This is a genomic window from Desulfospira joergensenii DSM 10085 (genome assembly GCF_000420085.1).
GTDB classification, from domain to species: domain Bacteria; phylum Desulfobacterota; class Desulfobacteria; order Desulfobacterales; family Desulfobacteraceae; genus Desulfospira; species Desulfospira joergensenii.
This window is the reverse complement of the sequence record NZ_ATUG01000001.1, coordinates 1,150,707-1,208,377: the sequence shown is the minus strand read 5'-3', so window position 1 is coordinate 1,208,377 and position 57,671 is coordinate 1,150,707. Positions and strand designations below refer to the sequence as shown.

The window sequence follows — 57,671 nt, the reverse complement described above, 5'->3', positions numbered from 1 at the left end:
ATGCCCTATGGGGATATCCGGGGCGTCAGCCTGGGAAGCCGCATTGTCCCCGTGGCATCCTCCCCCATGGTGGGGGTGTCGGACCAGCTTCTGGGACGGGTGATCGACGGCATGGGCAACCCCATAGACGGCAAGGGGGAAATCCGGGCATCTGCAGAATATTATCTCTATGGAAAAGCCGTGGGCCCCATGGACAGAAAGCCCATCAAGGAGCCCCTGGATGTGGGAATTTCCGCCATTAATACCATGATCACATTGGGAAAGGGGCAGCGGGTGGCCATCATGGCAGGTTCCGGGGTGGGCAAGAGCGTTCTCATGGGCATGATGACCAAGCATACTGCGGCGGATGTGGTTGTGATCGGGCTCATTGGAGAGCGGGGCCGGGAGGTCAAGGATTTCGTGGAGGATACCCTGGAAAAAGAGGGCATGAAACGGGCCGTCGTGGTGGCCGCCACTTCAGATACCCCTCCCCTGGTCAGAATCAGGGGAGCATATCTTGCCACAACCATTGCAGAATATTTCAGGGATCAGGGAAAAAATGTCCTGCTCATGGTGGATTCCATTACCCGTTTTGCCATGTCTTCCAGGGATGTGGGCCTGGCGGCAGGAGAGCCTCCCACCACCCGGGGGTATACTCCTTCTTTTTTCGTTCAGATCCCCATGCTTTTGGAAAGGGCCGGGAGTCTTGAAATGGGCGGCTCCATAACCGGGATTTACACGGTTCTGGTGGAGGGGGATGACCTGAATGATCCGGTGGGAGATACGGTCCGTTCCATTGTGGACGGGCATATTGTCCTTTCCCGGGATCTTGCCAACCGGGGCCATTATCCGGCCATTGACGTGCTTTCCAGCGTATCCAGGGTCATGAGGGATGTCAGCTCAAAGGAACACCTCTCCGTCCGGGAACAGGCCGCCAGAATCATGGCAACCTATAAAAATGCCGAAGACATGATCAGCATCGGTGCCTATGTGGACGGATCAGACCCCGGTATCGACAAGGCCAAGAAGCTGATGCCGGGAATCAACCGGGTCATGCGCCAGGGAATCGATAAGAAAATGGACCTTAAGTCAAGTATTGACGCGCTCAGAGTCATCCTGGGCAACAAGGGGAAGAATAAATAGGGACCATGAAACGCTTTGATTTCAGATTACAGCCCCTGCTCAATTACCGGACCTATCTTGAACAGCTTGCCCGGCAGGATACGGCTAAGGCCCGGATGGACGTGATGGACAGCAAAAACAGGATTGAATCCCTTAAAAATATTCTTGCCGCTTCGGCGGGCAGGATGGAGGAACTGGTGGAAAAGGGGGTAACCGCATCCTTTTTAAAGCAGTTTACCAATTATATGGACGGAGCGGCTTTTGACATGGAAAATGAAATTCAGAATAAAGCCTCCCTTGAAATAGTCCTTGAACAAAAGGTCGAAATCCTTAAGAATAAAAGCATAGAAAAAAAGTCCATGGAACGCCTGCGGGAGATGCGGAAGCAGGAGTATGTTCAGGATATGATGAAACTGGAACAGAAAAGCCTGGATGAAATATCATCCCTGAAAACGGCAAGGGAGATTTCCGATGAAATTGAATAGAAAAGTATTTTCTTTTCTTGCTGCTTTTATCCTGGTGTCGGCCCTGGGCAGTACCGGAGTTTGGAAAAAAGGGTTCAATTCTCCGGGAAATGCCCTGGCCCAGGACGAAGAAGAGGAAAAGGCTGAAGAACAGGCTCCCTGTCCTGAGTGTCCTGAATGTCCGGATCCTGCCAAGGTGGTTCTCAGGGGGCTTGAAGAAAAAAAACAGACCATTGAAAAGGCACGGAAAACCCTTGAACAGGAAAGAAAAGACCTGGAAAGGTATGAAGAGCAGATCGATGAGAAACTGACGGCTCTGGAATCGGTTAAGAAACAGATCCAGGATGATCTGGCCCTGATCGAACAAAAGAAATCCCAGAAAGAACTGGAAAACGAGGCCGCCTATGAAGCTAAACTCGCCAGGCTGGTTAAAATGTACGCGGCCATGAAACCCAAGAGTGCCGCCCAGATCGTGGATAAAATGGATCTTGAGGTGGCCCAGGAGATCTTCTTCAGGATGCGGGAAGCATCGGCATCCCAGATCCTCTCCTTTGTGGATTCCGGGAAAGCCGCCAAAATCAGTGAGAGACTCGCCTATAAAAGAAAATAGACCCGGGTTCCATCCCTCAATACAGCGATAAACCATTCAAACCAGGAATTTTGAGTACCAAGTTCCTGGTTTTGTTTTTGGGCCCCGGCCTTCCCGTTTGCATCGGGTAATTTTTTCCCATGGCCATTCATCTTCATGGGGAAATATATTCCAAAATTGATTATGTCTTTCGTAAAAAAACCGGGGTTCTATTTCCTAATAATCTGATTTTAAAGACAAAATAATCATGTTGCCGTGAATGGCATGATCATTGCTCCAAAAGCAGATAAAGAAAAGTCCAAAAATTACCGCAAGGGGTTAAAAGGTGTTTTATGAGTTTTGCATTTGCTGACATAGGCGCGAATTTTGTTGATCTGGTCCAGCAGCATATCCCCCGGGCCGGAACCGCCGGCAAAGGAGATTCCAAAGTCCAAGAATTTTCCGACCGCCTGGACCAGGAGATTAAGGCCCTGGACAGCCAACCCGGTTCAAGTTCCCTGTTCAGGACTGTTTCCCAGTCCGGAGTTACAGACCACACTAAAAAACTGGAAGCACTTGTGGAGACCCTTTCCCAGGAAAATCCATCCGGAACAGAAACACTTTCCAAATTAAGAGATTTTTTTCTGTCCCTTTCAAACGGAGATCTCAATAGCATCTCCATTGATGCCCAGGGCCTTGAAGACTTGAAAGAAATACTGGTTAAGGCCGGGTTTGATTCAGATGAGGTGGACGAGGTCATGTCCGAACTTCTAGAGGGCACAGGCGGGGGAAAAATAGGGATTGCCGATCTGATGGCCGGTCTCTCAGAACTGGACAGCGAGAACGAAGGGGATGAAGAAGAGGATCAGACCCTGGTGGAAAGTTCTTTCCTTCCCTTTCTTCAGTCCATCTTACAGGAGCTGGGGCTGACGCCTGAACAAGTGGACATCGTTGTCGGCCAGGCAGATAAGGGAGAGGGCGGAATTGATCTTAATCAGATCATTGAGGACTTAAAAGCCCTTGAAAGTGCAGCCTCGGATGGGGGGTATTCATTTGAGACCCAGGCCGGGGATGATTCCTTTGTCAAGCTGCTTGAACAGATGGGCCTGAAAACAACCGGAACCCAAGGGGAGACCTTTTCCCTGACATTAAAAGATTTTATTTCATCCCTGGAAACATTAAAAGAGAAGATGTCAGAAAGCGGAGCCGGGGAGACCCAAACCCTAACCGGCCAGTCCGGAACGGCAGAGGACAAGCCATTTGAACTGATCAATTCCCTGTTTAAACATCTGGAAGTCCAGACCAAAGAAGCAGGCAGTGATCCGGTCTTCTCTGAATCCCAGATCCGGGATCAGTTCAAGACCGATCTGATCTTATCAAAGGAAAACAAGACAAAAAATCCTTTTTCAACGGGACAAGCCAACACGGAGAGTAAGCCGGATTTTAAGGAGTTAGAGTCCTTGTTCAAAACCAGCCTCACCAATGAAGGGGAAAAGAAAACCGGGCCTGAAAATTTCTCCTTAAAAAAGCTGGTATCCGATCAGGCCAAAGAAGGAGAAAAGAACATCGACCAGAACCTGGAAACAGGGATAGAGACAAAGACCCAGGATTCAAAGCTGAGTATCCTGCGGACAAAAGCCAATATCAGGAACCTGCCCAACCATGTGACCCAGCAGGTGAGTAAAAGCCTGGTGAAGGCCATCAATCAGGGAGAGAGCAGCCTGAAAATCCAACTCAACCCCCCGGAACTGGGCAGGCTGGTCATGACCATTGATAATACGGGGAACAGCATGAAGGTCAGCATCCTGACCGAAAATCAGTCTGCCAAAGATATTCTGGTCGGCAATGCGGGCGAGTTAAAAACGGTACTCACAAGCAGCGGCATCAGTCTGGATCAGTTTGATGTGGATATGAGTTCGAATTTCAGACAGTCCATGGCCGATGCCAGAAACCCGTCCCAGGGATCCGGAGGAAAAAACAGGGGAAAGAACAAGACCCTGGTTGAGGGGTCTTCGGCTGAAACCGATTCTCTGGGTCCTGTTTCGGCCCAGGAGGGGACATTGCATTATGTCGCATAGAGGAGAGATATCATGAGTATTTCCACATCAGGGAATTCTTCCCTTGACACCATACGAGCTTCCTACCAGACCACTGATAGCGACAAGGCTGAGAAGGAAGATACCCTGGGAAGGGATTCCTTTTTAACCATGCTTGTGGCCCAGCTCCAGAACCAGGACCCTTTGAATCCCATGGACGGCACGGATTTTTCATCCCAGCTGGCCCAGTTTTCCCAATTGGAGCAATTGATGAACCTGAATGAATCCATGGAGAACCTGGCCACCTCTTCTTCCAATGAATCGGAAAAAGACCTGGTATCCTACATGGGCAAACAGGTGACCGGGGAAATTGATACCATGGAGGTTGAAAACGGGGCGGTGTCCAGCGGATTTTACAACCTGACAGACGCGGCCGATGTGATCATCAATATCACCGATGAGTCCGGGCAAACCGTCAGAACCCTTTACCAGGGAACCAATGAGCGCGGAGCCCATTTGATTTCCTGGGACGGAACAGATACCAACGGCGATGCCGTGGACGACGGTAGCTATACCTATACCGTCCTTGCCAATACCGGATCCGGGTACCAGGAACTGCCCACCACGGTCACCGGCGTTGTGGAAGGCATTGCCTACAGCAACGGCAATCCCTATCTGGTGGTCCAGGGGTTGCTGATGAGTCCCGGATCCTTGACCTCAGTGGCGGATACGGAGACGGAAACCAGTGACAATACCTCCATTCTCGACTACCTGGGCAAGACCGTCACCTCTGAATATCCCATTATCTCTGTGGAAGACGGGGTCATGGAAGGAACGGATCTGGAGTTCAGCCTTGAGCAGACCGAGGAAGTAACCATCAAGATCTACGATGTCTTTGATGATTTGGTCCAGACCATCACCCTGGATGAGGAGGATGTGGCCGGCGGAGAGAATGCCGTACACTGGGATGGAGTGGGGTCAGACGGATACCATGTGGATGACGGATTGTACTATTACAAGGTGTCCACTTCGTCCGGCACGGCAAAGACATCGGTCACAGAAGAGGTTTCGGGCATCAAATATGCCAACGGAACCCAGTATCTCGTGCTCAAGGACAGCGGCCGCCTGGTGGCGGTTTCCAACATCTCGGAGATCAACAATTAGCTGGGAAATCAGCATCTTGAGTTTTATATAAGTACAGGAGAGGGAAAATGTCATTATCGAGTTCATTATTTACAGGGACCAGCGGCCTGAAAAACATGGGAAACGCCTTGCAGGTGGTGGGTAACAATATCTCCAACCTGAACACCATCGGGTTCAAGCGGGGACGGGCCACCTTTGCCGATACCCTTTACGAGTCTGTTGCCACCCAGGGAGGGAGCGACCAGATGGGCCGGGGCATGGCTGTGGGTGATGTCTCCCAGAATTTTTCCGACGGGTCTTTTGAGTCCACGGGCAATGCCACGGACATTTCCATCGGCGGTAGCGGGTTTTTCATCATGCGCCAGGCCAATTCCGAGAATACGTTCTATACCCGGGCCGGTAACTTCTTTTTTAACAAAGAAGGCCAGCTGGTCAACCCGGAAGGATATGTGGTCCAGGGCTGGAATCTCGATGAAGAAACCGGGGAGGATGTCGGTGCCATTACCGATCTTGTTTTGAGTGCGTTTTCAAGTCCCCCAAAAAAGAGCACCAGGGTCACGGCCATCACCAACCTGGATGCGGATTCCAACAGCAACGCACCGGTGCTTTCCAACAGCTGGAACGCCGGCTCTGAAATCTATATGAATTCCACTCAATATGAACATCAATGCGTTATCAAAGCGTACGATGCACTGGGAAGCACCCACGATATTACCATCTACTATGATAAAAAATCCGGCACCGAATGGGAATACGTGATCACCTGCGACCCGGAAGAAGATAACCGGAACCTGGTTCAGGGTACCGATGCCAAGGGCCTGCTGGCCCGGGGAACCATCACCTTCAGCCAGAGCAGCGGCGAAGTCCTGGATATCACCATGAGTGAGTTCACGGGCCGGCTCGGCAATTTCCAAGCCATCGGCGTCAACACCGTGGATGACGTTGAGTACAATATCTTGAACTACGAGGAACTGGCCCTTGACGGATACGGGTTTGCTTTTGAATTTGACGGTGCCACCTGGGATTTTGTGGATGTGGATAACAACGGCATCATTTCGGCGGATGAAAAACCTGATAATTATGCCAATGCCACCATTGTATATTCCGATAACCAGGAGATCCGCCTGGTCCTGAACCAGACCGATCCCACCCAAACCGATCCGGACCTTATCATTAAACTGGATGAGCCGGCCCTGGCAACGGACACCATCGGGTTTGACATCAACAACAAAAATGACCTTCATAAACAGGATGTCAATGTAAAGTCTTTTTTTGGGGATAAAGTGAATTCAGACAACAGAACCCTGGAAATCAACGATCCTTCTGTGATGACGAGAGATTCCTCCGGCCTGGGGATTGTCTGGAATCCCAATGTCAACGGAACGGGCGAAGGACAATGGTATTGGAGCAACCCGGAAGTTGCCTATTCCGCCGGCACCCTGGTATCAGGCATTTCCATTACAGGTACGGCCGGTACCCTGGCCACCACAGCCTCAACAACGGTGATCAACAATCCGGCCGACCTGTCCATGTATGCCGAAAATATAAAACTCCGGTGGGACAGCGGCACCTGGGACTGGAACGACGCGATTAAAATCTATGATTTCACCAATGACTTCAGCGGATTAAGCAACTCACAAAATACCCCGGACCTGACCATCGTGACCCAGGGAGCCGAAGGGGCCATTGCCACCGATACTGCCTTACCCAATACTCCGGAACTTCACTGGCTGGCAGCCACACAGGAGTGGTCATTGACCACAGCCGCCGTTGCCGTGACCTCGGCCCAGGTGGGAAATACTTTTATTGCCATTGATCCTGCGGCCAGCAACTCCACAGATGTGGTATTTGATATCTGGTACGCGAGTTCGGCGGATGCCTCAACCGTCAAATATACCTTTGGAACGGCATTGACCAATGCGAACAATGAGACCATCGCTTTCACCATGGATCCCACTCCTCCCGAAGAATACGCGGCTGCTGTCCTGAGTACGGCCGGTACCATTCCGACCCAGGGATTCGGCATAGACTTTAACGGGAACGGATCCAAGGACATCACCTTCAGTCCCACGGCAGGAGGCGGAACGATGACTCCGCCGGATGTGTACACTTTTGTCTTTGATACGGACCCGGACGTGCCCCCGGCCGAATATGCCAATGCCACCCTCAAGGGGGACCGGGAAGAGGCTGTGATCGACCTTGACGGTTCGGGCAACGACTCGGACAATGACGACATCCGGTGGGTGTTTGATGACCCCCTGGATTTAGGAGGCGGCACCCGGCCCTGGGTGGACAGAAACGAAATTGATTTCGATATTCTGGGGTCTACGGCATGGACCGAGATCGACAAGAGTGAGATTACAGATACCGGTTACTACGCCTTTACAGCGGATTTCCTGGGCGGCGAGTACGGGTCCACCGAGACCAAACTCGAGCTTGATATGGGAAGCGTTTACAAGGATAACAATTTTGTCAACGGATCCCAGGCAACCACACAATACTCCAGAGCGTCGTACACCCGATTCCAGGATGCCGACGGGTATTCGGCCGGGGACCTTGATGGAGTGGACGTGTCTTCCGACGGCGTCATGACAGGTATTTATTCCAATGGCGAGTTGATTCCCCTTTTCCGGATCGGGCTGGCAAAATTTCTGAACAACTATGGCCTGAACAGCGAGGGGGGGAACCTTTTCAGTGAGACAAGGGAAAGCGGCGGTGCAATTACCAACAGACCCGGTGAAAACGGGCTTGGGACTCTTGCGCCCAATTCCCTGGAGATGTCCAACGTGGATATCTCAGAGGAGTTTGTTTCCATGATCACCAACCAGCGCGGGTTCCAGGCCAACTCAAAGACCATTACCACTGTGGATGACATGATGCAGACCGTGATCCAGATGAAGCGATAGACCTAATGCCTCCCTAGGCTCTGCCCTGATCCAGGGCAGAGCCCTTTCAATAACCGGGGCAGGTCTTCAACCGGTCTGTCCCCCGGTGATTGTCAAAGATTTGACAGATCCTTCCTTTATTTTTTCCCCTGCCATTTTAAAAAATCATGCCCTGTGCCGGGTTATTGAAAGCATACAACGCGGGCGCCGGCCCAGTGGGTTGAACCCATCCCAACCTCTGCGGCACCGTTGAGAACAAAGGATCCTGACCTTTAGCAGAATTTAAAAACTTTGCAAAATCCCTCCATTCTTCATATAATTGAGGGGCTGAGCCGGGAAGAATCCAGGGGAATGATTCACCTGGCACAGGGATTGCTTAATTAACAGATGATTGTGGGCCATATCCAGGGGACAAAAATCCCGGACGGGCGGGTTGGTTCGGACTGTCAATTGAACGGGGGATGCTTTGGCTGAAGACCTTTTAGATGAGATCGAGGAACCCGAGAGGGATCACACCGGGGAAGATTCCGGTAAGGAGAAACCGGATCCGTCCGGAAAAAAGGGGCTCCTAGGAAAAATTCTGGGCAACCGAAAACGAATGGTTCTATTTCTGGTACTGGTTCTGGTGATTTTCGGGGCAATCGCCGGTGCCTGGTTTTTCTTTTTTTCCGATCCTTCCAATGAAGAGACCGGCACCATGGGCAAGTCCGGGACGGTGGAAGATGGTAAGCCGGAACAGGAAGAAGTTTTTCAGGATATCGTCACATTTGAGTCCTTTGAAAGGCTCCCCTTAAAATCCGGATCCACAATGGAACGGATCAGCCTTTCCCTCTCCCTTGAACTCATGGACTACAGGTACCAAATGCAGGTATATTCAATGGAGGACAGGATCAGGAGAATCGTTCAAAATCAGGTCCGGGAACTGGCATGGCTTGAACTGAGAAGTCCGGAAGGAAAGATCCGGCTGAAATATGAGCTGCTCAAAAGCATAAACGCTTTATTTCCCAAGGCCATGGTCAGGAATCTATATTTTACAAATTTTATAATGCAGTGATGAACCCATGAGCGAAATTCTATCCCAGGACGAAGTTGACAGTCTATTGGACGGCCTGGATTCAGGCGAGGTCGAGACCGAGGGGGACGCAGAAAAACCGGCCGAGACTGTAGAAGGGGTTCTGGCCTATGACTTCACCAGCCAGGACAAGGTGGTCCGGGCAAGGATGCCCACCTTTGATGTGATCAACGAGCGGTTGTCCAGGGAGGTCCGGGCAACCCTGTCCTCCCTGCTGCAGACCAACGAGTCTGTAGAATAAGTCATTTTTAGGCGGTAGTCATTTGCCGCTATGAAATTATTCTCAGCCTCTTGTTTTTTATTATTCTATGTTAATTCTGTCGTTAAAATCGATTACGCTATTGTAACTGTCTCTTAAGACCGCAATATCAGCCTCTGATAAAGAGAGATCTGTTCCCCCATGCCCTTCCTTTATGTGGCTGGGATCGAACCATACCGATGTATCTTTTTCAAATTATGCAAAGCGCAGAACAGCAGCCATTGACAATTAACCTTGATTTTCCCTCTCAAAGTGAACCTGTCCAACTTTATCGTATGCCGAATATGGCCAAACACCGGTTCTACTGTCCCGAGCCGCTTGGAATAAATCATCCGACCCAAGGCGGAGTCGATTTTTTGTTTCATCCTTTCCGTGGCTGTGTCCGGGGCATCTTTGTTCTTTGTCCCGCTATGAAAATATGCCACCGATCTCTTGGGAGATCTGTCTGGATGACGAAGGCATTTTGATCTGAGCTTACAAGGGCCGCAAGCGGATTTAGGCGCCTTGAATCGCGTTACAAAATTGCCATGGGTATCGAAACCTCTGCCACTTCGGTAAAGCCGCTTTCCGGCCGGACACATGCAAAATTTAAAATCAGGATCAAAATAGAAGTCTTCTTTTGAATACAATTGGGATTTTTTCCGTTTTCCTGCGATCTCTTTACGATGCCTTTCTTTGTAGCGGTCATTATCTTTAAACCGGGGATCTCGTTTGCGGAACCGGTTATCGGCCACATAGGCGTCAATCCCTTCTTTAGCCAGCATATCCATATTGTCCTTGGTGTGAAATCCGCTGTCTGCTGTCAAAAGGGTCTTTTCAAAAACACTATCTTCCAGATTGCCCTTTGTGGATTCAATCATCGGTTTCAACAAATCCTGTTCTGGCCCTTTTCCATAGGCTTCGGCACCCACAATCACTTGATGTTTGCTGTCCACCATGGCCAGGCCGTTGTATCCCTGGATATAACCCTTTGATGATTTCATTTTGGCAGAATCGTTATCAGTGATGTTGGACTTTATGGGTTTGCCACCGGCACCCGGTTTATCATCATTGTCGTTTACCCATTCACGGATCTTTTTAATCTGCTTTTGAAGCGTTGCCATATACTTTGCATCGGACTCGATGATATTGTTTTTCTCTTCAATGTCATCGATTTGCCGGTGCTTTTCAATGATATGTTCTATGGCTTTTTCAAGTTTAAGGGCTTTTTTCTTAAAATCGGCCTTGGTGCCGCTCCATTCCTTTGAGGCATTGGAAGGCAGCTTACAGCCGTCCACAGCAAACATTTCCCTGCCGATCAGGTTCATCTCATCGCAGATAAGGATGATTTCTTGAAACAGAGCGACAGCCTCTTCATCCTGGCTGGAAACAAAATCAGCGATGGTCGTGAAATGAGGTCTTGTATGAGCGGACAGGGCCATGAAGATAATGTTTTCTTCGCAGCATTGGGAGATTTTCCGGCTGGATGTGATCCCCCTTGAATAAGCATAAAGAATTATTTTTAAAAGGATCCTGGGATCATAGGCAGGAGCCCCGGTATCATCGTTTTTATACCGTTTGTCGAAAACACTCAAATCCAGTTCATTGTCAATCAAATGACTGAGGGTATATTCGAATGTGCCCGGCAGGATCTGTCTGTCAAAATAGACCGGAAGGAAAACACCTTGATCGTATGAATAGTCTTTATATTTGGCCATTTTTTACTCTTGTCTGGTCTGCGGTTTTTCTATCTGTTTTGAAGAAAAATCTAGCACAAATTGATAAGAATCTCCAGTGCTTTCAGGCTTTTTCTACAGCCTCAACGTGGATGTGAGCGCCAACCCCTTTGATACCCTGAAGTTTTCAGAGTTTGTCCGGAGCCTGCCCGTTCCCACCAGCCTCCATGTTTTCAGGATGGAACCCTTGAGGGGGCACGGGCTGATCGTTCTTGAGAGTCAGCTGGTCTATAACCTCATCGATACCTTTTTCGGCGGGGAGGCTTTGGGCAAAGCCAGGGTGGAGGGACGGGAGTTCACCACCATAGAAGAGGTCATGATTAAAAAGGCGGTTCTGGCCGTTTTGAAGAATATCGAAGCCTCATGGGTCCCCATTGAGCCGGTAAAGGCTTCTCTGATCCGGTCCGAGATGAACCCCCAGTTTACGGCCATTGTTTTGCCCACGGACCTGGTCATCGTGACCCGGTTTGAAATTGAACTGGAGCAGTCGGCCGGAAATCTCGTGGTCTGCTATCCCTATTCAATGATCGAACCCATGCGCAATAAACTCTCCTCAGGGGTTCAGGCGGAAATCGAGGAAATCGACACCAACTGGCTCAAGATGATCAAAGAGGTGATCCTCAATTCCGAGGTGGATTTGAGGATCCAGCTGGGGAAAACCGAAATCACCGGGGAAAGGCTTCTCTATATGCAGAAGGGGGACGTGATCCAATTGGATAACGATGCCACAGACCCGTTGAGCTGTTATGTGGACGGGCTGGAAAAGCTTAAGGGATTTATCGGGGTCCAGAGGGGATTCCAGGCATTCCAGATACAGGACAAAATAATTACAGATTGCGAGAATTAACATGGCTGAAGAAAACGAAGTTGAAGACGAAGCCCAGGAGACCGAGGTTAGATCCGAGGAACAGAGTTCAAGGGAACTCGATTTTATCCTGGATATTCCCCTGGAGCTTTCCGTGGAATTGGGAAAGACCAAGATGCTGGTCAATGATCTGCTCCAGCTGGGACAGGGGTCCATTATCGAGCTGAACAAACTGGCCGGTGAACCTTTGGAGGTCTACATCAACCGGAAGCTCATTGCCAGGGGAGAAGTGGTGGTGGTCAATGAGAAATTCGGGGTCAGGCTCACCGATGTCATCACCCCCATAGACCGGGTAAAATCCCTGGCATCCGAGGAAGGATGAACACAGACTCTGAAATATGGATCGCCTTTTTCAGAACCTTTTCCATGCTTTTTCTGGTTCTGGCCCTGCTTCTTCTCATTTTTTATCTGCTCCGGCGGTTTTCAGCCCGGAAAGGGCTCAAAGGTTCAGGACAGCTCATCCGGGTCCTGGCCACCCACCATCTTTCCCCAAAGGAAAAACTGGTCCTGGTCAATGTTATGGAAGAGACTATCCTGATCGGGGTGACCCCTTCCGCGATTTCAAAAATTTCAACCATGGATAAGAGCGTTTCCATATCTGAAGACAAGATGCAGGAAAAAGGCGGTTTTTCCGGGTTTCTGGGCCGGGCCCTTGGAAAGGCACCCGGACCTGTTTCCGGAAAGGAAAATGATCTAAAAGAGGCCGGGGAAAATGAGACTTAGGCAAGATTCCATATACCGGATCATGGCATGGGGCCTGTTACTGTTGTTTCTCCTGCAGGGAACCGCCCTGGCCGTTACCTTTCCCATCCCCTCCCTTGAGCTGAACGTGAAAACAGCCACCGAGCCGGAAGAGGTGGCAGTGGTCCTGGAAATCATCGCCCTCTTGACGATCATTGCCCTGGCACCGGCCATCCTTATCCTCATGACCCCCTTTACCCGGCTGGTGGTGGTATTCCATTTTCTTCGCCAGGCCATGGGAACCCAGACCAGTCCGCCCAATCAGGTCATTGTCGGGCTGGCCCTTTTCATGACCTTTTTCATTATCAAACCGGTTGCCCTGGACGTGTATAACCGGGCTCTCAATCCCTATCTGGAACGGGAAATAACATATGAAACCGCCTTTGATGAGGCCCAGAAACCGATCCGTAAATTTTTGCTTCTCAATACCCGGGAAGCCGACATTGCCCTGTTCGTTAAAGGGGCGGACATGAAAAAACCGGAAACCCGGGACCAGGCATCCCTGCTGGTACTGATTCCGGCCTATGTGATCTCCGAGTTGAAAACCGCATTTATTGTCGGGTTTGTTCTGTACATCCCCTTTCTTGTCATTGATATGGTTGTGGCATCGGTTCTCCTGGCCATGGGCATGATGATGCTGCCTCCCGTGATGATATCCCTGCCCTTTAAGCTCATGCTCTTTGTCCTGGTGGACGGGTGGCATTTGATTGCAGGGTCTTTGCTGAAAAGTTTTGGAGTATAGACATGACCCCGGAATTTGTTGTGGAATTTGCCAAACAGGCCATTACATTGACCATTTACCTTTCCATGCCCATGCTGGGCCTGGGCCTTCTTGCCGGACTTGTGATCAGCGTGTTCCAGGCCGTTACCCAGGTCCAGGAGATGACCCTGACCTTTGTACCCAAGATAATTGCAGTGTTTCTAGGGCTGCTGTTCGCCGCCCCCTGGATGCTTGAAAAACTGATCACCTTTACCCGGCATGTGCTTGAGAATATCCCCATGTATATCCGTTAGCCATGGAGATCCTCAACATCATAGACCCGGTCCAGTTCAGAACCTATATGCTGGTTCTGCTCCGGGTGAGCATTGTTTTGTTTTTATTGCCTGTGTTTTCCGGCAATGTCTTTCCCGCCATGCTGAAAACGGGACTGGCCATGGTGATTTCCCTTCTCCTCTATACGGTGGTGCATGTGGATTTGGAGCGCTTTCCCATGGATGTGGTCTCCACAGGGCTGCTTATGGGGGCCGAGGCCCTGATCGGACTGACCCTGGGGTTAAGCCTCAGGATCTTTTTCGGTTCGGTCCAGATGGCCGGCCAGGTCATCGGATTTCAGATGGGATTTGCCATGATCAATGTGGTGGACCCCCAGACCGGGGCCAACGTATCCATCATGGACCAGCTCGGATACTGGGTCTGCATTGTTGTCTTTCTTATTTTCAACGGCCACCATATCATGATCATGGCCCTGGTGGACAGTTTCGACCTGGTCCCCCTGGGATTTTTCATGGCCCAGAAGGTGGTCATGGTTAAAATGCTTGAACTGATGGGAGATCTATTTGTCCTGGCCGTTAAAATCGGCGCCCCGGTCATTGCCGCACTCTTGTTCGTCAGCGTTGGATTTGGATTGATAGCCAAGTTTTCCCCCCAGATGAACGTCATGATTGTTGCATTTCCCCTGAAGATCATCGGCGGACTGCTTCTGTTCGGGCTCTCCCTGGAGATCATCGTCATCGTGACCCGGGGGTATGTTGAAGGATTTAGAAAATTACTCATGTATTTTCTGTTTTTTATCGGCGGAGGATAAACCATGGCTGAAGATCCTGAGAGCGGCGGAGAGAAAACCGAGGACGCGTCGTCGCGAAAGCTCGGCAAGGCCCGGGATGAAGGACAGGTCGCCAAGAGCGTGGAAATTCCCTCTGTCTTTGTGCTCATGGCCGGTGTGGCCGCCATGTATGCCTTTGCCTTTTATTTCTACCAAAATCTGATGGGTGTTTTCCAATTTAACTATAATTTCCAGGGAGTGCCGGATTTCACCCGTCTGGAGGCCATTCGCCTCTTGTACGTCCATACGGAAAAAATTCTCATGACCTGCCTGCCGGTATTCGGGGCGGTTTATCTGACGGCCTTATTGGCCAATTTTGCCCAGGTGGGGTTTGTGGTGTCCTGGAAAGCCCTTGAACCCAAACCCTCCCGTCTGGATCCCATCAACGGATTCAAACAGAAATTTACCTCCAGGGCTGTGGTGGAATTTCTCAAGACCTTGATCAAGGTGGGCGTGGTTTGCCTGGTGTGCTATTATGCCATTAAAGGAGAGCTGACCGAGATTTCGAGGCTGTACGACAACAGCACCGGTGCCATTCTCCTGTTCATCCTCAAGGTGTCTTTCTGGATCTTTATCAAGGTCTGCCTGATCATGATCGTCCTGGCCTTCCTTGATTACGCCTACCAGAAGTGGAAATTTTTAGAAGATCAGAAGATGACCAAAAAAGAGGTCAAAGATGAGACCAAACAGACGGAAGGGGATCCCATGGTCAAATCCAGGATCCGCCAGCTCCAGCATGAGGCGGCCAGAAAGAGGATGATGGCCGATGTGCCGGAAGCCGACGTGGTGGTCACCAACCCCACAAGGCTTGCCGTGGCCCTGAAATACGACAGGGAGGAAATGGATGCTCCCAGGGTTCTGGCAAAGGGTGCCGGGCCCATTGCGGCAAATATCCGGAAAATTGCCAGGGAAAATGATGTTCCCCTGGTGGAAGATAAGGAGCTGGCCCGGAATTTGTATAGTCATGTAGATATCGGCAAGGAAGTTCCCGTGGAATACTACCAGGCCGTGGCTGAATTGCTGGCCTATGTGTATGGTTTGAAAAACAAGTAAGGGAAAAGATGACATTTTCTTGGCGCCTGGCCGTCAAGGGTTTATCAGGAGTGTGAATGGCAGCGGAACAAGTCGGTTTCATAGCAGGGCTAAAAAGAGAGTCTTCGGACATTGTAATGGTCCTGGCCTTTATCGGCATTCTAATGGCCATGATCCTGCCCCTTCATCCCATTATTCTCGATTTTTTTCTGGCCTTGAACATCTCCTTTGCCATCGTGGTGCTCATCACCACCATGTATACCACAAAGCCCCTGGAATTTGCCATTTTCCCCTCCCTGCTTCTGGTTCTGACCCTGTTCCGGCTATCCTTGAATGTGGCATCCACCCGCCTGATCCTTCTTCACGGCAGTGAAGGACCCATGGCGGCCGGGGCCATCATCATGTCCTTCGGAAATTTTGTGGTGGGGGGAAATTATGTGGTGGGCCTGGTCATCTTTATCATCCTGGTGCTGATTAATTTTCTGGTCATCACCAAGGGTGCGGGCAGGATTGCAGAGGTGGCGGCAAGGTTCACTCTGGACGCCATGCCGGGCAAGCAGATGGCCATTGACGCCGATCTCAATGCCGGCATGATCGATGAAATCGAAGCCGGGGAGCGGCGCCAGGCCATTGCCCGTGAGTCGGAATTCCACGGGGCCATGGACGGTGCCTCCAAATTTGTCCGGGGAGATGCCATTGCCGGTATCGTCATCACCCTGATCAATATCGTCGGGGGCTTTATCATCGGGGTGGTCCAGCAGGGCATGGAAATGGGAGAGGCCCTGACCAATTATACCCTGCTGACCGTGGGAGATGGTCTGGTTTCCCAGATTCCGGCTTTGTTGATTTCAGCGGCAGCCGGTCTTTTGGTGTCCCGGTCCGGATCGGAACTCAAGATGGGAAAAGAATTTGCCAAGCAGCTTTTGTCCAGCTCAACCCCGGTCTTTATCGGCTCGGTAATCATTTTCTGCATGGGGCTGATTCCGGGGCTGCCGTCCATTCCCTTCATGACCCTGGGGCTGACCCTGGGAACCCTGGCCTGGTACTTTATTAAAGGGGAAGAAGAGCAGGAGGAAAAAGATCTGATTGCGGCCGAGGCCGGGGCCGAGGAAGAGGCTTCGGGCCAGCCCGAGGATGTGGACCACCTGCTGAGTTTGGACACCATTGAACTTGAGGTGGGGTATGGTCTGATCCCCCTGGTGGATAAGCAGCAGGACGGGACTCTGTTGGGACGGATCCGGGCCATCCGGCGTCAGTTTGCAACGGAAATGGGAATCATCATTCCCCCCATTCATATCCGGGATAATCTGAATCTGGGACCTTCCCAGTACAGGCTCATGATCAAGGGAGTTGAGGCTGCGGGTACGGAACTCATGGTCAACCATCTTCTGGCCATGGATCCGGGCGGTGCTGCCCAGGAGATCGACGGCATCAAGACCATTGAACCGGCCTTTAACCTGCCGGCCCTGTGGATCCCCCTAGACAGGGAAGAAGAGGCCAAATTCGCCGGTTATACGGTTGTGGACAACTCCACTGTCATTGCCACCCACCTGACTGAAATCGTCAGGGCCAATGCCCATGAGCTCCTGGGGCGGCAGGAGGTCCAGCACTTACTGGACAACCTGGCAAAGACAAGTCCCAAGGCGGTTGAAGAACTGGTGCCCAACCTCCTGAGCATCGGGGCGGTTCAAAAGGTTCTCCAGAACCTGTTAAGGGAACGGATTTCCATCCGGGATCTGCTCACCATCGTTGAAACCCTGGCAGACTTTGCGCCCATGGGAAAAGATCCGGATCTTTTGACCGAGTATGTGCGGCAGAGGATTGCCAAGGGCATGCTGACCCCCTATCTTGGTGAAGGCAAAACCCTCCAGGTCCTCACCCTTGACCGGAACCTTGAAGAGATCCTGTCCAAGAACGTGAAGCGCACAGAGCACGGGGCCTATCTTGCCCTGGATCCGGCAATGGTTCAGGAGGTGGTGGGGGCCGTCTCCCGGGAGGTGGAAAAACTCATCGCCATCAACACCCAGCCGGTTGTCATGACCTCTCCGGCCATGCGCCGCCATTTCAGAAAGCTCATAGAGCCTTCTCTACCCAATGTATTCGTTGTATCCCATGCAGAGATAGTGGATGATATAAATTTACAGTCCAGTGGAAAGGTAAGTCTAAAAGATGAATAAAAGGATATTCAAGGCGGCCAATATTCAGGATGCCATTGCCAGTATCAAACAGGAACTGGGGCCTGATGCCATGATTCTTTCAACAAGGAAAATTCCCCGGAAACCCCAGGACCCCTACGCCGGGGAGATGATTGAGGTAGAGGCGGGTCTGAAAAACCCTTCCCCCTGGGAAACGGAGCATGAGCCTGAAATCCGGGAGCCGGCCAGGGACCTTTTAAGTTCGGTAAGGGAGGATATCGTTCAGATCAAGGACATGATCTCCATTGCAGGATTTGGTTCCGGCATTAAAAATATTTTTTCCGAAAATTTTGAGAACATGGGGGTTCTGGCCTCTTTTCTCCGGGCCGGGGTCAGTGAAAAGCTGGCCTGTTCCCTCATTGAAAGGGCAGGCCGGTCCATTGATCCGGGAGTCAATAATAAAACAGGCTCCCTTGCTGACCCGGAAAAGAAAATCAGACAGATGAAAAGAAAGGTCATGGAAATCTGCCTGGACCGGATTTCCGTTACAGAGGGTTTTAAGGAGAATCAGGAGCCACGGCATCCCCATGCTGCGGCTTTTGTGGGCCCGACAGGAGTGGGAAAAACAACGACCATCGCCAAACTGGCGGCCTTTTTGAGTTTTAAGAAGAAGAAGAGGGTGGGATTGATTTCCATAGACAACTTTCGGATAGGGGCTTTTGAACAGCTCAAAGCCTATGGATCCATCATGGGACTGCCCTGCATCCAGGCCTATAATGCCCGGGACCTGTCAAATGCCATGAACCGGATGAAGTCCATGGATACCGTACTCATAGATACGGCAGGACACAGCCACCATGACAGGGAGAAACTGGACGAGATCGTGGGACTGATCCGGGCGGATTTTTCCATATCTGTTCATTTAACCTTGAGTGTTACATCTGAATTGATTAATATGAAAGAAGCGGCATCGGCTTTTTCAGCTCTTGATCCGGATACTTATGTGTTCACCAAGATAGATGAAACCAGAAGATGCGGCAAAATTTTGGACCAGCTGAATGATTATCATCTGCCGGTTTCCCTGTTGACCGACGGGCAGAAAGTCCCTGAGGACCTGATTGTCCCGGACAGGCAGACCCTGCTGAAGATCATTCTAGGAAAAGGACCCGGTTACGGGATTCAACATTGATGTGCATCCGGGAGTCCACAATACCGGGGGGTAACTATTGGATCAGGCAAAAGGCCTAAGGGATCTGGCCAAAAACCATAGAAGGACAAGGAGTGGGACATCCATGGCATCGAACCGCCTTCCAAGGGTCATTGCCGTCACCAGCGGCAAAGGCGGCGTGGGAAAAACCAATATCGTGGGCAACCTGGCCGTTTCCATGGCCGGGACGGGCAAGCGGGTGGTGATCATTGATGCAGACGTGGGGCTGGCCAATGTTGATATCCTCTTCAATCTCAGACCCGAGTACAATATCCGCCATGTGGTCAGTTCGGAAAAGAGGCTGGAACAGGTCATGGTCAGGTCCAAACACGGGGTCGATATTATTCCCGGGGGGTCTGGTTTTGCCGATCTTACCCGCCTCAGTGAGGGAGAAAAACTCAACCTGCTCAGCGAGTTTGAAACCCTGGCGGACAAGGCAGACATCATCCTGGTGGACACGGGGGCCGGGATCTCGGCAAATGTCCTCTATTTTAACTCGGCTGCAGATGAATGCGTGGTGGTGGCAACAGCCGAACCGACTTCCATTACAGATGCCTATGCCCTGATGAAGGTCATGTCCCAGGAATATGGGACCCGGTATTTCAAGCTCATTGTGAATATGGTGGAATCTCAAAAAGATGCCAAACGGGTATATGCCTCCCTGAGCAATGCCCTGGATAAATTTTTAAAAAATGTAGTGCTGGAATACCTGGGCTGCATTCCCTTTGACCGGCAGGTCCAGAAAGCTGTTCAGAAAAGAGGTCTGCTAATGGATCATGCTCCGGATTCAGCCGCTGCCCTGGCCATGGACAGGATCGGTGTTTCCCTGGAGAAGAGCCGCAGGCAGAACGGGGGGAGTCTGACCTTTTTTATGAATAAGGTATTCCAGGCCGGGATAAACAATTGAAAACCGGGAATTGAGATAATCATTGGAAATTGAACCCAAACAATGAGCAAACCGCAAAAAACATCCCTGAAAAAAGATCATGCCTGGCGCCAGAAGAGTATTGTCGAATATGCCTTCCTGGTCAAGAACATCGCTGCCAGGTTTGCCATGCGTCTGCCCACCAGCGTGATGTTTGACGAACTCATATCGGCAGGCTCCCTCGGACTGATCGATGCGGTGGATAAATTTGATCCTTCCCGGCATGTGAGTCTTAAGACCTATGCAAAGTACAGGATTAAGGGAGCGATTCTGGACGAACTCAGGAGCATGGATACATACTCCCGTTCCATGAGAAAAAAGATCCAGGATATCACCAAGGCGGTCAAGCAGATTGAAGACGAGAAAAGGGGGCCTGCAACGGACCTGGAAGTGGCCCATGCCCTGGACGTGGATCTGGAAACCTACCAGAACATGCTGACGGATATCCACGGGGCAGCAGTTTTAAGTCTGGATGAATTCATTAAAACCAAAAAGAACGATACCTTTTCCCAGACCCGGTTTCAGTCCGGGATCAAGGGAGAAGGGGATCCTGCCGATGATTTTGATAGGAAAGAGCTGAAACAGGTATTGGCGGAAACCATAAAAACCCTGACCGAAAAAGAGCAGATGGTGGTCTCTCTTTATTATTATGATGAACTGACCCTAAAAGAGATCGGAGACATTCTTTCTTTGACCGAATCCCGCATATGTCAGATTCATACGGGAATACTGGTTAAGCTGAAGGCAAGGCTTCAGGGATATGGAACGTAAACCCCGGCGTGTCAGAACCGGGATAAAGAGGTGAGGTTGGCCATGTCAGATGAAAATTTTGAAGAAGAAAGTCTGATCTCCCAGGATGATATAGATAAACTCCTGGACGCATCCTCCATTGAAGAGGCGGAAGAAAATCTTAAACAGGAGCCTGAACCTGTCGAGGATGAGCTGGGTGAATTGTCCCAGGATGATATCGACAGCCTTATGAGCGGAGGCGTTTCAGATACGGCCGATGAAGAGGCGTCTTCTGAGGCGGATGGGGAAGACCCCGGAGATGAGCCGGGTGAGCTGTCCCAGGAAGATATCGACCGGATGATGAATGCCGGTACCGCCCAGAATGAGCCGGAACCGGATGAATCCGATGACACGGCAGGGGATGGCGGTGAGTTGTCCCAGGAAGACATCGACCGGATGATGAATGCCGATTCTTCTGAAAGTGAAGATGAGGATGAAGAGATGGAGCTGATCTCCCAGGAAGATATCCAGCGCCTGATGAACTCTTCAACCGAGGATTCGGATTCCGATTCGGAATCCGAGCCTGAAGATTCCCAGGATCCCGAGGATGAGGCCGATGATCTGGAGCTGATCTCCCAGGAAGATATCAATGATTTGATGACAGATAATGCAGGGGCAGACTCCGATCCCGTCGATTCCCAAGAAGAATCCGGGATTGAGATGGTTGATATTGAGGATGATTTCATCATTGAGGAATCAGAAGCCGTGGATGTGGCAGCGGCTCTGATTGCCCAGGAAACCATTGACGAGTTGATCCGAAAGGGACCTGAGCCGGATCCGGAAGAAGAACCCGAAGAAGAACCGGTTGCCCTTGGAGCGGAAGCTGAACCATCGGAAACCGTGGTTCTGGATGATGAGCCGGAACCGGATTCCATTGAACCTGAACCGGCCCCTGCAGAGGAGACAGAAGAATTATCGGAAATCGGCCGGACTGACGTAGAAGAACCCGGGCTTGACGAACAGGACTTGAATGAGGTCACCCAGGAAGATATTGACAGTCTGCTCCAGGGAAGCGATGAGGATGACGATTTTCTTGAAGATGAAGAGGATATTTTAATTTCCCAGGATGATATAGACACCCTGCTCATGGCTGCAGATCAGGAAGATGAGGATGTTCTGGGTGATTTGCTGGACGACGGGGAGACCCTGGATGAGTTTGACACCGAAGATATTCTGGACGGCGAAGAAGAAGACAATGATCAGGTGGTGTTGGAAGGGACCGAGGAGATTACAAGGGAGAGTGAAGAAGAACCCGAAAATACAAAGAGTCCGTGGTTTAAATCCAGACTGGTCATTGCCGGAGTTTCCGCGCTCCTGGTTCTGGGAATATCAGTCCCCACGGCCTATTTTCTCTTCTTTACCAAAGGACCGGCCCAGGTTCCGAACAAGCAGCCGGTTCCTGTTGCCGTATATGATCCGGTCAAGGAGCCGGAAGTCGCCAGTGTGACCATCGATGTGAATCAACTTTCTGTCATTAAAAAATCCGGTTCCATCGTATTGACGGATTTTCTCATTCTGACCTCGGGGAATTCCAGCGGGATGGCCTACGTCCAGGCAGACATCTCCATTGATTATTCCGATCAGAGGGCTTATCATGAGATAAATGATAATATGCCCTTTTACAGGGACCTTATCTTCGAATCGATTCAAAAGAACCTTGTCACGGAAAAGGAGAACAAGGTAACAAAGTCGGATCTTATCTGGGAGGTGGAAAACACCCTGAAAAAAGTGCTGCCCCCCCAGTATATTGACAGGGTCAGCTTTAAAACCTTCAAAACAAGCTAGGAGGTGCACCATGACCACGATCCCGGGACACAACCAGGTCCTGCAAAATTCAGGTGTCGCCCAGGAGGCCAGTCAGCAGGCCCATTCTCCAAAGCCTTCACCCGAACAGGCTGCCGGGGTCCAGCAAACCCAGGAAGTCATCCAGAACTCTACGGTCCAGGGATCTGAAGAGGCGGAAAAGTTGAAAAAAGAGAAAAAAGAACAAAGGCGAAAAGCCCGGCAAAAGAAAAAGAACGCCGCCCGGGAAGAGGACCTTGCCCTGGACCCCGATGCCCCGGGCAGACTCCTGGACACCATCATATGACACAGGTATTTTCCCTTGAATTTCTGGTCACGGCTTTATTCATCCTCAATGCCTTTCTGGTACTTCTTCTCTTCGTGATCATCCGGAGGGTAAGCCGGATTTATGCGGGTGCCCGGGAAATACAGGAATCATCTGAACAAGGTTCCGAAGACATCCAGACCGTTTCAGGATCTGCACGGGAAGTCCTGGATCTTCTGACCCCACTGGTCAGGGAGTCCAAGGACGCAGCTATCAGTTTTGAAGAGCAGATCAGGGAAAAAAGGGCATTGTCAAAAAAATTAAACAAAGCCCTGGATTCAAGAATTATCAGCATCAATCTGCTATTGTCCAGGGCAGAGTCCCTCCAGAAAAGATTCGAAAAACAGCAGAAAGAAATACTTGACCAGGCCTCATTTCAAAGAGTCAATACCGGTTTTCATCTTAATCCGGCGGATCCGCTTCCGGCAGGGGCCAATGTCCTGGACCAGCAGAACAAGATCATCGATCTCTACTATCAGAAAAAGGATATTGATACCATTGCACAGACTCTTTCCATCCCCAGAGGCGAGGTACAGCTCGTGGTTGATCTCAAGGAAAAGTTCCTGGCAATGGAGCAGGATAATTGATTTTAGGAATCCATATTTCGAAATCTGAAATGGTGGTCCAAAGACAGGGCAGCCACTCCCTTTCCCTTCCTGAGTTAAAAGAGAATCAGATTCTGACCGCAAAGGTGGTGGCAAGGCTCGGTCCCGATCAAGCCAAGCTTCTTGTCAAGGGGCAGGAACTGGTGGTGAAAACCCATCTTCCGCTCACTCCGGGGGAGGAGATCCGGTTGAATGTGGTAAAGACAAAGGGGGCCGTGGTTCTTAAACTGGCGGAGCCGGGAGATGAAGCAGGAAAAGTCATTTCCGGAACCCGTGGTTCGAAATCCGAAATGGTAGTCCAAAGACAGGGCAGCCACTCCCTTTCCCTTCCTGAGTTTAAAGAGAATCAAAATCTGACCGCAAAGGTAATGGCAAGGCTTGGCCCCGGCCATGCCAGACTCCTTGTCAAGGGGCAGGAGCTGGTAGTAAAAACTCATCTTCCGCTCATTCCGGGGGAGGAGATCCGGTTGAATGTGGCCGAGGCAAAAGATTCCGTGGTTCTTAAACTGCTAGGATCGGGAAAGCCGGAGACTGCCGCCACCCGGGCTCCCCTGCTGAAATTTTTTTCAAACAGGACCCGGTTCAGTGAAATGTTCAAGGGAGGCCCATCCTCCCTTTCTTCGGTTATAGAAGAGATGGCGCTGAAATCAGGCAAAAGGGATGAGGGATTTCTTCCCAGGCTCATGACAACCGGGGGAATGCTCTGGGAGAAAAAGCTGACCACTTTTTTCAAAACCCTGGGAACGGATCATTTAAACCGGAATTTTGAAAACCTTTTGAACCAGGATGCCAAGGGCATGGCATTGAAGCTGTCCGGTTTCGGGGGAACGGATCCGGCCGGGACCACGGGACCGGGGACAAGGTTTCTGGAAACCATTGAAAATATGCAGATTCTGAACACACAGACCAGTGAATCCGGCCGGTATCTTCTGCCGTTTCCAGTGATGGAGCCGTCAGGATTTAACTTTGGCCAGATCCTGTTTGACCTGGGCGGGGAAAAAGAAGAAAGAGCCGGGGGGGAGAAGAAGAATATCAAGGTTTCGTTTCTGCTGGACATGACGAATCTGGGCCCGGTCCGGGCTGATTTTTCCATTCTGAACAAGGCCATTACCGGTCGGTTCCTGCTGGAGAACGATGATATCCGTTCCTTTGTACAGTCCATGATCCCGGAGCTGAAAACCAGGCTGGAAAAAATTGGGTATCATCTGGTAAAGATGGAATGTGAAATTGCTGCCTTGGACGAGATAGAACCCAGGGTCTTCATGGAATCCATGTTACGGCAGGGGTCAGACCAGGTGGTCAACATCGTCATTTAACCGGAAAGACAAACCATGGCCAAAAAACCGATTAAAAAAGCCGTTGCCCTGACCTATGACAAGCAAAAACATGATGCCCCCAAGGTTACTGCCAAGGGCAAGGGAAGGGTTGCGGAAAAGATCATTGAAATCGCCCAAAAGCACGATATCCCCATCAAGGATGACCCCGATCTTATCGAGGTGCTGTCCAACCTGGACATTGACGAAGAAATTCCCTCTGAAATCTATGCGGCCGTGGCCGAACTCCTGGCCTTTGTCTATTCAATGAACAAAGCCAAAGCGCCTTCATGATCTCAGGTAATTCGCCGATCTCCAAGATTTCCTGTGGGGTTCCATCGCGGTTCTCAAAATGAGATTCCGGTTCATGCCGGGAGGAGCAACGATTTTGCGCTCATTCTCGAAAATCATCCATGATTTTCTCCGAGGAGGGATCCCTTCTCCAGCGGCGTCCTGCCGCCCGAAGGAATCCAATCCGCGAAAACCTCTGCTCCTCCCTTAGTCTGGGCACAGTCCAGATGTAATGTAGAAATAGAGTAACATATTTTTGAGAACCGCTATATGATTAGTTTTGATGGATCAGGTCGCCTTTTGTACCCCAAAATAAAGACTATGCTTTTCTTTGATTGACCAGACCTTCCCGTGCAAAAAGATGGAAATAGATATCAGAGATGTACACGATTCCGATGGGTTCGTTATTTCCTAAAACCGGCAGCCTGTGATATTTGTTTTTTACCATTCGGTCAAGGATGATCATCAGATGTTCATCCGGCAGAGCTCCCACAATTTCGGAACTCATGATATCCCGGACCTGTTTTTTGATCAATTCCTTTTTGCATTGCTGGATCAGACCCATCCAGGAAATATCCCTCCCATCCACACCATAATTCAGAAATCCCGGCCTTAAATTATAGAGAATATCAAACATGGTGACAATGCCGACAAAATGATTCAGTTCATTGATAACCATCAGACTCGTGGTTTTATCCCCGGTATTCCTGATTTTACCTGAAAAAATCATCTTTATCGCTGTTTCAACAGGGGCGTTGTAATTGATCGTATCAAAATCCGAAACCATGATGTCTTTTGCAAATACCTCAGTACCCATTATTCAATCCTCTTTTGTTTAATCCAGTCATCTGACGGTCCTACCAGTTCCTATAATGAGATTATCCTGTTTTTTTTTAGTTGACAAGAAAATCAGGGATTGGAAGTTAAATATTTTTTAAAAAGGGAGAAAACCCACCGAAAAGGATGGGCAGGTTTCCCTGTCTGACCCTTCCGGAATTCTGAAGTCTGGAACCGGAATTCAAATATGATCAAGCCCGTAATCCCCTTACAGATCAGATAAAAATGAATTTCATGGGAACAGGGGGAAATTTTTTCTCCCTGCCGTCAATTTACATCCCCGGGGATCGTTGGATTTTTGGCGCCCTCCCTTTCGGTTAGATAATGGAAAGGAACAAACCCGGGCAGGAGATGATTTGTTGAAGTGGGCTAAGTCTCTTGTTTTTAAGTGTTTTCCATTGTTTTTGTAGGGGCAGCCATTTCCGGGTCGTTTTCCCGGAGCAATCTTTGTCGGCCATGCTCGGTTCTGGCATTCATATTGCATTTCTTTGGTGTGAATTCTTATTTGCTGTGAAGGAAGCGATAAGGCATACCCATGAGGGAGGAACAATGATTCTTGAAATGACCCGGCCGGTTCAGGGCGGATTGAGGCAGGAGAGGAAGCTGGAAGCCGTTTCCAACAACCTGGCCAATGTGGACACCTCCGGCTATAAAAAAGACGTGATCAGTTTTGATAAAAAATTCAAGGCCGAGATGAACAAGGACTATTCCCAGGGGGATGTCACGGAAACGGGCAATCCCCTTGACCTGGCCCTGGGGGGGGCCGGGTTTTTCAAAATCGAAACAGACCAGGGCATTCAATATACCCGGAACGGGACCTTTACCCTGGACAGCATAGGGACCCTGGTGGATGGAAACGGGAACCCGGTTCTGGGGCAGGGCGGGGCCATTGTCATCGACCTGGTCCAGGGTCAGGAACCCTATATCAATGAGGCGGGCGAGATCCTGGTTGACGGGGAGATCGTGGATACCCTGGATATCGTGACCTTTGCGGATCTGAAAAAGCTGGAAAAAAAGGCCCAGAATCTTTTTGAGTACATGGGAGAAACCACGGATGAGATTCTTCCGGAGATCGTTTCCGTCAAACAGCGGGCCCTTGAAACGTCCAATGTCCAGGTGGTGGATGAAATGGTGAAGATGATTGATTTTCACAGAATGTTTGAGACCTTTACAAAATCGATGCTGACCTTTGATGAGATCGACAGCAAGGCCGTCAGCGAAGTTGGAAGACCCAGGTAAGGAAGAGAGGATAAGCTTATGATGCGATCACTTTATTCTGCGGCCACGGGCATGAGTGCCCAACAGACGCAGACCGATGTAACGGCCAACAATTTGGCCAATTCAAGCACCACGGGTTTTAAAAGATCCAGGGCCAATTTTGAAGATCTCATGTACCGGACCCTTTTGATTGCAGGCCAGACCACTCCCGGGGGCGGGCAGGTGCCCACGGGCATCCAGATCGGCATGGGAGTAAAACCCGCCGGGGTCCAGAAGATATTCACCCAGGGGGATTATGTGGAAACCGGGAACCAACTGGATTTCGCCATCCAGGGGGGTGGGTTTTTCAGGGTGACCCACGGGGATGAAGACCTGTATACCCGGGCAGGGGACTTTACCCTGGACAGTGAGGGGTTCATCACCACACCGACCGGAGATCGGCTTCAGCCTGAAATAGCCATTCCCGTCGAGGCAACCACCATCTCCCTCCAGGATGACGGTACCCTGACTGTGTTCAGTGCGGACGAGGAGATCCTGGCCACGGAAAACATATTGGTGACCACATTCATTAACCCGGCCGGCCTTTTTGCTGTGGGTAACAATCTGTTCCGGCCCACGGAAGGCTCAGGTGATGCCGTGGAATTGACTCCCGGGGAAGAGGGGGCCGGTACCACGGTGAACAACTATCTGGAATTATCCAATGTCAGCGTGGTGGAGGAAATGGTCTCCTTGATCGTCAGCCAGAGGGCCTATGAGGCCAACTCCAAGTCCATCCAGACCGCCGACAGCATGTTGAGTACGGCCAACGGGTTGAAACGGTAGTTTTTCATGAAACGAATCCGACCATACGGATATTTTTTAAAGCTTGTTTTTCTGTTTTTCGGACTGACAATCCTGGGAACTTCTTTTTCGGCATATTCGGCGGATGAATCTTCCGGGCAGATCAGGATTCATGTCCGGAAGAACAGTCTGGTGAAAGGAGAGGCCATTCTCCTGGGAGAGGTGGCTGACATTGAGGCCGGAAGTTTTTTGGAAGGGGCCTTGAAAGGCATCAGCCTGGGGGATGCTCCCAAACCCGGTAGAATGAAATCCTATGAAAAAAGGCGAATTTTTTCAATGATTCAGTCCAGGAATCTGATCCATGAAGATATGAATATCCTCTGTCCGGAGCGGGTTTATATCAAAAGGGAGAGCCAGTCCATCGGCCGGGATCTGGTAAAAGAACGGGTTGAAAACTATCTGTCCGACCGGTTCGGGAACCGGAATCTGGAAATTGAGAAGATAAAGATCAGGGGGCTTGCCCCCTATCCCTGCGGAGAGATAGAACTCGTGGTTTCCGCCGATGACCCCGTTGACAGGCACGGCAGGCTTTCCCTGTCATTGGATGTCATGGTGGACGGCAGACAGCAGGACCGGCTTCGGGTCACCGGAATTGTGTCTGAATATGAAAGAATTGTCTGCGCATCCAGAAATCTGGAAAAGGGGAGTATCCTTTCCAGCGGGGACCTGTCCCTGGAGAGGATCAATCTTTTTAATATAAGAGGCAATGCCCTGAGATCTCCCGGTAATGTGGTGGGGAAAAAATTGAAAACCTCAATCCAGAAGGGCACTCCCGTTGATTCGTCGGATCTCAGGAAAACGCCTCTGGTGGAAAAAGGGGATATCGTGACCCTTGTGGCCCAAAAAGACAATTTGTGCATCATGACAACCGGAGTGACCCAGGAGGACGGGTATGCAGACGAACTGGTCCTTGTGGAGAACGTCACCTCCGGAAAAACGATCCGGGGATTTGTCAGGAATGACTCAACCGTTGAGGTTGTGTACTAGAAGAGGTGGACATGGATCTTAAAAAAAAATATTTAATGGGACTGCTCATGCCGGCGATGATGCTCATCTCCGGATGTATCCTGGGATCCGATACCGACCAGGCTCCTTTGGTTCTTCCCCCCGGCGGAAGCGCAGAACCTGCCCTTCTGCCGGACTATGGAGTTGATCATCCTTCCGAGGGCTCCCTGTGGAGCGGGACAAAGCCCTCCATGTTTGAGGATACAAAGGCCAATTATGTGGGGGATACGGTGATCGTGGACATTGTTGAAAATTCCAGCTCCCAGATGGATGTGAATACCGAGTCCAGCAGAAAGACGGCCATGGGCATCGGGGTTCCCACCCTGAATTTTCTCGGGAAGACCACCAACCTGGGAGGGCGCGGGACCGACAACCTGGTCAGTACGGATTTCTCCAATACATTTGAAGGAGAGGGAAAGAGTGACAGGAGCGGCCAGGTCACGGCGTCCATTGCTGCCCGGGTAATCGAAGTCCTGCCCAACGGCAATTTGAGTATATTCGGCCGGCGGGCCATGAAGGTGGATCACGAGGTCCAGTATATCGTGGTTTCCGGGGTTGTCCGTCCCCAGGATATCTCGAACACCAATCGGGTGGAGTCTACCTTTCTTGCCGATTCCCGCATCGAATATTACGGCAAGGGGGCTCTGGCCGACAAGCAGACCCCGGGCTGGGGAAGCCGGTTGATCGATAATCTCTGGCCATGGTAGATTGGGCTGAAGGGTAAAGACTAAAGGCTGAAGGATAAAGGATCAAGGATGAAGGATGAATACGGCATAAGACGGACAGGGTTTATAATTTTTTGGGTGTACATGGTGCTGCTGTTCTGTGTTCAGGGGGCGTCGGCCGCCCGGATCAAGGACCTGGCCGCCATTAAGGGGATCCGGTCCAACCAGCTTTCCGGATACGGACTTGTGGTGGGGCTGAACGGTACCGGGGATAAGGACAAGGTCAGTTTTACCCGCCAGGCCCTGGCCAATATGATGGAAAAGATGAATATCTATGTTGACCAGTCCGCGCTCAAGGTAAAGAATGTGGCTGCGGCCATGGTTACGGCCAGCATCCCTCCCTTTGCCAGAATCGGGGATAATATCGATATCACCGTATCTTCCCTGGGAGACGCCAAAAGCCTGAAAGGGGGAATCCTGCTGCTGACTCCCCTCAAAGGAGTGGACGGCCAGGTTTATGCCCTTGCCCAGGGCCCGGTCACTCTGGCTATTCCGGCAGGAACCGGAGACCGGGACAGTCATCTCCTGGTGGCCAGGGGCATCAACGGAGCCTCGATTGAACGGGAGATTCCTTTCAAGCTGGACGGCAAGAAAAACCTCGTGCTTTCCCTGTTCCGGCCGGATTTTACAACGGCCCGCCGGATGTCCGATACCATTAATTCGGCCCTGGGACAGGATATCGCCAAGACCGTTGATGCCAGCGCCATTCACCTCAAGGTCCCTGAAACCATGTGGAAGAAAAACGTGGCTGAATTCATCGCCGATATTGAGAGACTGTCCGTGATCCCGGACACCATTGCCAAGGTGGTGATCAATGAAAAAACCGGTACCGTGGTCATCGGCAGCGATGTTACCATTTCCAGTGTGGCCATTGCCCACGGGGACCTTGCCGTGACCATTAACCAGGAAGACGGAACCGAGAAAAAAGAAAAGGTCATGAATCTTCCGGGGACATCCACCATCGGTGAGCTTGTCAGGGGCTTGAACTCCCTTGGTGTGGAGCCCAGGGATCTGATCAGTATTCTTCAGAGCATTAAGGCGGCCGGGGCACTGCAGGCCGAAATCGAGATTATATAATGTATGAACGAAACTTTGCCCATCTGCGGCGTTGCTTCAAAATTTTGAAATCCTCACGTACCACAGTACGCTCCGGTTTCAAAATTTCTTGCGTCTTGCATCTGGGCAAACTTTCGTCCATACGTGGGGGGGGAGATGACCGGAAAGATTGATTTGGTTCGGCAGAATCTGTTTTCTTCGGATGCTGAGGCCATACAGGGGAAAAAACTTGATCCCAAAGAGGATCAGGAGCTGAAAGAGGCCTGCGAGGGGTTTGAGGCCATTTTCCTGAAGAAAATCATGGAATCCATGCGGGATACCCTTGAGGGGGATGCCCTGTTCGGCGAATCCAATTCTTCATCCATTTATACTTCCATGTACGATCAATACCTCACCGACGAGTTGTCCAAGGCCAATCAGACCACCGGCCTGAAGAACTTTCTTTACAACCAGCTTAAAAACACAATATAGGCTTTCTTCTTCTTTCCAGTCTTAAGTTTTTTCCATGGCATATTAGTTGCTATCTATAGCTAAATAAGGGCGTTGGAATCGGAATAGGGGAAAAAATTTCCCCATTGATCGGATGTAAGAACCGGTCTGAGTTCCGATTGAAACCATATTTGGGTTAGGAGGCAGGACATGGAAAAAATTGCCGGGACAATTTCAGACCTTTTTGAGGAGGAACTGGGGTTATATCAAACCTTACAGAGCGTAATCGAGCAGGAAAAAGCCTATGTTATCGATATGGATATCGACGGGTTGTGGGCATCTGTTGACCGGAAAAGGGAATTGCTGGAGGCCATTGAGAAGATCCGGGAGAGAATTCGGTCCTTGTCACCGGATACCGGCGGCGGAAAAGGTCTTTCCACGTCTAAAATAGTGAAGAATCTTCCCCTGAAAATAGCGGAAAAGTCCAGACTCAAAACCCTGGGCCTTGCCGTTGATACCTGTAAAAAAGAGATCACCCGCCTGGCCAGGGAAAATAAAAAGTATATTACGGAGTATCTGTCCGTGATTGACGGTATTTTTTCAACTGTGGTGAACCTGAAAAACAAGGATCAATACGGGAACCAAGGCACCATTTCAAGGCCCAAAGATCAGCCCCCGCTTATCCAAACAAAGGTGTAGCCATGTCAGGATTATCCTCTACCCTCAGCATCGCCAAAACAGCTCTGGCCGCCCAGCAGTACGGGTTGAATATTACCGGACAGAACATCGCCAACGTCAACAACCCCAATTATTCGGTCCAGAATGCAGACCACATCAGCCGGACACCTTCACAATATGCCGGATTCCTCTTCGGTACCGGGGTCGACATGAACCAGGTCGAGCAGAGTGTGGATAAGCTGCTGGAAGAGCGGTTGACCAAGGAGATGTCCACCCAGACTTCTTTGGAAGAACAGGAGTCTTATATGCGGGTTCTGGAGGGTTTTTTTGATGAAAACTCCCAAACCAGCCTGACCACCGTCTTAACGGAATTCTGGAATTCCTGGCATAAGCTTTCAAACAATGCCAAAGGATCTTCCGAGCGGGTGACGATTTTTGAAAGCGGTGCCAAGCTTGCCTCCCGGTTTGAATCCACGGTTCTGGACATGGATGACCTGTTGACAGATATCAACGCCGATATCAATTCCTCTGTGGGACAGGTTAATGCCCTTATCAAAAAGATCGCCGACCTGAACGGGGAAGTGGTTTCCGCGGAAGCCTTCCGCACGGCCAATGACCAGAGAGACCAGAGAAACGCCCTGGTGGATGAGCTGGGGAAATTGATTGATATTGATATCATCGAGCAGGGCAACGGATCATTGATCATCAACGGGGCCAATGGATTTCCCCTGGTCAACGGGGTGGATACCTATGAACTGGGAATGTCCGGAGAAGATGTTATCTGGCTGGGCTCCTCGGGCACGGGCCAGGCTATCACGGATAAGATAAGCAGCGGCCGGATCGGCGGACTTCTTGTGATGAGGGACGAGGTGATTCCAAAGTACCAGGCAGAGGTAAACGAACTGGCCCGGGAGATGATCTGGGCCATCAACTATCAGCACTCCCGGGGAGCCGGCCTGGAGTACTTCGGTGAACCGATGACAGGAACCTATTCCACCAATGAGAGCGGATGGCTGACCAGTTTTGAGTTCGGGGACAAGATCGATTTTACCCAGGACTTTACCATGTGGACCGAGGACCGGACAGACGCGGAAACCGCATACCGAAAAATCATGATGGACATGGGCATCTCCCAGGCAAATATCACCAATTGGCAGGGAACCGCCCCGGGAGCGGTACAGTCCAAATACAAATTGACCGTGGTGGATGAGGCGGTTCTGGGAGACATGGAGGTGGCAGAGTCTGACGGGGACGGACTTGCCACGGTATGGGGATCGACATCGGGTGTGGCAACCACCCTTGACCGGGCCATTGCCGACCAGACCCTGATGATTTACAACGGCCCGGACGGCACCAGCAAGATTGAGGTAAAAGATGCGGGCGGAGATGCCCGGAGGTCAGCGGCATCTGTTGCTGAAGAGCTAAACAAGATAGAGGGGGTCAGCGCCTATGCATCTGAGACCTCTGCAACCTTTCAACTGGTGGATAACGGTGGGATTCAGGACGGGGATGAGGTTAAGTATTCACTGTATGTGGACGGTATCATTCAAAACCAGAGTTTTATCCGTGATTCTTCCGCCGGTACTCTAAACGAGCAGTTTGAAGATTCCCTGATCGCCGGTGTGGAATCCGTTAACCTGATCAATGAGGACGACGACCTTTACCTTGACGGGTTTACCCTGCATTCCAGCGCCGGCAGGACGTTGGGAATTCAGGATTTTGAAGTCCAGGACAATACCGGCATCCGCCTGGACGGGTTTAGTAATTTTGATTCCGGGGATACGGTCACCTTTACGGTGGATTCAAGCCTGGCAGGGAGCGGTACCGCTGCCGCCAGCACAACCCAGGTCGAAATCGACCTGAGCGGTGTGGACGTGACTGACCAGGAAACCATGGTCCAGGCTTTTTATGACGCCCTGTCCACAACCCTGGAACCGAGTACTTTCACAGTTGAACGGGATACCTCCTCCAATTCGATTCTCCTGAGGACCCTGGACGGTTCCGGCATCCGTTTGAGAAGCGGTTCCGGAGACACCGGAGATGACGCCATAGTCAATGTCACAGCTCTGGGTGGCAGCACTACCACCTCGGCCGCGGCAAACACCGAACTGCGGTTCAACAATGTGGTGGATGCCTCGGACACGGTCCGGTACGACGGCATTGCTTTATCCGTAGACAATATGAATTTTTCCGGCAACGGAACCGGAGTGACCATTGAGGAGAGTACGGCTGCTGCCGGGTTGAAAAGCTCCGTGATCACAGGTACGGTAACCACGGTGGTGGAAGCGGGAATGATCATTCAGTCCAATGTTTCCGGTGCCGGTTCCGGCGGGCTTTTCAGCACAAACAAGGCCATCCTGGGCAGTTCCATTCTGACCCTGGGCGGGGAAGGGGGATTTTCCGGATTCTCCTCTGCCGGCGGAGAAACCATTTCTTTTGACCTGGACGGGGCCAATATCTCATTTGACACCACGGCCGGTGCAGGCACCTCGGATCTTCAGCTCGCAGCTTTACTGGAAGCTGAAATCACCGCCGACCTGATCACCGCCGGTATTGATGCCAACTATAACGTGGTCCGAACGGGCAGTTCCGTGTCCGTCATCAAGAATACGGGCTTGGATGACCCCATTAAGATCGAAAATTTTTCAGATTCCGGGGGAAACAACGCCAAGCTGAATATCAGGACGGGAACAGGTACCGGGAGCAACCAGCCGGAAAACGATACCCTGGATGCAGATCCCACAAAGACCTACAGAAACTCCACCACCTCCTCCCTGTACGATGATGAGGGAATCATCATGTGGGAACGGCTGGACAGCAACGGGGTCAGGACCGGCGTTTCCGGCCTGATCAAGATTGAAGATGAGGGCCAGGCCTCCATTGTCGAAAACGGGGTGACCATGCTGACCTTTGATATCGGCAAGGGAAGCCTGGTCGCCGGAAACACCCTGACCCTGAATACGGATACATCCGGTGTCCCCGATCCCCTGGATTTCAGAATTACGGGCCAGGCCAACAGCATTAACGAGCTTTACCAGTTCAAGGTGATCTCGGGGGGAAAGGTCGGGACAGTGCCGGAGGAAGGGGACGAGCCCCTGGTCATCCAATGGTCCAATAGTGTAACGACAGGCACCTTTACCATTGAGGGGCATGATCCTCCCTATACCCCCCTGGCACCGGTGGAAGTGGAGGTGGATGGCATGAGCCTGAACTTTTATGACGGGACCCTGTTCGACGGAGATGTGTTCACCATTACCACCGATGACACTGGGGTTCCTATTTCCCAGAACGAGGCCGGCGAGCCCACGGGGGAGACCATGGCCGACTGGCACTGGACCCTGGACTCCTTTGCGGAGCAGTTCAATCGAGTCGGCGGGGGCATGAAAGCCTCGGTCACCCAGGACAACCATCTGAAATTTGAAGCATCGGAAAATTATTATACGGTTCAGAATATGGAATATTCGGGAACGGAAGGGTTTTCCGAGGATAATGTCACCGTGACCGTCACGGACTGGAGTGCCATTGATTTTGCGGCATCGGATTTAAGGTTTGAACGGTCCGGTTCCGGAGTCTGGGGTGTCTTGAAAGACCCCACCGGAGGAGTGCTCCAGATCATACCGGAAGGAGGGGATGATGACGGGTTTGCCATTGACTTTAACGGAGACGGACTGGCAGATATGCGCATCGATTTTGAAGAGGCGGTTACCGGCAACGGTTATGTGGAATTTGATTTGAATCAGCGCAATACCTCGGATATCGGGTATGCTTTTTCAGATGATGCCTCTTCCTGTTCAGGCCTGGCCGCGGCCGCCGGGATCAATACCTTTTTTACAGGGATCGACGCCATCTCCATGGGCATCAATGAGATACTGGCAGATACCAAATTTGTGGCAGCGGCCTCAATCGACAGCAGCACCGGAGAGATCAGCAAGGGGGATAATGCCAATGCATTGGGTATCGCAGATGTCCAGTTCCAGGACAAGACCATGAAAATATGGAGTTACACCCGGGGCCGGGAGGCCCAGTCAAATACCACGACAGCCTCCCTGGACAACTATTTCAACACCATTATCAGCTCCCTGGGGATCGAGTCCAGGAGTATCAAAAACGCAAAATCATTTGCCGATACCATGGTCAACAACATAACCGAGCAAAGGGATTCCGTGTCTGCGGTTTCCCTGGACGAAGAGATGATCAAGCTCATCAGATACCAGCATGCGTTTTCCGCAGCTTCCAAATTGCTCACCGTATCCGATGAGATGCTGAACACATTGATTAGCATGAGGTAAGAGGAGAAGACAAGATGAGGGTGCCCAATATCAACACCTATTACACCGCCACCTACCGGCTCGGCAATTTGACCGAAAGTCTCAAGAATGCCAACGAGGTGGTCAGTACCCAGAAGCAGATCAACGAGATCTCTGATGATCCCCTGGGTCTCAGCCAGGTCTTGTCCCTGAAAAATTCCATCGGCAACCTGGAGCAGATCGAAAAGAACGTGATCATGGGAAAATCCTGGCTAAAGAGCGGGGAGAATGCCCTGACCAGTCTCAATAACCTGATTCTGGAAGCCAAGTCAGAAGCCATCCGCCTGGCCAATGATTCAGTGACAGATGATGAACGAAAAGACGCAGTCGAGCGGATCGACAGCATCGTCGAGCAGATCGTCTCCCTGGCCAACACCCAGGTGAACGGCAACTATATATTTGGGGGAACCGAGACCAATACCATTCCCTTTGAATATGATACCGCAAGTGATCCGGATCGGGTGATCTATCTGGGCAACAACACCCCCTTTGAAATCCGGACGGACAAGAACTCCCAGGTCCAGGTGGGCCGGGACGGACAGGAAACCTTCTGGGATGATGCGGTGGAAATCAACGCGACCAACAATACCATTGTCTTTACCGAGGATAACGGGCACGGGTCCGCTTCTGAAAAGGTCCTGACCGCAGTCATCCCTGACGGGTTGTACACCAGGGAAGCGCTTGGCATTGCCGTGAGAAATGCACTCAACAAGGCTTCGGCAGAAGAGGGGTACGGCGCCACTTATATGGTGGAGTACGATATGGATACCCAGAGGTACTCCATCCGGGAGGACGGGTCATACGGGTCCTACCTGAGGACCGAGTTCCAGTGGGAAACAGGGGGAGAGGCCTATATCAACTACATCCAGACCAGCGACACCATTGATCCCGATGATGTATCCATTAGTGTCGACATCGATGTGCTGACCATCGGCACCCCCGAACCTGCGGGAACAGAGCCGTTTACCCTGGTCTGGCAGGGAGATGATACCTGGAAGATCGTGAACAATCCCGGATATACCATCACGCCGGAAATCATCAGCGGAACTGCCGATTCAATTGAAATTGACCTGGATGAATCCGGGTTCCCGGATATCACCATCAAACTGGACGCACCCGTGGATAATGTGGGGGATTATATCTCCTTTGAGATTATCCCTGCCCAGGGGGACCAGAGCACGGGACACGAAATCGGTTTCAACGCCGACAACGTCATCCAGGCGCCTGCCGTGTCTGATAACCAGGCCGTGTATATTACCGATCTTGTCTTTGTCGACGGGACAAACGACCAGATTTTTTTCACGGAGGTCAACTCTACCGGCGGAACCACCCCCCTTGCCATTGATTTGAATACCACAGGTGCTGACATTACCTATACGGATATGGACGCCCTGGCCAAGGCCATTGAAAACAAGATGGAAGCCGCCAGCACCGCAGGGCCTAATAATGTCGAGTACGACGTGTCCTATGACCCGGTGACGAGCCGGTTTATGATCCAAGAGCAGGGAGGAAAACTGGATGAGTTCCATCTCCAGTGGAGCCTGAGCAATGCGGCGTCCACCCTGGGGTATAATTCAGTGGATGACTCCACGGTTTACCCGTCCAGTGATACGGCCCTGGATCGGACCATTGTCCTTGACACATCAAACAATACCTTCAGTTTTGAGGAGTTTGACCTCCTGGCAACGGCCGGAGTTGCGGTCACAGCCACAATTGCCCCGGGGACCTATAGGAATGCCACAAGTTTTGCCGCTGCCGTGGAGGCAGCCATGGATGCGGCATCCACCAATGCGCCTCCGGCAGATTACTCTGTGACGTATAATGCCGGGACCAACCGTTTCAATATCCAGGATGTTTCCGGCAATATTTCGGATCTCAGCCTGCTCTGGGAAAGCGGGGGGAATGAAAGTGACACCATTGCCAAGTCCCTGGGCTTTAATCCGGATGCGGATTATACCCAGAACCTTTCCTATGACAGCAGCACAAATCCTGTGGTCATGACCATCGATGTCGGCAATAAGTGGATCGAGTTTGCCGAAACCGATGCAGACGGCAATACGGTCACGGCCAGTATTGAAATTCCAGAAGGGGACTACACGGATCTGAACCATGTGGCTCTGGCCATTCAAACCGAGATGACGGAAGCTTCCTTTAACAATGTAGATTACGTGGTGGAGTATGATGCGACAGAACAGGAATTTGTGTTTAAAAAAGGGAGAAGCGCAGATATCAGTTCCTTTAAAATGCTCTGGTACAGCGGAGGATATACCCAGTCCAATGCTGCGGAACAGCTTGGATTTTCCAAGGCCAGTGATGATACGGCAAAATTTTCCATCAGTGATCAGGAGATTGTCAATATCACCATTGACGGGACAAACGACAAGATTGATTTTGTCGAAATTGCCAACGATGATGTTTATCTGACGAGCAGCAATCTGACGGCCAGCATTGCCCAGAAGACCTATACCAGCCACGAGCAGCTGGCCAAGGAGATAGAGAAGGCCATGGAGGCGGAGTCCCTTGCCAAGGGCAACCGGATCGATTATACTGTGGCCTGGGACGATGTGACCCGGAAATTCACTATCAAGGAAAACGGACATGAACTGGAAGAGTTCCGGCTTCAGTGGCACTCCGGGGACAATGGGCCCACATCCCTGGGAGGGACCGGGCAGAGCATTGGAAGCGTTCTTGGCTTTGATTCCCTTGAAGATGATGTGTATACTTCCATGGAAAGCAGCAGGGAGGTGAACTGGGGCATATTCAATACCCTGATTGATCTGAAAGAGTACTTGTCTGAAAATGACAGGGATGGTATTGAAAGAAGTATTGGACGGTTGGAAACCAGCTTTGACAACATGACCTCAAAAATTGTTGACATGGGAATGAAATACAGCCGCCTCCAGGTGAGGGAAACCATTGCAGGCGAGGTCAGCTTAAATCTGACGGAACGCAGATCAAATATAGAGGATGCAGATGCGATTGAGTCGATCATGAACCTTATGAATATCCAAACCGCCTACCAGGCGGCCCTGGCATCCACTACAAAGGTGATGAACATAAGCCTTGTCGATTATTTAACCTAGGAATAGGGATGATATGCTTGTTTTAACCCGGAAAGAAAACGAAAAAATCAAGATCGGAGACGAAGTTGTCGTCAGTGTTCTCAGCGTTGAAGGCAATAGCGTGAAAATTGGCATTGAAGCCCCCAGGGAGATCACCATACTGAGAATGGAAATCTTTGAACAGATACAGAAGGGGAATATTGAATCTGCTGAAAAAGAGTTGGGCGATATCACCCAGGCCGCCGCATTGATCAAGAAAAAATTTTTCAAGGAGTAGAAAAGTTGAAGATAGGTACCAGAAAATTTGGCGAGATTCAAATTGATGAAAATAAGATTCTGTCCATGCCGGAGGGATTGCCGGGATTCCCCGGTTTTGAAAAGTTTGTCATGCTCGAAGATCCGAAAACAGCTCCGTTCTGCTGGTTCCAGTCCGTTGAAGCCCCCAACCTTGCCCTTGTGATCATGGATCCCAAAATTTTCAAACCGGATTACACCATTGACCTGGAAAAGATCATCCAGGACCTTGGGTGGGGGGGAATAAAAAAGAAAGACATCCTTGTTTACGTGGTGGTGAATATCTTAGAGCGGGAAGAAGATAGGCAGATCACGGCAAATCTTATGGGACCCCTGGTCATTAACTCCAAAAATAACCAAGCGGTCCAGGTGGTGATCTCAGAATCCGATTATCCCTGTCAATACGATATTCTGGAGCCGGAAAAATCAGAGTGATTTTTTACGCTTTCTGGTCGAAGATAAGCCCGGTGACCTCTTCCATTTTTTCTTTGATTGCCAGCAGCTCTTCTGCAGGGATCTGCCGGATCAATTCGTCGGTTTCCCTGTCCTTGATTTCCACCACAATCTGATGATTGAGTTCTTCCCGGATCGAAAATCCGATGCTGGTGTGATTGAGCACATCCATGAGTCCATTCATCCCTTCAGCGATATCTTTTGCATCCTGAAAAGATAAACCCCTCTCATTTGGTTTACGGTCTTTTTTTGCCGTATAGTCGGTTTCCGCATCATTTTTGGGTATGGCCGTCTGGGGCAGGGCAGTGTCTGCCATTTTTCCTGCACCACTGACCGGGTTGATGGTCTTGATATCCATTTTACCCCCTTATTAATTTGTTAAACTAATGGCCCTGGGTCTGTTTGAAAAGGAGGACGGCGGTCGATAGGAGTCAATAACCTTCCTGCCTTTTGCTAGGTGTTTCATCCGAGCCCTAAGATCCTCCCTGTATGCCTCAACTTTTTCTTTCAGCGTGAGATTCTGACGCTGCAGCCCTTTTAATTGTTTTTTAAAGATCAGCACCATGGAGGCTGTCTGCTCTTCATCATCCTGTCCGGTCCGGGTGAAAAATTTTTCCAGACAACAGATCAGGTTGTCAAAAGCCTCCCTTCTTTTTGCCGTCTGGGCTTCAAGGTCCGGCAGAAGCTGGATCTGGAATGACTCAATATGTTCCGCCTGAATTTTTTCCAGCCGCTTCAGGGCATTCTCTACTTCATGAAATTCCTGGCTCATATATAAATCCCCTTGGTTCATTAGTCAAACGGAGATTGAACTAAAGTTTGTTGTTGGTGCAACGCCCGGGTATGCCTTTGCCAGATTTTTCCGGGGGGCGGGCGGTCCGTTTTTCCCCATCACCTCATTTTCCCAGATTTCCTTGAGCTTTGAAAGATATCCATGGGCCCGGTCCAGGATTTTTGTGTCGTTTGTGATGGATACCTTGGGCAGTTCCGTCAGAATGGCGGCATAAAGCCCTCTTAAAAACTGGGTATTTTCATCGTCCATGGTAGAATCCACCGAGGCGTTCAACTCGGAGACGATGGCTATGGCTTTGCTCAGGTTTTCCCCTCTTTTCCGGAGGTCTTTTTCTTCAATCCCTTCCCTGGCCTTCTGTATCCGGTCCAGGGCTGCCTTGAAAAGCAGGAGAATAAGCTGTTCCGGGCTCATGCCTTCATAATGATTGTTCAGATACTTATTGATTCCGGCTGTTGCCGCCATTTATCTTCCTCCGAAAACCTTTGTTTATTTATCTGCCGCGCTTGTAAAAGACTCAATGATGCTGTTCATTGCATCTGCCTGGCTGTTAAGGGAACTGATCAAAGAGTCCAGTCTCACAAACTCTGCGGTCAGTGTTTCATACCGTTTGTCAAGTCTTTCCGTAGCCGCCTCAATATCCCTTTCCAGGTTGTCCATCCGGGTCTCGGCTTCATCGATTTCGGTTGAAACCAGACCCGTGGAACTGACCATGGCTGTGATTCCGTCGTCGATGATATCTCCCAGGCCGGCGATACCGGCGTCTACATCTCCGATGAACAGGGCCTGGATTCCTTCCGGATCGGACTGGATGGCCTGTTCGAGAACGGTCTCATCCAGGTTCATGGTCCCGTCTTTATTGAGTTCCAGGCCCAGGTCAATCAGGCTTGAGTATGGAGAATCGGTTGTCACATTGGTGGTGATCAGGGCCTGGAGCCGGGATAAAATGGTTTTCATTTCATAGGAATCTGCCAGGATTGATTCAGACTCATCAGATTCGGTGTCTTCGTCATCCTCGTCAGATCCCTTGATCTCGGAAATCAGATCGTTGAATCCGTCAACCAGGGCGATGATGTTTTCCTTTACCGAGTCCAGGTCCTTTTGAATTCCCAAAGAGGTTTCCCCAGCTTTCTTGAGGCTCAGCGTGACGCCGGAAATTACGTCATCAATACCGTCATTTTTCTGGCGCTGATATTCGACACCGTTCACCTTGAAGACGGCGTTCAGGGACTCGTCCACCCCTGTGGTCTGGGTCATGGCGTTGGTTAGGTTCTCTGAAAGCCCGATTCTGTTGTCCTCTCCGGTTTCTTTTGCCGTAAGGGTCAGCCGGAAAGGCGCTTCCGAGTCTCCGGTATCTACGACGCTTGCCGTAATTCCCGGATTGTCCTCTGCATTGTTGACGGCTGTGGCAAACTGTTCATAGGTAGTGCCGGGGGCCACGCTCAGGAACATAAGACTGTCAGAGCCGGCCAGCCCCATGGCAACCGTGGTATCGGCAATGGCAAAGTCGGCTCCGGTCACGCTGATCTGGGAATCTAAGGAATCGCCGCCAGATGCCGATGCCAGACGGATATAGTAATGATCCTTTTCTCCGTCTTCCCTGATTCCAAGGGAGGCCATGATAAGGGGGTTCCCATCCTCATCTTTGTTGGCTGACGAGGCGTTGACGGCGCCGACAATATCGGTGAGGCTCATGCCCGGCTCCAGGTGGATGCCGATTTCTTTCTCTTCATCCGGAGCCCCGTACTTCATGATCATGGTTCCGTCTTCGGTGATGAAGGCCTCGTCCTTTGATTCAATGCCGGTTATAAGGCCGGGAAAGAACGCCGAATCCCTGCTTGCTGCCCCGGCTTTCGTCTGCCAGGAACTGTACTGGGCTTTCTGAATTACCTCAATGGAGTGGGAAGAAGATTTAATACCGTTATTGGCCGTTGCCGTAAGTATGTCTTCGTCGGATACCGAAGTTTTATTGTTCAGGAAATCAGACTCAAGGGAAAGGGAAAGGGTCTTGGATTTCATGGAAAAGAGTTTGGAATTTACACTGCTATATGCATTTGTCTTTTTCTGAAGCTCGCTTTTTTCCGTTTCCTTGGCGGTGATGGGGGCTTTTTCTACTTCTTTGAGCTGGTCCAGGATATTCTGGAGATCAAGTCCCGACCCGATTCCCAAAGTAGTGATTGATCCTGCCATGTTGTTTCTCCGTCTTTCTGTTATGGACTCATTGCATAGTCCATCAATTTATATCTATTATCGGACCGAATCCCAAAAAACATGAGAAAAAAAAGCCCCGGACTAATTCCGGGGCTTTAGGTAAATGGCTTATTGAAGCAGACTTAGGACGTTCTGCGAGCTGGCATTGGCCTGACTCATAGCAAAAGTTCCAGCCTGGGCAAGGATCTGCAGTTTGGTAAAATTGGCAGATTCATCGGCAAAGTCAACGTCCCGGATGGTGGATTCTGCGGAAAGAACGTTCACCCTTGTGGTTGAAATATTGGCAATGGTGGAGTTGAGCTGGTTCTGCACAGATCCCAGGTCCGCCCTGACTTTGTCCAGGTCTTTCAGGGTGGCGTCAGCCACGGCAATGGCAATCTGGGCACCATCCTGGGTCAGAACGCTTACGTCTGAGAGCCGGCTCGTTGAAGAATCGGTGAGTACGGTTTCAGCACCGTTTACCCCTGCATTGGCCGCTATGGTACTCCCTGCCGCAATAACCGAGCCCTCCTGCAGGGTCAGCGGGTCGTTAAGGACATTGATTCCGGCGGTGGTAATGTCGCTTTCAAGGGTTTTGCCGGCCGGGTATACCTTGCCGTCGTCCGCCGTAATATCAGAGGTCAGGTATGTCCCGGCGGTGATGAGGCTGCCGTGGGCAAGGATAGATCCTCTTTCCAGGAGCATCAGTGTGCCGGCCGCCACGGTCTCATCCTGATCCAGGGTGATGGTTCCCCCGATGGTGGATCCGTTGGTCAGCATGGAGCCCAGGGCCAGTTTGGTCCCTGCCCCCATGACAAATTCACCCATGATGACGTCCATATCCTGTTTGGCCGTGGCAAAACCACCGATTTCAGAGCCTGCTTTTATAAAGGAGGTATCTGTTTCAATGGTGCTGTCGGCGTTTACTCCCTGGTCCTTCTTGAGGTTGACGTCGCCGTCCAGCCGTAACAGCCCGTCAAAGGCAGAGCCTTCCAGAAGGATGCTGCCCGAGCCCAGGATGGTGCCGGCACCCAGTCTGATCTCCTTGGGAATGCTGGCCATATCCGTGGTAAGGGTGGAGGACTCTTTCAGGGTCAGGTCCGTGTGGATCAGCGAACCTTGTTTTAGAATACTCCCCTCTGCAAAACTGGATCCGGTCTCGGCAATGAGATCTCCGCCAATGGTGGATCCGGTCTTCAATGTAAGGTCTGCAGAAACCTGGGATCCTGAACTTAAGGAGGTCCCGGCGGCCAGTACAGATTTATCCTTGGCAGCGGTTATGCTCTCTGACAATGTTGCCGTACTCCTCAGGGTAATCTCCACACCCATCTGGGAACCGGAAGCAAGAATGGTCCCCCCGGCCAGAGAGGTCCCGACTTTGGCATCCAGATTTCCCCCGGACAGAACATTTTCAACGGCTAGGGTAATATCCTCCGCGTGGAGGGTGGTTCCTGAACCGAGTATCGTGCCGTTGGCCAGGGTGCTTCCAGCCGTGACAACGACTCCGCTTCCGTTGGTCGCACTCTTAAGCACCACGTCATTGGACAGGTATACTCCGGAGGCTCCGTAGGAATCTCCGTTGACGTCCACGACCGTGAGGCCTGCGGGAATATATGATCCTGCCTTGAGAAGGGAGTGCCCGGCAAGGGTACTGCCCGAAGGAAATGTGCTGTTGGCCGTTACCTCTCCGGTCTGGAAGATGGTGGTTTCATCGTTTACCGTTGTCCCGTTTCCAAGCACGGTTCCGACCTTGAGTATGGAGCCGTTGGCCAGGGTGCTGGAGGATGTGGTTTCTTCGGAAGCCTCGACAATAAATCTGCTGTTGCCAAGGTCGGTTGATTTCCCGATGATTGTCCCGGCGGTCAGGGTGGAGCCTGATGCCAGAAAGCTGCTTCCCACCGTGGCCTTGGTCTGTTCGATGGTGACGGTGCTGGCGGTGAGGACGGTATTGGAGGCAAGAACAGATCCGGCAGCCAGGTTTGAGCCCGTCTTTATGGTGCTGTCGGCCGTGGTGGCGGCTGTCTCTTCAATAACCGATTCGCCTCCCAGGGTAATCCCGGTTCCGATTTCCGAGCCTTTTGCCAGGACTGATCCGCTGGTCAGGGTGGAATAGGCTGCCGTAGTGCCGCCAACGGTGCTGCTGCCGGTATCACCGGAGATGACGACCTGTCCGAAGATGGTTCCCTGGAATGAGATGACCGATCCGGATCCCAGTGTGGATCCTTTTGTCAGAGACGAGTCCAGGGTGGTCACGATATCATCGGTGAAGGATGCACTGGTACTGATATCCTGGCTGGTCTTCCAACCAGCGCCGATGATTGAATTCTTGGCAATTTTTGATCCGATGGCCGCTGTCGTCGGCAAGGAGAACTCCTCAGATGTCCGGATATCCATCTTATTGGTCAGGGAAACCACCTCTCCCCCGTCCACATTGGTGATGACAATGTCATTGGAGCCGGCCTGGGTCAGCAGGATATTTCCAACGGTGGATAAATCATCGCCCTTGAAGACAGATGCCAGTCCTTCGTCATCCGTCTTGACTTCAATGGCCCGGCCGTCGGTTGAAGTGAGGGTAAGATACCCGGCTGCATCCACGGTGGCTCTGACACCGTGCTGGGAAGTCTTGTTGTTGATGGCCTTGACCAGGGAGCCGGTGGTGTCGTTTTTGGCGACTTTGACCCCATTCATTGCTACTTTGTTGATGTAGAACTCGCCTAATTCTCCTTCCCCAATGGTGGATGAAGTGGTGGATTTAACGATGGCTTGGGCGGAAATGCCCAAAACGTCGGAAAGCTTGTTAATGGAATCGGCCACGGCGGCCATGCTGTTTTCCCTGGAATTGCTGTAGGCGATTTCTGTTGCCTGGAGCTGGAAATTTTTATCCTGGAGTGTGCTGTAAATGGCAATCTCCACGATTCCGGGCTCATCATCTTTAAGGGAGAAGAGTCCTGTGGTTACATGCCCGATCTTGGTGGATTCGGATGAGGCAATGGAAATATTTACGGTTTCCCCGGAATAGGCCCCGATCTGGAATTTTTTATCGGTGAACTGCCCGGACAAGAGTTTCTGGCCGTTAAAAGAGGTGGTCTTTGCAATGATGTCCAGTTCTTCCATCAGCTTGTCTATATCCGCCTGGATGGCGGCCCTGGACTCTGTGGTCTGCCCGTCCTGGGCTGCCTGGATGGCCTTGGTTTTAATTGTATTGACAATATTGATGGATTCTTCCAGGGCCGCATCTGCCGTTTGAACGATGTTGATTCCGTCATTTGCGTTTTTTACCGCCTGGCCAAGTCCCATTCCCTGGGAACGGAGTGAATCGGCAATGGACATGCCGGATGCATCGTCAGCAGCCTTGTTGATTCTCAGGCCAGAAGCAAGCCTTTCAAGGGATGTTGTCAGCTGATTGTCTGTTTTTACCATGTTTTTGTGTGCATTCAATGACGACACATTGGTATTGATTCTAAGCGCCATAGTTTTTCCTCCGTGTAAATGGTTCCTCCATGTTCTGTTTTTTCGGGGAAAGTATTTCCTGGTTTTGACGCTGAATATGGAAATAATTTCCGCTTTTCTATGCTGTTTTGCCTTTGTGGTATAGAAAAGAGCAACAAGCATGCCAATCAATTGAGACAAGTGTTTTGTCAGCAGATTATGAATCCAATGAGATCCGATTCCTTTATTGACAAGAAGGACATTCTTGCTTAATTCTTCCGGATGGAAGAGATTTTCAAAGAGGATATGAACCAATGGTATAGCATGGCGTCCGAACTCCTGAGTTCGGGCAACTATATCGAGGCCATCTCTATTTACAGAAAAATACTGTCTATTCTTCCTGATGATATTGTCGCCCTGAACAACCAGGGACTGGCCTTTCTTGAGGTCAAGCAATATGATGAGGCAATGGAGGGTTTTAAACATGCCGTTGCCATCAATCCGAATATTGCCCAGCTCCACTATAATATGGGACGATGCCTTCATAAACAGGATCAGGCGGGTCGCGCCATAGTTTTCTATCAAAAGGCAATAGGCCTGGACGAGAACCTCGGGGCCGTCCTGAAAAGGGTGGGCCGTGTCAAGGAGGCGGCAGACTGTTACAGGCAATTGATGGCCCTGGATCCCAATGATGCCAATGCCCGGTACATGCTGGATGGGCTTTCAGGGATGGACCGGCAGAAAAAGGCCCCCAGGGAATTTGTGACCGGGGTGTTTGACGATTATGCGGATCATTTCGAAGATCAGCTGGTCAGGACATTGGATTGCCATGTACCTTCCAAACTGAAGCAGGCTTTTGTTTCGTTTTTGGAAAAAACAAAAAGATTTGAGGCCCTGCTGGATCTTGGCTGCGGCACGGGACTTGCGGGGGAGGCGTTCCAGGACCTTGCCGGCAGTATGACCGGGGTGGATCTGTCCGGGAAAATGCTGGAAAAGGCCCGGGAGAAAGGAGTCTATTACCGGTTGTTCCGGGCGGATATCCGGGAGTTTCTGAGCCAGGGCGGAGCAAGGGTATGATCTGGTGCTGGCAGCCGACGTCCTGATATACCTGGGCATGCTGGAGGATCTTTTCCCCCTGGTGGCGGAAGCCGTGGGCAAGGGGGGATTTTTTTTGTTTTCCACTGAAGACAACCCGGATGTCCGGGGGTTTTCCCTGCTCCCAAGCGGCCGGTACGGCCACGGCCCCCTCTATGTACAGTCAGAGGCTGCCCGGAGCGGTTTTGTAACCAGGACCTGCATACCTACAGAAATCAGAAAAGAGGAAGGCCGCCGGATTACCGGAAATCTTTATATCCTGGAGTGGATGGGGAAAAATAAAGAGCGCCCCGGAAATTTCCCGGGGCGCTCCTTGGTTTAAGGGTGTATCTTTACGTCTGTTGCATTACTGGAGCAGGCTCAAAACGTTCTGTGAGCTGGCATTGGCCTGGCTCATGGCAAAGGTGCCGGCCTGTGACAGGATCTGCATCTTGGTAAAGTTGGATGATTCTTCGGCGAAGTCAACGTCTCTGATGGTTGATTCCGCGGAGAACACGTTCACCCGTGTGGTTGAAATGTTGGCGATGGTGGAGCTGAGCTGGTTTTGTACGGAACCCAGATCCGCCCGGATCTTGTCCAGATCCTTTAAGGTGGCGTCGGCCACGGCGATGGCGATCTGGGCGCTTTCCTGGGTCAGTACGTCCACATCGGAGAACCGGTTGGTTTCGGAATCCGTCAGCTCAGCAGCAGCTGAATTGCTGCCTGCATTGGCGGTAAGTTTACTGCCGTCGGCAATAACGGAGCCGCCCTTCAGGGTCATGGCCTCGGCCAGCACATTGGAGCCGCCCGTAGTAATGGCCTCATCCAGTTCCTGACCCGCTTCATACACCATGCCGTTATCGGCAGTGATGTCGGTGGTCAGGTAGGTGCCGGCCGCGATCACGGATCCGGCCGCCAGGGTGGAGCCTTTCTCAAGCTTCATCTGGGTGCCTGCCGCAATCTTTTCATCATCGCTCAGGGTGACGGTGCCGCCGAAGGTGGAACCGTTGCTCAGCATGGATCGGTTGGCCAGCCTGGTGCCGATACCCAGGGTAAATGCGTCCTTGATGACGTCCATATCCTGTTTCAACTGGGCATCTCCACCAATGGTGGACCCGGCCTTGATAAAGGTGCTGGTCAGCTCAATTGTGGAGCCTGCACCAAAGTCCTGGTCTTTTTTGACGTTGAGATTTCCGGTCAGCTGAAGGTTGCCGTGGAAGACGGAACCTTCTCGGAGTATACTGGTGGCCGCCAGAATGGAGCCTGTGCCCAGTGTGATCTCTTTTTGGATGTTATCCATATCTGCCGTCAGGGTGGACGCTTTGGCCAGGGTCAGCTCTGTCTTGACATCCGAGCCTGCGGCAAAAATGGTCCCTTCTGCATAACTGGATCCGGTCTTGGCGGCTATTCCGGCCCCGCTTGTAACCGTGTTGTTTTTCAGGGTGATGTCTGCCGCGATTTGGGAGTCCGCTTTCAGGGAGGTCCCGTCAGCCAGCATGGATCCTTGCTTGGCTGTAACGTCTGCCGATAGCGTGGCCGCACTTCTCAGGGTAATGTCAATGCCGATGGTGGAGCCGGAACCCAGTGTGGTGCCTCCGGCCAGGATGGTGCCTACCTTGGCCGTGATATCAGTGGTCCCGGACAGGGTCTGATCCGCTGCCAGGGTAATATCGGCATAAACCGTGGAGCCTGAAGCCAGGGTAGTTCCATTGGCCAAGGTGCTGTTTGCAGCTGCATCAATACCATTCCCGGATGTGGTTACAGAATTAAGAAGAACCACGTCCTGTGACAGATATACACCGCTTCCCACTACTCCAAAGGTGGTGGTACCGTCCACGTCTGTGATAATCTGGCCTGAAGAAAGATAGGTTCCTGCCTTCAGAAGCGTTCCAGCGCCAATAACCGTGCCGGAAATCAGTGAACTGGTGGCCGTAAGTTCCCCGGTCTGCAGGATTTCGGTTGCCTGGTTTTCTGCCGTTGTCGTGCCGTTACCCAGGATCGTGCCGGTCTTGAGGATGGTTCCACTGGCGCCGAGTGTGCTGTCAGATTCGGTGGCCTCGGTGGTTTCCACGATAATGCCGTTATTGCCGCCCAGATCGGTGGATTTCCCGAGAACGGATCCGGCCGCCAGGGTGGAGTCTGCCTTTATGTCGCTGTCGCTTACAGTGATATCGGTCTGTTCGATACTCACATCCGTGCCAACCAGTATTGTGTCTTTGGCCAGGACAGTGCCTGCTGCCAGGGCTGATCCGGATTTGATATCACCTTCGGCAGTGGTGGTTCCTGTGGCTTCGACCACGGTTTCGCCTCCAAGGGCCGTGCCGTTTCCGATCACGGAACCGGCTCCCAGCACTGAGTTTGTCTTCAGGCTTGAGTAAACCCCGGCAGAGCCTACGGCGGTTGTGCTGCCGGTGGTGGCTTTGGCCGTGACATCCCCGAAAATGGTGCCCTGGAACTCAATGATGGAGTCTGCGCCCAGAACGGAATTGGCCGCCACTGTGGAATCCTGGGTGGTGACAATGTCATCCGTAAAGGCGACGCTGGCCACGATGTCCTGGTTGGTGTTCCAGCCGCCGCCGAGGATTGAATTCCTGGCAAGCTTTGAGCCGACTTCTGCCATGGAAGAAGAGGTGAACTCCTCGGATGCCCCGATGTCCATTTTGTTGGTCAGGGTGACCACATCCCCGCCGTTCACATTGGTGATGATAATGTCATTGGAACCGGCCTGGTTCAGTTTGATTTCCCCGATGGTGGACATATCCTGGCCCTTGAATACGGAAGCAAGTCCCGCATCATCTGCTTTGACCTCAATAGCCCTGCCGTCACTTGATTTCAGTGTCAGAAAACCGCCGGCAACTGTGGCCAGCACTCCGTGCTGGGAGGTTTTGGCGTTGATGGCCTTGACCAGGGAGCCGTCCGAATCATTATCCTTGACATTGACGCCGTTCATGACAATGCCGTTGATGGAAAATTCGCTCAGGGTGCCCGCGCCAACGGTGGAAGCCGTTGTGGACTTGACATCTGCCTGGGCTGTGATGCCCAGGACATCGGTCAGTTTGTTGATGGCGTCTGCCACGGCAGCCATGGAGTTTTCCCGTGAGTTGTTGTACTTCACGTCGGTTGCTTCGATCTGGTAGTTCTCATCCTGGAGCATACTGTAAATGGCAAGCTCAACCGTTCCGGCCTTGTTGCCTGCCAGGGAAAGGGTTCCCGTGGTGACATGACCGATTTTGTTGGACTCGGATGAGGCAATGGAGATGTTAACGGTTTCACCGGAGTAGGCCCCGATCTGGAACCGTTTGTCGGTGAACTGACCGGACAGAAGTTTCTGGCCGTTGAAAGAGGTGGTTCTGGCAATGGTGTCCAGCTCTTCCATCAGCTTGTCAATATCTGCCTGGATGGCGGCCCTGGACTCGGTGGTCTGGCCGTCCTGGGCTGCCTGGATGGATTTGGTTTTAATGGTGTTGACGATATTGATGGACTCGTCCAGGGCCGCATCCGCGGTCTGAACGATATTGATACCGTCGTTTGCGTTTTTGATCGCCTGGCCAAGGCCCATACCCTGGGAGCGGAGTGAATCGGCAATGGACATGCCGGACGCATCGTCGGCCGCCTTGTTGATTCTCAAACCCGACGAAAGCCTTTCAAGGGATGTTGAAAGTGCGTTGTCGGTTTTAATCATGTTTTTGTGGGCATTTAATGCGGACACATTGGTGTTGATTCTAAGAGCCATGTTTATTCCTCCATGTAGATTGTATCCGGGAATCCTTTCCCGGACATTTGGATCTGTTTCGTTTTAAATTGTTTTTATTGGGTCAAAAAATTAAAGAGTTTCCTCCGTTTTTATTGTTTCACCTCCTTTCAACGGAATAATCTTGCTTAACAAGTAGTATCGGTCTGAATAGGGGATTCTTTAAAAGAATATTTATGGTTTGCCTTTTTTTAGAGCCGTGGGATATAGTAGAATGTTGAACAGCAATCATGCAAGTCAGAACGGAGAGACCCATGTTAGAAACCAAGTCCCCTTATTTTGATCAGAACATGGTTTTATTGGAAAAAAATCATCCCATGGCATTCGAGGTTGTATGCCGACACCTGGAAAATGGCGAGGGTAAGGGAATAGAGGTGGTTACGGCCCCAAACGGGAGGCTGAATCTCAAGGCAACTCTTTTGGAAGCCCAGCCCATCCTGATCCATGACTCCAAAGAACCTGGGCGGGAAGCCGGTATTTTTCTGTCCATGGTCCCGGAAAATTCCACCGGTGTTGTCCTGATGTTCGGCATGGGATTGGGGTATTCGGTTATGGAATTACTGAGAAAAAGAAGGAAAATTCAGTATCTGGTCGTATTTGAATTGAATGTGGAGTTCTTTGCCCATGCCCTGAAGCTTATGGATCTTGCAGAAACCTTGAGTGACGGGCGCCTGATTATTTGTCTGGAAAAGCCAGGAAATCTATCGGAAGTCATGGCTCCGGTCCACAGGGCCCTGATGCTGGAAGACATCCATACCTTAACCCTGACCAGTTGTTCAAGGATTAACAGGGAATACGAAGAACTGGCTCCTATCGTGGCAGACTATATATCTGCCTTTAATTCAGAAGGGAACACAAAACTGACTCATGGTCGGACCTTTATCGAGAACCGGCTCAAGCACTTGACCTCCATGCACCATGACAGAAAACTGGAGGAGCTGGACGGCAGATTCAGGAATGTGCCGGCAATCATCATCGCTGCCGGCCCGTCCCTTGATAAAAACATTGATCAGATCCGTCAGGCAGAGGGTAAGGCCGTCATAATCAGTGTTGATTCGGCTTTGCCGGCATTGCTGGACAAGGGAATTGTTCCGCATTTTGTTACCTCCATTGATTATAATTGGATGACATGGAAAAAAATTGCCGGGGTTGCTGCCAATCCTGCCTGCAGAGAAACCAACCTGATTTGTACAACCTGGGTAACGGATCGGGTGCCCAAACGATTCCCGGCAAAAAATGTGTTCTGGGCCTATAGCCGGAATGCTCTGGAGAATTGGATCAACGGGATGATGGGAGGCAAGGTCAGCATCGGAGGTGCAGGAACCGTTGCCCATCTTAATTTTGTTTCCGCCAACCTGATGGGGTGTGATCCCATCATCTTTATAGGGCAGGACCTTGCCTTTTCAAATCGGAAAGGGCATTCGAACAATGTTGTGCTTTCCAGTAATGAAAAGGTCAAAAATCAGCTGGAAACCGGCCAGGACATATTCTGGGTGAAGGGAAACGTGGAAGCCAAGGTTCCAACCAGCCGCCAAATGAATGGGTACCAACGCACCTTTGAAAAAATGATCCAGGAATCAGAAAATTGTGTGATCAACGCCACCGAGGGAGGCGTTTTTATTGAGGGGGCTGAACATATGCCCTTGGTAAAGGCCATTGACAAGTACTGCAAAGAGGAATTCTCCGTCAAAATCGAAGATTTGATGAATCCTCCGGTTTTGACAGCAGCTCTGGAATCCGTTCTGGTTGAAATCAATAAAGCAGAGAGGGTGGTTCAAAAAGCGGAAAAGATATCCGGGCCGGTCCAGAAAAAATTGATGCAAATGGAAAAAAAGGGGACCAAAGTATCCTCTTTTTCAGAGTTTCCAGAGGCGTTCCGAGTCAAAGTTTCCGACCTGGACCGTTGTCATAAGAGAGCAGATAATATGCAGCTGTTTTCCCTTTTTGACGAAATAACCCTGGAAGGCCTTCGGCAGAATGAAAGGGAGAAAAAGGCCGTTGATGCATTGGAAGGAGATCCTGAAAAGTATTTTGAGTGGTTTTCACGAAGTGTCCTGAGGGTCGATAAAATCAACAAGATCAGAATGGAGAACCTGGCCTGGCTGAAAGAAAAGATCAATGAGACCGTCAGATATCATAAAGCAGAAAATCAGTTTATGGAACGGCTTGATGCAGACTCTCCGGATAAACAAATATTTTTGAAACTGGCTGAGCTGTACTTGCAGGCTGGGAATATTATTCTGCTTGAGACCCTTTTAGATCAAAGCAGGACTGCGTTTTGTGAAACCGTTGACTATCATTATTATCTCGGGCTGATTAATTTATACCGGGATAATTATGCAGCAGCCTGGGAAAAGAGACTGGAAATTTTACAATCAGATAAAAAATATGCTGATCAGCTTCATGGAAAAATGCATGAGGTGAGCACTTTTTATTTAAAACAGGCAATGTCGATTCTGAAAAGAACTGGAAAGTCAAAGGATAGAAACTATATTGGAGAAATGCTGCTTTTCGATGCAATCAAATCATGTCCCGATAACGATGAGGCGGCAGAAGAAGTCCGAAGAATTGCAAAATCGGATTTTGAGAGAGTTCAGCTGGTATTCCAGAAAGCGAATGGAGAGATTGACTCCCCTGAAAGAAAAATAATCAAAAACTGGACTATCCGCATGCCAGAAGACCCTGTTCTGGCAGGAGTGTTGGGAGAAAATACTGTTTGTGGATTTCATCTTCTTTATGGAAAGGTTTTGGCAATACAGGGAGATTACCAAAACGCGTTGGAGAATTACCAGGCAGCCTGCTCTGTAAGGCCCAATGCGCCGGATATTCATATAGCCATGGCAGATTTATGCTTTGAAGCAAAAAATTTCGAATCCGGGTTGGCTTTTCTGAAAAAGGCCGTGGAGCTGGATAGAAATTATGCGGTTTACTGGTGTAACATAGGCAACAATCTTAAGGCCGCTGAAGATTACAGGGGAGCCATTGCTGCTTATGAACAGTATTTCATGGCCCTGCCTGAAAAAATTGAGGTTTTAAAGGATATTGGAGATTGTTATATGAAGCTTGGTGAGCTTGAAGCCGCCCATGAATCCTTTCGGCAATATAAATATTTGTTAAATAAAGGATAGCCAAGGTTTTCTACAAATCAGAGGCACTTCAAGAATTTTGTATCCAACCTGGGACAAATTGAGCGGTTTTCTACAGCAACGAATTTAATATCTGTGCAGGAAAACTTTATGAACAATGATAAATGCCCAATATGTAATTCACCCGCAAATGGATATGAAGAGTTTACATCTCGCCGTTTGCTGTTCTGTGATTTTTGTAACCACTATTTTTCCTTAGATTACGATGTAACTAGTTCATATTCCATTAAAGAAGGTCGAAACAGGAATGCATCTAATTATTTAGAAAAAATAGGCAATAGATACAATTATATAAAACCTGTAATTAAAGAAGGATTTAGAATTCTTGATATAGGTTGTGCAGAAGGTGATCTTGGGGCTTATGTACTTGAGAGAAATAAGGTCAAATATATCGGACTGGAGCCCAGTCTTGATTTTAAAGATGCGAAAAAAAATCTGACAAAAATATATAACACTTACATAGAAGAACACAATCCGGATACCTGTTACGATTTGGTCCTGTTATTTCATGTTCTGGAACACATACAAAAGCCAGGAGAAATATTGAAAAGAATATTTAAATGGCTGGACGATAAGGGTACTATTATAATCGAGGTGCCTAATTCTTTATCAGGTTCGGTTTTTTTTCCCGTTGATATGAATGACGAGCATATCCATTCTTTTTCTGCAACCAGTATCGGTTTATTACTTAATTCCTGTGGATTTGAAATAAGTAAACTGGAAACCAATGTATATCAGAGTCCGGTTTACACAGATTCTATTAGGCTAACTGCTATGAAAAAGAAAGATATTTCAACTCGTATTAAAGAGTATAAAAGCACCCTTAACGTACTTGGTAAAAGTTTTTCTGTTTTTGGTGCGGGCGGCAACTTTGAACAACTCATTAAACCATATTTCAGCAAAGATGAAATCAGATTTATATTTGATAGTGACATCAATAAGCAAGGGAAAGAAATTTTTGGGAAAAAACTCATCAACCCGAAAGAAACAGATATATCACAGGTGGATACAGGTAAAATACTGGTGTCTTCAATTCATTACGGAAAAGAAATAAAAAATTATCTTATTCAAAATCAGGGAGTTGATCCAGCGTTGGTGATATTGATTGAAGATGTTATATCAATGCTGTCCCCGATAGATTAAATTGCAGTAGTTCAGATCCGATCTGACAGGTACCGGTTTCCCAAATCGGTATAAAGGTTGCGTCAAGGCAGTGTTAAATATCTTTTGCACTTTTCTTTTTGGTCTCAACTCTACCACTGACTAAGCCACGTGTTCTTCCTCGATTTTCATCTTCCCTGAGAAGGTGATCCTCCCCCGATATTGTAGACAATCGGCTAAGCCCTTATAATGCAAATTAGGGAGGATAAAACATGAGTTCACAACCAAGAAGAAAGTATGATCAGGATTTCAAAAGGGATGCCGTCCTGCTATGCGGGAGCGAGATTCACTTGCCGGATTAATATTATGCCGAATGTCTTCTCAACATGTTACAACTCGAATGTGCAATCATACTCTCAAGGCATTTGGAGGACGGCTTTTAATTGAATCCCCTTGCTACCTGTGATACATACCGTTCTATTACAGAGTCGATTTGATGTTCCTACTCGGTTGATAAAGCGAAACAACTCATTTCTATTCCTCCTGATCGGATTCTGAATTTGAAACAAACTGAAAGATATTGTCCGGAGATAAACCCGGTAACCCGGTTTCTCAATTCATTTAGGCCTTTGGTTTTTTGAATTTCTTGGCTGCGAATGAAAGTACGACTCTCACTATAAGGGAGGGCTGTATGTCTGGGAAACAGGCAAATAAGGTTATTGTTCTGCCAATGATCTGGCCAGGAATCCTTTTGATTCTCCCAGGCAGTGCAGGATCCTGGGGAAATTTTGGATAAAAGCATACGGAAGAGGTCATCTGCAGGAAGAACAACCCCGTAGAAAAGGAAATGATCTCCGTTTGCATCAGGGACGGCGACATACCCTTTGGCCTGCATTATCCGGGCATCACCAGGCATATCTACGCAGATACTTAGGACCAGGGGGCTTTGCAGGGATCAATGATGAGGACGACGATATCAGCTTTGGAAATCCCGGCGACGATCTATACGAAACCCAGGAGCATCTTTGAGGGTTTTTCGGAGGACTCTTTGACCGGAGCAGAAACAAATTTGTGGGAGACGAATTGCCTATAGGCTACGGGGATAAGTTCTAATAGAAACTATTTGTTACTTGAGGGGGGGATTTTGAATATAGACTATAACGTACTTAATTTTGTATCAAAACGCCTTGGCCATACCCTATTAAAACGACCACGAAAAAAGACTCCTGGATACGGATATGTGATTCCAAGGGCTCATTATTCACCATGGTTGATAGATAATGAGTTTCAAGAACTCTATGAAAAAATTAAAAGGAACACCCTTGTTGATATATATAGATGCTATGAATTATGGCAGCTTATTTCTCAGTGTATAAGATTAAATGGAAACGTTTTAGAAATAGGGGTATGGCGGGGAGGCACCTCTGCAATTTTTTGCAGCAGAACCTCAAAATTATCACCGGATAAAAAAGTATATTGTGCCGACACATTTCAAGGTGTGGTTAAAGCCGGGGCAAAAGATTCTTCATATAAAGGAGGGGAACATAGAGATACATCTGTTGGTATAGTAAAAAAATTGCTTTCCGAAGATCTACATTGCAATAACTATGAGATCCTGGAGGGTATTTTCCCGGAAGATACTGCTCATAAGATCAAAAACGAAGTGTTTTGTTTCTGTCATATAGATGTCGATGTTTATGAATCCGCAAGAGATATAGTTGATTGGGTTTGGAGTAGATTAGTTGTAGGAGGGTTGCTGGTTTTTGATGATTATGGTTTTTTCGGATGTTCCGGAATTACCAAATATGTTAATGAGCTCAGAGGATTTGATGACAGATACGTCATACATAATCTAAACGGACATGCAATTGTAATGAAATTGAACTCAGATTCTGTAGAGGAAGCTTTGTAATCAACGGCTCTTTCATTTGACAGACAATAGAGCTTTTCCTGTCAGTTATGGAGAATTCTATGTCTTGTAGTTTCCCCCTCTTTCTTGGCAGTTGCTTTTATTTGCTCTGAGGCCATGATAGCCTCGGGAGTGACGATACAGAGATTATCTAAAATTCTTTTATTGAACGGTAATCTCTACACTGTTAATGGCATCTTCACTGTACTTTATTGCCGTTTTTCTGTCATCGGCAACAGCAATTACATAAAATAAACGATTGGCATATGACACGGGCTCGAGTACATCCCCGATTTTGATG

50 protein-coding genes and 1 pseudogene (2 of these 51 cut by a window edge) are annotated in these 57,671 nt (G+C 50.1%); 42 read left to right on the top strand and 9 right to left on the bottom strand.

The window, feature by feature from the left end:
* The 8 genes from F608_RS0106055 to F608_RS0106015 form a co-directional block, all read left to right on the top strand.
* Nucleotides 1–1,122, top strand: partial view of a FliI/YscN family ATPase gene (locus F608_RS0106055; RefSeq protein WP_022664720.1) — the 3' portion only. Its footprint begins 219 nt before the window's first position; 1,122 of the gene's 1,341 nt are visible here — the last part of the coding sequence; its start codon lies beyond the left edge, outside the window; it ends in the stop codon at nucleotides 1,120–1,122.
* Nucleotides 1,123–1,127: 5 nt separating this feature from the next.
* Nucleotides 1,128–1,586 carry a flagellar export protein FliJ gene (gene fliJ, locus F608_RS0106050; RefSeq protein WP_022664719.1) on the top strand — a complete coding sequence of 153 codons (459 nt, stop codon included), beginning with the start codon at nucleotides 1,128–1,130 and terminating at the stop codon, nucleotides 1,584–1,586.
* Entirely contained in the window at nucleotides 1,573–2,175 is a 603-nt protein-coding gene (locus tag F608_RS0106045) for a MotE family protein (protein ID WP_022664718.1), read from the top strand. The genes fliJ and F608_RS0106045 overlap by 14 nt, the downstream gene beginning before the upstream one ends.
* 311 nt (nucleotides 2,176–2,486) lie before the next feature.
* Entirely contained in the window at nucleotides 2,487–4,211 is a 1,725-nt protein-coding gene (locus tag F608_RS0106035) for a flagellar hook-length control protein FliK (RefSeq protein WP_022664716.1), read from the top strand.
* Between the two features lie 12 nt (nucleotides 4,212–4,223).
* Nucleotides 4,224–5,333, top strand: coding sequence for a FlgD immunoglobulin-like domain containing protein (locus tag F608_RS34465; protein WP_022664715.1), 1,110 nt, complete (start codon nucleotides 4,224–4,226; stop codon nucleotides 5,331–5,333).
* A gap of 47 nt (nucleotides 5,334–5,380) precedes the next feature.
* On the top strand, nucleotides 5,381–8,218 hold the full coding sequence (locus F608_RS0106025; RefSeq protein ID WP_022664714.1) for a flagellar hook-basal body complex protein: 2,838 nt from the start codon (nucleotides 5,381–5,383) through the stop codon (nucleotides 8,216–8,218).
* 445 nt (nucleotides 8,219–8,663) lie between these two features.
* A complete protein-coding gene (locus tag F608_RS0106020; RefSeq protein ID WP_022664712.1) occupies nucleotides 8,664–9,251 on the top strand; it encodes a flagellar basal body-associated FliL family protein in 588 nt (195 codons plus the stop codon).
* A gap of 7 nt (nucleotides 9,252–9,258) precedes the next feature.
* Entirely contained in the window at nucleotides 9,259–9,510 is a 252-nt protein-coding gene (locus tag F608_RS0106015) for a flagellar motor switch protein FliM (protein ID WP_027362521.1), read from the top strand.
* 170 nt (nucleotides 9,511–9,680) lie between these two features.
* Here the strand turns inward: F608_RS0106015 and F608_RS0106010 are convergent, their stop codons facing one another.
* Complete coding sequence (locus F608_RS0106010; RefSeq protein WP_022664323.1) at nucleotides 9,681–11,225, bottom strand: IS1182 family transposase; 1,545 nt, start codon at nucleotides 11,223–11,225, stop codon at nucleotides 9,681–9,683.
* 76 nt (nucleotides 11,226–11,301) lie between these two features.
* Here F608_RS0106010 and fliM point away from each other — a divergent pair, with 76 nt between their 5' ends.
* The 16 genes from fliM to F608_RS0105930 all read left to right on the top strand — a co-directional run bounded on the left by fliM (nucleotide 11,302) and on the right by F608_RS0105930 (nucleotide 25,079).
* Nucleotides 11,302–12,090 carry a flagellar motor switch protein FliM gene (fliM, locus tag F608_RS30890; protein ID WP_022664710.1) on the top strand — a complete coding sequence of 263 codons (789 nt, stop codon included), beginning with the start codon at nucleotides 11,302–11,304 and terminating at the stop codon, nucleotides 12,088–12,090.
* 1 nt (nucleotide 12,091) lies between these two features.
* Nucleotides 12,092–12,430, top strand: a complete 339-nt coding sequence (gene fliN, locus F608_RS0106000) for a flagellar motor switch protein FliN (RefSeq protein ID WP_022664709.1) — start codon at nucleotides 12,092–12,094, stop codon at nucleotides 12,428–12,430.
* Nucleotides 12,427–12,831: a flagellar biosynthetic protein FliO gene (gene fliO / locus F608_RS0105995; protein ID WP_022664708.1), complete on the top strand. Its 405-nt coding sequence runs from the start codon at nucleotides 12,427–12,429 to the stop codon at nucleotides 12,829–12,831. The genes fliN and fliO overlap by 4 nt, the downstream gene beginning before the upstream one ends.
* Nucleotides 12,821–13,591: a flagellar type III secretion system pore protein FliP gene (gene fliP, locus F608_RS0105990; RefSeq protein WP_022664707.1), complete on the top strand. Its 771-nt coding sequence runs from the start codon at nucleotides 12,821–12,823 to the stop codon at nucleotides 13,589–13,591. Before fliO ends, fliP begins: the two co-directional genes overlap by 11 nt.
* Nucleotides 13,592–13,593: 2 nt before the next feature.
* A complete protein-coding gene (fliQ, locus tag F608_RS0105985; RefSeq protein ID WP_022664706.1) occupies nucleotides 13,594–13,863 on the top strand; it encodes a flagellar biosynthesis protein FliQ in 270 nt (89 codons plus the stop codon).
* Between the two features lie 2 nt (nucleotides 13,864–13,865).
* Nucleotides 13,866–14,654 (top strand): flagellar biosynthetic protein FliR, encoded by a 789-nt coding sequence (fliR, locus tag F608_RS0105980; RefSeq protein WP_022664705.1) that lies wholly within the window; start codon nucleotides 13,866–13,868, stop codon nucleotides 14,652–14,654.
* A gap of 3 nt (nucleotides 14,655–14,657) precedes the next feature.
* Nucleotides 14,658–15,725, top strand: coding sequence for a flagellar biosynthesis protein FlhB (flhB, locus tag F608_RS0105975; RefSeq protein ID WP_022664704.1), 1,068 nt, complete (start codon nucleotides 14,658–14,660; stop codon nucleotides 15,723–15,725).
* Nucleotides 15,726–15,781: 56 nt separating this feature from the next.
* Entirely contained in the window at nucleotides 15,782–17,881 is a 2,100-nt protein-coding gene (gene flhA, locus F608_RS0105970; protein ID WP_022664703.1) for a flagellar biosynthesis protein FlhA, read from the top strand.
* On the top strand, nucleotides 17,874–19,028 hold the full coding sequence (gene flhF / locus F608_RS0105965; RefSeq protein ID WP_022664702.1) for a flagellar biosynthesis GTPase FlhF: 1,155 nt from the start codon (nucleotides 17,874–17,876) through the stop codon (nucleotides 19,026–19,028). Before flhA ends, flhF begins: the two co-directional genes overlap by 8 nt.
* Before the next feature lie 103 nt (nucleotides 19,029–19,131).
* Nucleotides 19,132–19,953, top strand: coding sequence for a MinD/ParA family protein (locus F608_RS0105960; RefSeq protein ID WP_022664701.1), 822 nt, complete (start codon nucleotides 19,132–19,134; stop codon nucleotides 19,951–19,953).
* Nucleotides 19,954–19,995: 42 nt separating this feature from the next.
* Complete coding sequence (locus F608_RS0105955; RefSeq protein ID WP_022664700.1) at nucleotides 19,996–20,742, top strand: sigma-70 family RNA polymerase sigma factor; 747 nt, start codon at nucleotides 19,996–19,998, stop codon at nucleotides 20,740–20,742.
* 42 nt (nucleotides 20,743–20,784) lie between these two features.
* Nucleotides 20,785–22,545, top strand: a complete 1,761-nt coding sequence (locus F608_RS34460; protein WP_027362517.1) for a hypothetical protein — start codon at nucleotides 20,785–20,787, stop codon at nucleotides 22,543–22,545.
* Between the two features lie 10 nt (nucleotides 22,546–22,555).
* The gene (locus F608_RS0105945; RefSeq protein ID WP_022664698.1) at nucleotides 22,556–22,849 is read left to right on the top strand and encodes a hypothetical protein; all 294 of its coding nucleotides are present in this window, start codon (nucleotides 22,556–22,558) and stop codon (nucleotides 22,847–22,849) included.
* A complete protein-coding gene (locus F608_RS0105940; RefSeq protein WP_022664697.1) occupies nucleotides 22,846–23,454 on the top strand; it encodes a hypothetical protein in 609 nt (202 codons plus the stop codon). The genes F608_RS0105945 and F608_RS0105940 overlap by 4 nt, the downstream gene beginning before the upstream one ends.
* Nucleotides 23,451–24,788, top strand: coding sequence for a flagellar hook-length control protein FliK (gene fliK / locus F608_RS0105935; RefSeq protein ID WP_022664696.1), 1,338 nt, complete (start codon nucleotides 23,451–23,453; stop codon nucleotides 24,786–24,788). Before F608_RS0105940 ends, fliK begins: the two co-directional genes overlap by 4 nt.
* A 15-nt stretch (nucleotides 24,789–24,803) precedes the next feature.
* Nucleotides 24,804–25,079: an EscU/YscU/HrcU family type III secretion system export apparatus switch protein gene (locus F608_RS0105930; RefSeq protein WP_022664695.1), complete on the top strand. Its 276-nt coding sequence runs from the start codon at nucleotides 24,804–24,806 to the stop codon at nucleotides 25,077–25,079.
* Nucleotides 25,080–25,395: 316 nt separating this feature from the next.
* Here the strand turns inward: F608_RS0105930 and F608_RS0105925 are convergent, their stop codons facing one another.
* Nucleotides 25,396–25,893 (bottom strand): CBS domain-containing protein, encoded by a 498-nt coding sequence (locus tag F608_RS0105925; RefSeq protein ID WP_022664694.1) that lies wholly within the window; start codon nucleotides 25,891–25,893, stop codon nucleotides 25,396–25,398.
* 569 nt (nucleotides 25,894–26,462) lie between these two features.
* On the opposite strand from F608_RS0105925, the gene F608_RS0105915 reads away from it, so the two are divergent.
* The 11 genes from F608_RS0105915 to fliW all read left to right on the top strand — a co-directional run bounded on the left by F608_RS0105915 (nucleotide 26,463) and on the right by fliW (nucleotide 39,962).
* Nucleotides 26,463–27,152 carry a flagellar hook-basal body protein gene (locus F608_RS0105915; RefSeq protein ID WP_022664692.1) on the top strand — a complete coding sequence of 230 codons (690 nt, stop codon included), beginning with the start codon at nucleotides 26,463–26,465 and terminating at the stop codon, nucleotides 27,150–27,152.
* A gap of 18 nt (nucleotides 27,153–27,170) precedes the next feature.
* Nucleotides 27,171–27,953, top strand: coding sequence for a flagellar basal-body rod protein FlgG (gene flgG, locus F608_RS0105910; RefSeq protein ID WP_022664691.1), 783 nt, complete (start codon nucleotides 27,171–27,173; stop codon nucleotides 27,951–27,953).
* Nucleotides 27,954–27,959: 6 nt separating this feature from the next.
* Entirely contained in the window at nucleotides 27,960–28,958 is a 999-nt protein-coding gene (gene flgA, locus F608_RS0105905) for a flagellar basal body P-ring formation chaperone FlgA (protein WP_022664690.1), read from the top strand.
* An 11-nt stretch (nucleotides 28,959–28,969) separates the two neighbouring features.
* Nucleotides 28,970–29,683: a flagellar basal body L-ring protein FlgH gene (locus F608_RS0105900; RefSeq protein ID WP_051148503.1), complete on the top strand. Its 714-nt coding sequence runs from the start codon at nucleotides 28,970–28,972 to the stop codon at nucleotides 29,681–29,683.
* A gap of 48 nt (nucleotides 29,684–29,731) precedes the next feature.
* Nucleotides 29,732–30,778, top strand: coding sequence for a flagellar basal body P-ring protein FlgI (locus F608_RS0105895; protein ID WP_022664688.1), 1,047 nt, complete (start codon nucleotides 29,732–29,734; stop codon nucleotides 30,776–30,778).
* 135 nt (nucleotides 30,779–30,913) lie between these two features.
* Nucleotides 30,914–31,228 carry a rod-binding protein gene (locus F608_RS0105890; RefSeq protein WP_022664687.1) on the top strand — a complete coding sequence of 105 codons (315 nt, stop codon included), beginning with the start codon at nucleotides 30,914–30,916 and terminating at the stop codon, nucleotides 31,226–31,228.
* Between the two features lie 168 nt (nucleotides 31,229–31,396).
* Nucleotides 31,397–31,885, top strand: a complete 489-nt coding sequence (gene flgN / locus F608_RS0105885; protein ID WP_022664686.1) for a flagellar export chaperone FlgN — start codon at nucleotides 31,397–31,399, stop codon at nucleotides 31,883–31,885.
* Between the two features lie 2 nt (nucleotides 31,886–31,887).
* Nucleotides 31,888–36,153 carry a flagellar hook-associated protein FlgK gene (gene flgK, locus F608_RS0105880; protein WP_022664685.1) on the top strand — a complete coding sequence of 1,422 codons (4,266 nt, stop codon included), beginning with the start codon at nucleotides 31,888–31,890 and terminating at the stop codon, nucleotides 36,151–36,153.
* A gap of 14 nt (nucleotides 36,154–36,167) precedes the next feature.
* A complete protein-coding gene (gene flgL / locus F608_RS0105875) occupies nucleotides 36,168–39,254 on the top strand; it encodes a flagellar hook-associated protein FlgL (RefSeq protein ID WP_022664684.1) in 3,087 nt (1,028 codons plus the stop codon).
* A gap of 13 nt (nucleotides 39,255–39,267) precedes the next feature.
* Entirely contained in the window at nucleotides 39,268–39,510 is a 243-nt protein-coding gene (gene csrA, locus F608_RS37105; protein ID WP_022664683.1) for a carbon storage regulator CsrA, read from the top strand.
* Nucleotides 39,511–39,515: 5 nt separating this feature from the next.
* The gene (fliW, locus tag F608_RS0105865; protein WP_022664682.1) at nucleotides 39,516–39,962 is read left to right on the top strand and encodes a flagellar assembly protein FliW; all 447 of its coding nucleotides are present in this window, start codon (nucleotides 39,516–39,518) and stop codon (nucleotides 39,960–39,962) included.
* 4 nt (nucleotides 39,963–39,966) lie between these two features.
* Here the strand turns inward: fliW and F608_RS34455 are convergent, their stop codons facing one another.
* From F608_RS34455 to F608_RS34450, 5 genes are all read right to left on the bottom strand, one after another.
* On the bottom strand, nucleotides 39,967–40,338 hold the full coding sequence (locus F608_RS34455) for a flagellar protein FlaG (RefSeq protein WP_022664681.1): 372 nt from the start codon (nucleotides 40,336–40,338) through the stop codon (nucleotides 39,967–39,969).
* A gap of 12 nt (nucleotides 40,339–40,350) precedes the next feature.
* The gene (locus F608_RS0105855) at nucleotides 40,351–40,752 is read right to left on the bottom strand and encodes a hypothetical protein (protein ID WP_022664680.1); all 402 of its coding nucleotides are present in this window, start codon (nucleotides 40,750–40,752) and stop codon (nucleotides 40,351–40,353) included.
* Between the two features lie 24 nt (nucleotides 40,753–40,776).
* A complete protein-coding gene (gene fliS, locus F608_RS0105850; RefSeq protein ID WP_022664679.1) occupies nucleotides 40,777–41,235 on the bottom strand; it encodes a flagellar export chaperone FliS in 459 nt (152 codons plus the stop codon).
* Nucleotides 41,236–41,259: 24 nt separating this feature from the next.
* Complete coding sequence (fliD, locus tag F608_RS30875; protein ID WP_022664678.1) at nucleotides 41,260–42,960, bottom strand: flagellar filament capping protein FliD; 1,701 nt, start codon at nucleotides 42,958–42,960, stop codon at nucleotides 41,260–41,262.
* 129 nt (nucleotides 42,961–43,089) lie between these two features.
* Nucleotides 43,090–46,431 carry a flagellin N-terminal helical domain-containing protein gene (locus F608_RS34450; RefSeq protein WP_161626824.1) on the bottom strand — a complete coding sequence of 1,114 codons (3,342 nt, stop codon included), beginning with the start codon at nucleotides 46,429–46,431 and terminating at the stop codon, nucleotides 43,090–43,092.
* Nucleotides 46,432–46,695: 264 nt separating this feature from the next.
* Here F608_RS34450 and F608_RS34445 point away from each other — a divergent pair, with 264 nt between their 5' ends.
* Together F608_RS34445 and F608_RS34440 are read left to right on the top strand one after the other, a co-directional pair.
* Nucleotides 46,696–47,466, top strand: coding sequence for a class I SAM-dependent DNA methyltransferase (locus F608_RS34445; protein WP_161626823.1), 771 nt, complete (start codon nucleotides 46,696–46,698; stop codon nucleotides 47,464–47,466).
* A gap of 4 nt (nucleotides 47,467–47,470) precedes the next feature.
* Nucleotides 47,471–47,806: a class I SAM-dependent methyltransferase gene (locus F608_RS34440; protein WP_022664675.1), complete on the top strand. Its 336-nt coding sequence runs from the start codon at nucleotides 47,471–47,473 to the stop codon at nucleotides 47,804–47,806.
* Nucleotides 47,807–47,830: 24 nt separating this feature from the next.
* Here the strand turns inward: F608_RS34440 and F608_RS34435 are convergent, their stop codons facing one another.
* Nucleotides 47,831–51,196 (bottom strand): flagellin N-terminal helical domain-containing protein, encoded by a 3,366-nt coding sequence (locus F608_RS34435; RefSeq protein WP_022664674.1) that lies wholly within the window; start codon nucleotides 51,194–51,196, stop codon nucleotides 47,831–47,833.
* A 248-nt stretch (nucleotides 51,197–51,444) separates the two neighbouring features.
* Here F608_RS34435 and F608_RS37315 point away from each other — a divergent pair.
* The 5 genes and pseudogenes from F608_RS37315 to F608_RS30845 form a co-directional block, all read left to right on the top strand.
* A pseudogene (locus tag F608_RS37315) lies at nucleotides 51,445–52,563 on the top strand (motility associated factor glycosyltransferase family protein); the annotation flags it as partial.
* 9 nt (nucleotides 52,564–52,572) lie between these two features.
* Complete coding sequence (locus tag F608_RS36845; RefSeq protein ID WP_244154245.1) at nucleotides 52,573–54,342, top strand: tetratricopeptide repeat protein; 1,770 nt, start codon at nucleotides 52,573–52,575, stop codon at nucleotides 54,340–54,342.
* A 108-nt stretch (nucleotides 54,343–54,450) separates the two neighbouring features.
* On the top strand, nucleotides 54,451–55,503 hold the full coding sequence (locus F608_RS0105815) for a class I SAM-dependent methyltransferase (protein WP_022664672.1): 1,053 nt from the start codon (nucleotides 54,451–54,453) through the stop codon (nucleotides 55,501–55,503).
* A 772-nt stretch (nucleotides 55,504–56,275) separates the two neighbouring features.
* The gene (locus F608_RS37310) at nucleotides 56,276–56,395 is read left to right on the top strand and encodes a DUF6765 family protein (protein WP_425248194.1); all 120 of its coding nucleotides are present in this window, start codon (nucleotides 56,276–56,278) and stop codon (nucleotides 56,393–56,395) included.
* Between the two features lie 210 nt (nucleotides 56,396–56,605).
* Nucleotides 56,606–57,373, top strand: coding sequence for a TylF/MycF/NovP-related O-methyltransferase (locus tag F608_RS30845; RefSeq protein ID WP_051148502.1), 768 nt, complete (start codon nucleotides 56,606–56,608; stop codon nucleotides 57,371–57,373).
* Between the two features lie 159 nt (nucleotides 57,374–57,532).
* Here F608_RS30845 and F608_RS0105800 read toward each other — a convergent pair whose 3' ends face one another.
* Nucleotides 57,533–57,671, bottom strand: partial view of an ATP-grasp domain-containing protein gene (locus F608_RS0105800; RefSeq protein ID WP_022664669.1) — the final stretch only. It continues 1,064 nt past the right edge of the window; 139 of the gene's 1,203 nt are visible here — the last part of the coding sequence; its start codon lies beyond the right edge, outside the window; it ends in the stop codon at nucleotides 57,533–57,535.

What these genes read in the sequence shown, in the direction of transcription:
- fliJ (WP_022664719.1), top strand. Translation starts at nt 1,128, where the DNA reads ATGAAACGCTTTGATTTCAGATTACAGCCCCTGCTCAATTACCGGACC.
- F608_RS0106045 (WP_022664718.1), top strand. Translation starts at nt 1,573, where the DNA reads ATGAAATTGAATAGAAAAGTATTTTCTTTTCTTGCTGCTTTTATCCTG.
- F608_RS0106035 (WP_022664716.1), top strand. Translation starts at nt 2,487, where the DNA reads ATGAGTTTTGCATTTGCTGACATAGGCGCGAATTTTGTTGATCTGGTC.
- F608_RS34465 (WP_022664715.1), top strand. Translation starts at nt 4,224, where the DNA reads ATGAGTATTTCCACATCAGGGAATTCTTCCCTTGACACCATACGAGCT.
- F608_RS0106025 (WP_022664714.1), top strand. Translation starts at nt 5,381, where the DNA reads ATGTCATTATCGAGTTCATTATTTACAGGGACCAGCGGCCTGAAAAAC.
- F608_RS0106015 (WP_027362521.1), top strand. Translation starts at nt 9,259, where the DNA reads ATGAGCGAAATTCTATCCCAGGACGAAGTTGACAGTCTATTGGACGGC.
- F608_RS0106010 (WP_022664323.1), bottom strand. Translation starts at nt 11,225, where the DNA reads ATGGCCAAATATAAAGACTATTCATACGATCAAGGTGTTTTCCTTCCG.
- fliN (WP_022664709.1), top strand. Translation starts at nt 12,092, where the DNA reads ATGGCTGAAGAAAACGAAGTTGAAGACGAAGCCCAGGAGACCGAGGTT.
- fliO (WP_022664708.1), top strand. Translation starts at nt 12,427, where the DNA reads ATGAACACAGACTCTGAAATATGGATCGCCTTTTTCAGAACCTTTTCC.
- fliP (WP_022664707.1), top strand. Translation starts at nt 12,821, where the DNA reads ATGAGACTTAGGCAAGATTCCATATACCGGATCATGGCATGGGGCCTG.
- fliQ (WP_022664706.1), top strand. Translation starts at nt 13,594, where the DNA reads ATGACCCCGGAATTTGTTGTGGAATTTGCCAAACAGGCCATTACATTG.
- fliR (WP_022664705.1), top strand. Translation starts at nt 13,866, where the DNA reads ATGGAGATCCTCAACATCATAGACCCGGTCCAGTTCAGAACCTATATG.
- flhB (WP_022664704.1), top strand. Translation starts at nt 14,658, where the DNA reads ATGGCTGAAGATCCTGAGAGCGGCGGAGAGAAAACCGAGGACGCGTCG.
- flhA (WP_022664703.1), top strand. Translation starts at nt 15,782, where the DNA reads ATGGCAGCGGAACAAGTCGGTTTCATAGCAGGGCTAAAAAGAGAGTCT.
- flhF (WP_022664702.1), top strand. Translation starts at nt 17,874, where the DNA reads ATGAATAAAAGGATATTCAAGGCGGCCAATATTCAGGATGCCATTGCC.
- F608_RS0105960 (WP_022664701.1), top strand. Translation starts at nt 19,132, where the DNA reads ATGGCATCGAACCGCCTTCCAAGGGTCATTGCCGTCACCAGCGGCAAA.
- F608_RS0105955 (WP_022664700.1), top strand. Translation starts at nt 19,996, where the DNA reads ATGAGCAAACCGCAAAAAACATCCCTGAAAAAAGATCATGCCTGGCGC.
- F608_RS34460 (WP_027362517.1), top strand. Translation starts at nt 20,785, where the DNA reads ATGTCAGATGAAAATTTTGAAGAAGAAAGTCTGATCTCCCAGGATGAT.
- F608_RS0105945 (WP_022664698.1), top strand. Translation starts at nt 22,556, where the DNA reads ATGACCACGATCCCGGGACACAACCAGGTCCTGCAAAATTCAGGTGTC.
- F608_RS0105940 (WP_022664697.1), top strand. Translation starts at nt 22,846, where the DNA reads ATGACACAGGTATTTTCCCTTGAATTTCTGGTCACGGCTTTATTCATC.
- F608_RS0105930 (WP_022664695.1), top strand. Translation starts at nt 24,804, where the DNA reads ATGGCCAAAAAACCGATTAAAAAAGCCGTTGCCCTGACCTATGACAAG.
- F608_RS0105925 (WP_022664694.1), bottom strand. Translation starts at nt 25,893, where the DNA reads ATGGGTACTGAGGTATTTGCAAAAGACATCATGGTTTCGGATTTTGAT.
- F608_RS0105915 (WP_022664692.1), top strand. Translation starts at nt 26,463, where the DNA reads ATGATTCTTGAAATGACCCGGCCGGTTCAGGGCGGATTGAGGCAGGAG.
- flgG (WP_022664691.1), top strand. Translation starts at nt 27,171, where the DNA reads ATGATGCGATCACTTTATTCTGCGGCCACGGGCATGAGTGCCCAACAG.
- flgA (WP_022664690.1), top strand. Translation starts at nt 27,960, where the DNA reads ATGAAACGAATCCGACCATACGGATATTTTTTAAAGCTTGTTTTTCTG.
- F608_RS0105900 (WP_051148503.1), top strand. Translation starts at nt 28,970, where the DNA reads ATGGATCTTAAAAAAAAATATTTAATGGGACTGCTCATGCCGGCGATG.
- F608_RS0105895 (WP_022664688.1), top strand. Translation starts at nt 29,732, where the DNA reads ATGAAGGATGAATACGGCATAAGACGGACAGGGTTTATAATTTTTTGG.
- F608_RS0105890 (WP_022664687.1), top strand. Translation starts at nt 30,914, where the DNA reads ATGACCGGAAAGATTGATTTGGTTCGGCAGAATCTGTTTTCTTCGGAT.
- flgN (WP_022664686.1), top strand. Translation starts at nt 31,397, where the DNA reads ATGGAAAAAATTGCCGGGACAATTTCAGACCTTTTTGAGGAGGAACTG.
- flgK (WP_022664685.1), top strand. Translation starts at nt 31,888, where the DNA reads ATGTCAGGATTATCCTCTACCCTCAGCATCGCCAAAACAGCTCTGGCC.
- flgL (WP_022664684.1), top strand. Translation starts at nt 36,168, where the DNA reads ATGAGGGTGCCCAATATCAACACCTATTACACCGCCACCTACCGGCTC.
- csrA (WP_022664683.1), top strand. Translation starts at nt 39,268, where the DNA reads ATGCTTGTTTTAACCCGGAAAGAAAACGAAAAAATCAAGATCGGAGAC.
- F608_RS34455 (WP_022664681.1), bottom strand. Translation starts at nt 40,338, where the DNA reads ATGGATATCAAGACCATCAACCCGGTCAGTGGTGCAGGAAAAATGGCA.
- F608_RS0105855 (WP_022664680.1), bottom strand. Translation starts at nt 40,752, where the DNA reads ATGAGCCAGGAATTTCATGAAGTAGAGAATGCCCTGAAGCGGCTGGAA.
- fliS (WP_022664679.1), bottom strand. Translation starts at nt 41,235, where the DNA reads ATGGCGGCAACAGCCGGAATCAATAAGTATCTGAACAATCATTATGAA.
- fliD (WP_022664678.1), bottom strand. Translation starts at nt 42,960, where the DNA reads ATGGCAGGATCAATCACTACTTTGGGAATCGGGTCGGGACTTGATCTC.
- F608_RS34450 (WP_161626824.1), bottom strand. Translation starts at nt 46,431, where the DNA reads ATGGCGCTTAGAATCAATACCAATGTGTCGTCATTGAATGCACACAAA.
- F608_RS34445 (WP_161626823.1), top strand. Translation starts at nt 46,696, where the DNA reads ATGAACCAATGGTATAGCATGGCGTCCGAACTCCTGAGTTCGGGCAAC.
- F608_RS34435 (WP_022664674.1), bottom strand. Translation starts at nt 51,196, where the DNA reads ATGGCTCTTAGAATCAACACCAATGTGTCCGCATTAAATGCCCACAAA.
- F608_RS36845 (WP_244154245.1), top strand. Translation starts at nt 52,573, where the DNA reads ATGGGGTGTGATCCCATCATCTTTATAGGGCAGGACCTTGCCTTTTCA.
- F608_RS0105815 (WP_022664672.1), top strand. Translation starts at nt 54,451, where the DNA reads ATGAACAATGATAAATGCCCAATATGTAATTCACCCGCAAATGGATAT.